The sequence below is a fragment of the Streptomyces sp. KL109B genome (assembly GCF_030766935.1).
Classification (GTDB): domain Bacteria; phylum Actinomycetota; class Actinomycetes; order Streptomycetales; family Streptomycetaceae; genus Streptomyces.
In genome coordinates, this window is record NZ_JASERL010000005.1 from 330060 (window position 1) to 386666 (window position 56607).

The following is a 56607-nucleotide window of genomic DNA, read 5'->3' on the forward strand; positions in this document are numbered from 1 at the left end:
AGCGCCCCTCACTCGGCGGCCGCCTGCACTGGGCGTCGACCGAAACAGCCACCATGTCTGCCGGTCACATCGAGGGCGCGCTCACAGCGGGCGAACGAGCGGCCCGCGCCGTCTTGGCAGCGTTGGGCTCGTCAACGTCTCCGAGCCACTGATCCGGTGTGACGTTGACCGGATCAGTCAGGGTGCGACGTGCGACTTCGCGGATCGCCGTTGCCCCGGAGACCTCCCAGTCGCCGGCCCGGCCGACATCGCCTCTCCAATCGCACGCAGCGTAAGGAGAGTCGACGCCCCCTGGGACGATCCTGCTCCAGTCCGAGTCACCCCAGGAAGCTGAGCCGCACCTGCCGGCGCGGACTGTCCTTGTTGGTGTCCGCGAAACTCCGTTAGGACAGCCCCAGGCTACCCAGATTCCGCCCCAGCGCGCCGAGGGAACGCCGCGAGGTGGCCGGGGTGCCCGACGACGTCGTCTTCGCGACGTAGCCGCAGCAGGCGCTGTCCATGGTGACCGGTGCGCTCGCTCTCGGATGCCGGGCAAGCTGGTTCGCCGGCGACGAGGTGTACTGCGGCCGTGAACTGCGCCGGGGCGTCAGAGCCCTGGGGCTCGGCTACACGGTCGGCACCGCCGCTACATACCAGGTCACCGACGGCGCCGGTCGCCGGTGGGAGGCCCGCAAGCTCATCAACAAGGTGCGGCCCGAGCAGTGGATACGCCGACGGACCGGGCACGGCGCGAAGAGGACCGGCAAGTACGGTTGGGCCTGGATCGACGTCCGCCCCGACGACACGCACAAGGACGCACCCGGAGCCGGAGCCGGAGCCGGAACGAGCGTGTTGGTCGCGCGGCACACCGGCGAGGTCTCCTTCTTCCGCTGCTTCGCACCGGGCGACGTCTCGCCCGGCACACTGGCGGAAGTGATCTGCCGCAGGTGGCGGATCGAGGAGACCTTCCAACTCGCCAAGGGCTGCAGCGGACTTGACCAGGGACAGGTCACTTGTTGGAACTCGTGGATGCGCTGGCCCCTGTTCTCTCTGATCGCCGCTGGCGTTCCTCGCGCTCACCGCGTCCGCCGTCCACGCGGCCTCCAGCGAACAGCCCGAGCTCGTGCCGCTGACCTGCCCCGAACTCCTCCGGCTCCAGCAACGACACCACCGACACGACCAGCCATGATCGGAACTACAGCTGTCGTGACTGACAGCCGAACCGGCGCCACCAAGACCGCCCGGCGGTACGGACATGCGACCCGCACGCCCGCGCGTGCACCGATTCGCTTCCGTGCCGTCGGGCTCTGCCGTCGCTACAGCATCACGATGACGACGAGAGTGGTCAATTCTCCTGTTGTCCCCTCACTCGCTCTCGGCGGCATCGCGCCTGGTCCAGACGCCGAATCGGGCAGGAGGCTGACGCCACTTGTTGTTGTCGAGCCCTGCCCTCATGGCCAACTCGTGGCGATCCGCACTCAACTCTGCACGCCTTGATGCGAGCTGGTCCCAGTGCACCGGCTTCATGAACATCAATGTGTGGCTCTTCGGGGAGACGAGCACGCCACCGAAGAGGGGATCGCCGGCCACCCATGCCCCCTGCTCGAAGTCGCCCGACCACTTGGTGGTGCCGGACGCGTTCAAGGCGAGCATCAGCGGCGCGTCGTCCTCCGTCCCAGCCGAAGCCTTCAGGGTGAAGACACGGCCGTAAGCGACCGAGCGCCCACCCTTCCGCATGACCTGCGGGCAATATGTCAACGGGAAGTGCTGCAATACCCGTTGGGCAGCAAGGAGCCGGACGCCGAAACTCAGCCGGAAGACAGCGTAGATTGCCAGGAACATGCCCGGAACGATAGGGATGACCGTCCAAAAAGTGTTCGGCACGCCGAGCACGTTGATCGCTACGACTGGCCCCCCGATGAGCAGTGCACAAAGGAGTAGTCGGCGTACTGCGAAGAATGCCAGCGACCGGTAGTTGGAGGAGAGCACCTGTCGGACGTCGGGCGCTTCCTGTGCGCTCGTAGAGCTGTGGATCTCATTACTCACATGGAACTCCGATTGTGGGATATCAAGGTCAGGTCCTAGCCGAACGGACTGGGCTTGCTATCGGCGTTGTCTGAATAGTTGGAACCCTGGTCCTTGCTCGCCCTCGGCCTCGGGAAGAAATCTAGCTCCGCAGGCCAACAGCACGGGCCGAAGGAGCGCCCGGCCGTCCGCATTGCGCGTTGCTGCCAGCGAGACCAGAGCTTCCGTGCCTACCGGCCCGCTCGCGTTCACCTGAGAGACTGTGAGTACGGACGGGACCAACTCGTCGTGTTCGTTAGGGTGAAAACCGAGAGCGCATCCCACGACCCCATGAGTCAACATTTGACTCGCGAGTTTCGCGTAGATCTGCAGCATGGTGCTGGCCTGCCCTCGAATTTCCACAGGAAGCGCCTTGACCCGTCTGACCAGATCGGATACCTGGCGCCGTTGTTGGTGCTGTGGTCACGCGTTGTCGCGTTCGATGCCTGTCCTTCTCGTGCGCTACCAGTGATCACCTAGACAGCTCCAAACAACTCGGCCCAACCGTGCGCGGCGGCGCCTGCCTTCCCGACCTCGGCCGTGTTGTGGCCCGAACCCTGCTGTGGCAGCACACCCTCGGCCTCCAGGGAGGACATGGTGTTGGCGGCGACATTCGCGCCGTTCGCGGTGAGACTTCCTATCAACTTCGCGGAGCCGGTGGCACTGTCGGCGGCTCCTTGCCAAGCCTCTACAGCGCCTTGGGCAGCCTCTCGCCGGAAGGCGGGAACGATTTCGTTTCTCCATGGCCTCGACAGGAACCGCTCCTTGGCCTCCGTGAGCTCGTTGTGCACGGCTTTCCAGTTGTCGGCGACCTCGCGGACCGTGCTGGGGCCTGGACCATGGCCCTCATGATGTTCATGTCCATGGTCTTGAAGGTGCTCTTTTGAAACCACCGAACTGGGCTGGTGCAGGCTTGGACGGCAGGTTCGGGCACGCGGCTCGATCGTCCAGTTGGTGCGGCCGTACTTCCCGACTACCGTGCAGCCAGTTCGGCTCACCCGCCGAAGAAACTCAACCGGACGTGACGGTTGTTGTTATCCACATTCGTATCCACCAAGCACACCGACTGCCACGTCCCCAGCTCCAACCCGCCCCCGACCACCGGCAACGTCGCATGCGGTGGCACGAGTGCCGGGAGGACGTGGTCGCGGCCGTGGCCCGGGGAGCCGTGGCGGTGCTGCCAGCGGTTGTCGGCGGGGAGGAGGGTGTGGAGGGCGGCGAGGAGGTCGTCGTCGCTGCCGGCGCCGGTTTCGATGATGGCGATGCCCGCGGTGGCGTGCGGGACGAAGAGGTTGAGGAGGCCGTCGCGGCCGTGGGCGACCTCGCGCAGGAAGGACTCGCAGTCGCGGGTGAGGTCGGCGATGCGTTCGGTGGAGCCGGTGGTGATGTCCAGGACTCGGGTTGTGAAGACGTCTGACATGGGGGCATTGTCCCCTCTCTCGGTGCGGGGTGGCTCGCGGCGGGGCGGGCCGGATGCCGGGAGTGCCGTCCAGGCGCTGAGACGATGTTGACCGCGGGTCGACAAGTGGATACGTTCTGCCGCATGTTGCGTTCAGCCATGCTCACCACGCGCGGTCACATCGACCTGCTGCGGGTGGCCTCTGCCGCGTGTCGTTTCGGCTGCTGACGCCCTCTCCCTCCCGCTTTTCTTCGGCTTCACCTTCACCTTCTTCTCCGTTGCCGCTTCGGCGTTCGTCCGTGTCGGCGCGCCGTTGACGCGCGCCCGCTGACGCCGAGGCGTGCCCTCGCCTGCCATGGAGTGCCATGAGCATCAGTCATGCTCCGCCCGTTTCGCCTGCCGGAAAACAGGGCTCGACCAACTCTCCCCAACCCCCCGACCCGCCCGAGCTCGTTCCGCTCGTTCCCTCGTCCGCCCGACGCAGTCGCGTGCCGCGTTGGCTGCGGCGTACCAGTGGACCGTTGCTGCTGCTCGCGCTGTGGCAACTCCTCACGTCCGTGGGGGTGTTGACGCCGGAGGTGCTGGCGTCGCCGGGCACCATCGCGCGGGTCGGCGCCGATCTCGTGTCGGACGGGTCGTTGCCCGCCGCCATGGGTGTGTCGTTGCAGCGTGTCGCCGTCGGGTTGTTGTGCGGTGTCGTGGTGGGTGTCGGTCTCGCGTTGTTGTCCGGGCTGTTCCGGGTCGGTGAGGATCTCGTCGACGCGAGTGTGCAGATGCTGCGGACCGTGCCATTCGTCGGGCTGATTCCGCTGTTCATCATCTGGTTCGGGATCGGCGAGGCGCCGAAGGTCGCCGTCATCACGCTCGGGGTGTCCTTCCCGCTGTATCTGAATGTGTACGCCGGGATTCGCGGCGTCGACTCCCAACTCATCGAGGCGGGCGAGTCGTTGGGGCTCAGCCGGTGGGGGCTCGTACGGCATGTCGTGCTGCCGGGGGCGCTGCCCGGGGCCATGACCGGGCTGCGGTACTCGCTCGGCATCGCCTGGCTGGCGCTCGTGTTCGCCGAGCAGATCAACGCGGATGCCGGCATCGGGTTCCTGATGGTGCAGGCGCGGGACTTCCTGCGTACCGACGTCATCGTCGTCTGCCTCGTCGTCTACGCGTTCCTCGGCCTGCTCGCCGACTTCGTCGTCCGTTCTCTCGAAAGGCTGTTGCTGCAATGGCGACCGACGTTCACCGGCCGGTGACCACCGAATCGTCCGGGTCCCCCACGCAGGCCGGTTCCGCCGTGCGCGTCGAAGGGCTCAGTCGGGCCTTCGACGGGCGGGCCGTCATCGACGATCTGCAACTCGACATCCGGCCAGGGGAGTTCGTCGCCCTGCTCGGGCGCAGTGGGTGCGGGAAGTCCACGTTGCTGCGCATCCTCGCCGGGCTCGACCGCGACATCGACGGCACCGTACTCGTGCCGCGCCGCAAGGCCGTCGCATTCCAGGCGCCGCGGCTCATGCCGTGGAAGCGGGTGTGGCGTAATGTGCTGCTCGGGCTGCCGGGCAAGCCCGAACGGGACGTCGCCGAGCGGGCGTTGGACGAGGTCGGGCTCGGGCATCGTACGGACGCGTGGCCCAAGACACTCTCCGGTGGCGAGGCCCAACGCGCCTCGCTCGCCCGCGCGTTGGTGCGCGAACCCGATCTGCTGTTGCTCGACGAGCCCTTCGGCGCGCTCGACGCGCTGACCCGGATCAAGGCCCAGCACCTCGTCGGCGAACTGTGGCAACGGCGCGGCTGCGCCGTGCTGTTGGTGACACATGACGTCGAGGAGGCGGTGCTGCTCGCCGACCGGGTGCTCGTCATGGACGAGGGTGTCATCGCGTACGAGACACCGGTCGAGCTCGACCGGCCGCGCGACATCGCCGATCCCCGCTTCGCCGAACTGCGTGCGGAGCTGCTGGGGCGGCTGGGTGTGGAGCACGACCCCGAATGAGGCACCACACCGCCACCTCCCGTACTTCCTCAATTCCCTTGAATGCGAACGGACTTGTCATGCGACGCCGGACCCCTCTCGCCACCGCCGCCCTCCTCGCTCCCCTCTCCCTCCTTCTCTCCGCCTGCTCCGGAGCCTCCACCGCCAGTACGTCCACGGGCAGCGGTGGCGGTCACACCGACGGAAAGGGGTCGCTCACCCTCAACGTAGGTGACCAGAAGGGTGGTTCGGAGGCGGTGCTGCGGGCCGCCGGTGAGCTGGACAACCTGGACTACAAAATCCGCTGGTCCACCTTCACCTCCGGGCCACCACTCCTCGAAGCCATCAACGCCAAGGCCGTGGACATCGGCGGCGTCGGCAACACACCACCCGTCTCCGCCGCCGGCGCCGACTCGAAGATCAAGGTGGTGTCCGCGAGCCATGGGACGGCGAAGGGTGACACCATCCTGGTGCCGAAGGACTCGAAGCTGAAGAGTCCGGCGGGGCTGAAGGGGAAGTCGGTCGCCGTCGCGCAGGGGTCGTCGGCGCACTATCAGCTCGTCGCCTCCCTCAAGAAGGTGGGGCTCGGGCTGAAGGACGTAAAGGTCAAGTATCTGCAACCGGCCGATGGGCTGGCCGCGTTCACCGCGCACAAGGTGGACGCCTGGGCCGTCTGGGATCCGTACACCTCGCAGGCGCTGCGCGGGAAGCTCGGCCGCGTGCTCACCGACGGCGACGGAGTCACCAACGGGCTCGCCTTCCAGGTCGCCGCCCCCGGCGCGCTTGACGACAAGAAGAAGTCGGCGGCCGTCAAGGACTATCTGGAGCGGCTGCGGCGCGCCCAGAACTGGGTCTACAAGCATCCGCGGGCCTGGGCGAAGGTGTGGGCCAAGGACACCGGGCTGCCGTACGAGGCGGCGTACGACGCCGTGAGGCGGACGAACGGCACACGTGTCACGGTCGCCGTCGACAAGAACGTGATCGCGTCCGAGCAGCAAATCGCCGACGCCTTCACGGAGTTGAAGCTGATTCCGCGCAAGGTCGACTTCTCGAAGTTCGTCGACACCCGCTTCAACGGGCAGCTGCCGCCCTCCACCACCACCCCGCGCACCTACGGCAAGGAGTCCTGACACCATGAACGTTCATCTGCACTGGTTCCTGCCGACCGGCGGCGACGGTCGCACCCTCGTCGACCGGCACGCCTTCAGCGGCGGGGCGCTCGAGCGCCGAGCCGGCGGCCCGATCGCGGGGGTGCGTCCGCCCGACCTCGACTATCTCGTGCAAATCGCCAAGGCCGCCGAGCAGTTGGGGTTCGAGGCGGTGCTCACGCCGACCGGGACCTGGTGCGAGGACGCGTGGCTGACGACCGTCGCCCTCGCCCAGCACACCGAACGCCTCAAGTTCCTCGTGGCGTTCCGGCCGGGTGTCATCTCACCGACGCTCGCCGCGCAGATGGCGTCGACGTATCAACGCCTCACGAACGGGCGGCTGTTGCTCAACGTCGTCACCGGTGGCGACTCGGCCGAGCAGCGCCGCTTCGGCGATCACCTCGACCACGACCGCCGTTACGCGCGCACCGACGAGTTCCTTTCGGTGGTGCGTGGGGTATGGGGCGGCAGCTCGCAGGCGCCGTTCGACTTCGCCGGGGAGCACTATCAGGTGGACGGCGGGTACACGGCGCTGCCGCCGGAACCGGTGCCCGAGATCTTCTTCGGTGGCTCATCGGCCGCGGCTGGACCCGTCGCGGCGCGGCACTCGGACGTGTATCTGACGTGGGGCGAACCGCCGCAGCAAGTGAAGGAGAAGATCGACTGGATTCGCGGTCTCGCCGAGCGCGAGGGGCGCACGGTGCGGTTCGGGATCCGGCTGCACACCATCTCGCGCGACTCGGCGCGCGACGCGTGGGCGACCGCCGACCGGCTGCTCGACGACCTCTCCCCCGAGACGGTCGCCGCCGCGCAGGCCGCGCTCGGGCGCAGCGAGTCGGTCGGGCAGCAGCGGATGCTCGCGCTGCACGGCGGCGACCGGGAGAGCCTGGAGATCTCGCCCAATCTGTGGGCGGGTGTGGGTCTGGTGCGCGGTGGCGCGGGCACGGCGCTCGTCGGCAGCCACGGCGATGTCGCCGACCGCGTCGAGGAGTACCACGCGCTCGGCATCGAGCACTTCGTGCTCTCCGGATATCCGCATCTGGAGGAGGCGTACTGGTTCGGGGAGGGCGTGATCCCCGAGCTGGCCGCGCGCGGTCTCGTCGCGCCTGCCGCTCGCCGGTCCGGTGTGCCGCTGGCGGTCGCGGGCGGGCGCTGAGCGGTCCGGTCCGGTCCGGTCCGGTGCGGTCCGGTGCGGGGCGGCTGGGTGGGAAGATCTCGGGCCCCGGTGGAGTTAGTAGAAATGTGAACGACATCGGGGTACGAGACGACACCGCGGTACGAGACGACACCTCCGCCACTGACCCGCGCCCGGTCGACGTCGACGTCGTGGTCATCGGCGGCGGACAGGCCGGCCTGTCCGCGGCCTACCACCTGCGCCGCGTGGGCCTCGCTCCGGAGCGGGACTTCGTCGTCCTCGACCACGCGCCCCGGCCGGGCGGCGCCTGGCAGTTCCGGTGGCCCTCGCTCACGTACGGCAAGGTCCACGGCATGCACGCGCTGCCCGGCATGGAGCTGACCGGCGCCGACCCCGCGCGACCGTCGTCGGAGGTCATCGCCGAATACTTCACCTCGTACGAGGAGACCTTCGATCTGCGCGTACGGCGCCCGGTCGATGTGCGGGCCGTACGCGAGGGGGTCGGGGGCCGGCTGCTCGTCGAGACCTCGGACGGGGTGTGGTCGACGCGCGCGCTGATCAACGCCACCGGCACCTGGGACCGGCCGTTCTGGCCGCGCTATCCGGGTCAGGAGACGTTCCGCGGGCGGCAGTTGCACACCGCGCAGTACGCGGGGCCCGAGGAGTTCGAGGCTCAGCGGGTCGTGGTGGTGGGCGGCGGGGCGTCCGGGACGCAGCATCTGATGGAGATAGCGCCGTATGCCGCCGCGACGACGTGGGTGACGCGGCGGGAGCCCGTCTTCCGGGACGGGCCGTTCGGCGAGGAGCAGGGGCGGGCGGCCGTGGCGCTGGTCGAGGACCGGGTGCGTGCGGGGCTCGCGCCGCTGAGCGTGGTGTCGGTGACCGGGCTTCCCGTGAACGACGCGATCCGCGAGGCCCGCGCGAACGGCGTCCTCGACCGGCACCCCATGTTCGACCGGATCACGCCGACCGGCGTGGCCTGGGACGACGGGCACGAGGTGGCGGCCGACGTGATCCTCTGGGCCACCGGGTTCCGTGCCTCCATCGAGCACCTGGCGCCGCTGAAGCTGCGGGAGCCGGGCGGCGGGATCCGCATGGAGGGCACGCGCGCGGCCCTCGACCCGCGCGTCCACCTGGTCGGCTACGGCCCCTCGGCCAGCACCATCGGCGCGAACCGCGCGGGGCGGGCGGCGGTGCGTGACATCCAGCGGCTCCTTGGCCGACGCCCGGCGCCGGTCACGGTGTGAGGCGGGGCCCGGCTACGTAAGGCGGAGTGCGTGAGCTCGGGTGTGTGAGCTCGGGTGTGTGGAGCGGGCCGGCTGACCGAACCCCGCCGCCCCCGGAGGGGCTCGGTCAGCCGTCTTCGCCGGCCTTCGCCTGGTTCTTGTTGAACTCCGCCACGTTCTTCTCCTGCTCGGACAGGTCCGCCGTGAAGCGCGTGTCCCCGTGCTTGACCGTCACGAAGTACAGCCAGTCGCCCTTCGCCGGGTTGGTCGCGGCCCGCATCGCCTCGTCCCCCGGGTTGCCGATGGGCGTGGGCGGCAGCCCCTTGCGCGCGTAGGTGTTGTACGGGTTGTTGATCTTCGTGTCGTCGTGGGTGGTGTCCAGCGTGGAGCGGCCGAGCGCGTAGTTGATGGTGGAGTCCATCTGCAGCGGCATGTCGTGGTCGAGCCGGTTGTATATGACGCGGGCGACCTTGCCCATGTCCTCCTTGTTGTCCGCCTCGGCCTGCACGATGCTCGCGATGATGACCCGCTGGTACGGATTGACGGCGTCTCGCTCGGCGCCCGCGGCGCCCCCGCTCCCACTCCCGCTCCCGCTCCCGCTCCCGCTGCTGCCGAACCTCTTGTTGGCCGTCTCGACCATGTACGCCAGGACCGACTGCGGAGTCGACTTGTCGTTCAAGGGATACGTGGCCGGGAAGAGGTAGCCCTCGGCGTTGCCGCCCGCGTCGCCCGGAAGCTTGAGGTGCGCCTTGGGCGCGGCCTTCTTCGTGGTGCCGGCCGGTACGTGCAGTGCCTTGTCGACGGCCGCGTAGACCTGGCCCGAACGCCAGCCCTCCGGAACGGTCAAAACCCGGTCCGCCTCGTCCTCCCCCGCGAGGGCCAGTGGCACCGCGACGGCGGTGGCCGCCACGAGGGCCCCGGTCACCGTCATGGCGATGCGGCCTCGGCGGGTGATGCGCATCGTGCTCCGTCGCGGAGTCTCGGTCTGCATGCGGGAACGGTAACCCGTGCCTCAGGCCGTTCCTGACATATCTCCGCCCTCCTTGACTCCCTCACCGTCTCTTCCCCCGTCGTTCTCACGGGTCGGTGCCCTGGAGGTGTGTCTGTCACGCCGCGACCTCCACGCGCGCGTCCCGTCGGACGAGCGCCGCGTATCGGCCCTTTCGGCCGAGCAGTTCCTCGTGCGTGCCGCGCTCGGCTATGCGGCCGGAGTCGAGGACGACGATCTGGTCGGCGCCGCGGACCGTGGAGAGGCGGTGCGCGATGGTGAGCGTGGTGCGGTTGGCCGAGAGCGCGTCGATCGCTTCCTGCACCGCGTGCTCGGTGCGGGTGTCGAGCGCGCTGGTCGCCTCGTCGAGGATGAGCACCGGCGGGTCGCGCAGGATCGTGCGGGCGATGGCCAGGCGCTGCTTCTCGCCTCCGGAGAAGCGGTGGCCGCGCTCGCCGACCACGGTGTCGTAGCCATCGGGCAGGGCGGCTATGTGCTCGTGGATCTGGGCGGCGCGGGCCGCCGCGTGCAGCTCGTCGTCGGTGGCTTCGGGCTTGGCGAACCGCAGGTTCTCGGCGACGGAGGCGTGGAAGAGGTAGGTCTCCTGCGAGACCACGCCGATCGCGCGCGCGAGGGTGTCGAAGTCCAGGTCGCGCACGTCGACCCCGTCGAGGGTGACGCGTCCGCCCGTGACGTCGTAGAGCCGCGGCACCAGATAGCTGAGCGTGGACTTGCCGGAGCCGGTGGGGCCGACGACGGCGAGGCTGCCGCCCGCGGGGATCGTGAGGTCGATGCCGTCGAGGACGGCTTCGTGCCGCTCGTCGTCGGTGTCGTAGCGGAACTCGACGTCCTCGAAGCGGACTTCGCCCTTCACGGTGTCGAGGCGGACCGCGTCCTCCCGCTCGGTGATGTCGACCGGCAGGTCCAGGTACTCGAAGATGCGCTGGAACAGGGCGAGCGAGGTCTGGATCTGGACGCCCGTCTGCAGCAGGCTGACGGTCGGCCGGAACAGGCCCTGCTGGAGCGAGACGAAGGCGACGAGCGTGCCGATGGAGACGGTCGGGCCGCCGAGTTGGAGAGCGACGCCGGCCGCCCAGTAGATGACCGCGGGCATGGCGGCCATGACGATGCTGATGACGGCCATCCGCCAACGGCCCGCCATGTTCGACCTGACCTCCAGGTCGACCAGTTCGTCCGACTCGTCGGCGAAGGACTTGGTGAGGGAGTCGGCGCGGCCCATCGTGCGGCCGAGCAGGATGCCGCTGACGGAGAGCGACTCGGTGACCGTCGCCGCCATCGCGGCCATCTGCTTCTGGCGCTGCGTGGCGATCTTCTTGCGCTCGCGGCCGACGCGGCGGCTGATCCAGACGAAGACCGGCAGGAGCAGCAGGGAGACGATCGTCAGGCGCCAGTCGAGGGCGATCATCGCGACGACGGTGGCGACGACGCTCGTCAGGTTCGACACGAGGGACGTCGCGGTGGACGTCACGGTCGCCTGCATGCCGCCGATGTCGTTGGCGATGCGGGACTGCACCTCGCCCGTGCGGGTCTTGGTGAAGAAGGCGAGGGACATGCTCTGCAGCCGTCCGTAGACGGCGGTGCGCAGGTCGTGCATGACGCGCTGGCCGACGGTCGTCGAGATCAGGGTCTGCAGGACGCCGAAGACGCTCGTGACGACCGCGCTGGCGATCATGCCGAGGGCGAGCAGGCTGAGCAGCCCGGTGCGGCCCTGCGGGATCGCTACGTCGAGGATCTCCTTGAGCAGGAACGGGCTCGCGACCGTGACCAGCGAGGCGGCGCAGACGAGCAGCCCGACGAGGGCGAGTCGGCCGCGGTAGGGGCGGAAGAGGGACAGGATTCGGCGGATCTGCCGCGGCTGGTCCGGTGCGTGGGCATCGGGGGGCGGCGTCCAGGGGATTTCGTCGCGGCGCATGGGCCTCCTAGGTACTTCTCGACACTTCTCAATGCTTCTAGGCAGTTCTGAGCACTTCTGGACAGTTCTGAGACTCGACTTTGAGGAGCATAGTGCATTGTTACCTCTATTCACAATGCACGGGGTCCTGATAATGTTCCCGGCATGAAGACACCGGACGCCGACGGCTTCCTCGCCGAGCAGCTGCTGCGGCTCACCCGCCGCCTGCAGCGGATACAGCGCCGCCAGCTGGAGCCGGTCGGGATCACGCCCGCGCAGTCCCGCCTGCTGCGCACGCTCGTGCACTACGACACGCCGCCGCGCATGGCCGATCTGGCCGAGCGTCTGGAGGTGGTGCCGCGCGCCGTGACGACGACGGTGGACGGCCTGGAGTCGGCCGATCTGGTGCGCCGCGTGCCCGATCCCACGAACCGCCGGGTCATCCGCATCGAGCTGACCGACAAGGGGCGGGGCGCCCTGCGGGAGCTGCGCAGCGCGCGCCGCGCGGCCGCAGAGGAGATCCTGGCACCGTTGGACAAGGAGCAGCGCGCCCAGCTGACGACGCTGCTGAACGCGATGTTCGAGTCCCCGCGCGACCGCGATTGCTGAGCTAGGAGAGGCCATGCCGCTGCTGGAGCCGAAGCCGGAAGCCCTGCGTCCCGGAGCCCGCTCGTCGGGACCGGCGCCCGACCGGGTCCCGGACCGGCAGGCCGGCGGCACGCCCGAGCCGCTGCGCTCCGACCTGACGCGGCTGCTCGGCGCGGACAAGGTGCTCACCAAGGTCTCGGACCTGGTGCGCTACGCGTCGGACGCGAGCCCGTACCGCTTCGTGCCGCAGGTCGTGGTGGTCGCCGAGGACATCGACGACGTGTCGGCCGTGCTCTCGTACGCGCACGGCAAGGGCCGCGAGGTCGTCTTCCGCGCGGCGGGCACGTCGTTGAACGGGCAGGCGCAGGGCGAGGACATCCTGGTCGACGTCCGGAAGTTCTGGGCGGGCATCGAGCCGCTCGGCGACGGCTCGCGCGCCCGCATCGGCCCCGGCACCACGATCGTGCGGGCGAACGCCACGCTCGCGCGGCACGGGCGCGTGCTCGGCCCCGACCCGGCGAGCGCGATCGCCTGCACGGTGGGCGGAGTGGTGGCGAACAACGCGTCGGGGATGACGGCCGGCACGACCCGGAACTCGTACCGGACGGTCTCCTCGCTCACCTTCGTCCTGCCGTCGGGCACGGTGGTCGACACCGCCGACCCGCACGCCGACGAAGACCTGGCGCACGCCGAACCGGCGCTCTGCGAGGGCCTGTTGGCGATCAAGCGGGAGATCGAGGCGGACGCCGAGCTCGTCCGCAGGATCCGCGCCAAGTACGAGATCAAGAACACGAACGGGTACCGCCTGGACGCCTTCCTGGACGGCGAGACGCCTGTGCGGATCCTGCGCGGGCTGATGGTGGGCTCGGAGGGCACCTTCGGGTTCATCTCCGAAGTCGTCTTCGACACCCTGCCGTTGGACCGCAAGGTGTCCACGGCGCTGCTCTTCTTCCCGTCCCTGCCCGCGGCCGCCGCGGCGGTGCCCGTGTTCAACGAGGCGGGGGCGCTGGCCGTCGAGCTGATGGACGGCAACACGCTGCGCGCCTCGGTCAGCGTGCAGGGGGTGCCGAAGGACTGGGCGGAGCTGCCCAAGGAGACGACGGCGCTGCTCGTGGAGTTCCGCGCCCCGGACGAGTCCGCGCAGGCCGCCTACGAGGAGGCCGCGGCGAAGGCCCTGGAGGGTCTCGAACTCGTCGCGCCCGTCGCCTCGGTGACGAACGAGTTCACGCGGGACGCCAAGACGATCGCGGGCTACTGGAAGGCCCGCAAGGCGTTCGTCACGGCGGTCGGCGGCTCGCGCCCCTCCGGTACGACGCTCATCACGGAGGACTTCGCGGTGCCGCCCTCGCGGCTCGCGGAGGCCTGCGAGGAACTGCTCGAACTGCAGACGCGGCACGGCTTCGACGCCGCCGTGGCGGGCCACGCGGCGCACGGCAATCTGCACTTCCTGCTGGCGTTCGACGCGGGAAAGCCCGAGGACGTGGAGCGGTACGCGGCCTTCATGGACGAGTTCTGCCGCCTCACGGTCGAGCGGTTCGACGGCTCGCTCAAGGCGGAGCACGCGACGGGCCGCAACATCGCCCCGTTCCTGGAGCTCGAATGGGGCGAGAAGGCCACGGAGTTGATGTGGCGCACGAAGCAGGTCATCGATCCGGACGGGGTGCTCGCCCCGCGCATCGTCCTCGACCGCGACCCGCAGGCCCACCTCCGGGGCCTCAAGACGATCCCCAAGGTGGAGCTGATCGCCGACCCGTGCATCGAGTGCGGCTTCTGCGAACCCACCTGCCCCAGCGAGGACTTGACGACCACACCGCGCCAGCGGATCGTGCTGCGCCGCGAGATGATGCGCCAGCCCGCCGGCTCCCCGGTCGAGACGGAGCTGATCGACTCCTACGGGTACGACGCCGTGGACACCTGCGCCGGCGACTCGACGTGCAAGCTGGCCTGCCCGGTCGGCATCGACACCGGCGCCTTCATGAAGGGCTTCCGGCACGCCAGGCACTCGCCGCGCGAGGAGCGGACGGCGGCGCTCGTCGCGAAGAACTTCAAGGCGGTCGAGGCCTCGGCCCGGCTCGCCGTGGCGGCGGCCGACAAGATCGGCGACCGGCTCGTCTCGGCGGTAACGGGCGCCGCGCGCAAGGCGATCCGGCCGGACCTGGTGCCGGAGTGGCTGCCCGAGGTACCTGCCGCGGCGGCCAGGAAACTACCGCGCACCGCGCGCGTGGGCGCCACGGCCGTCTACTACCCGGCGTGCGTGAACCGCATTTTCGGCACCCCCGGCGACGTATCGCTGCCTCAGGCCGTTGTCGCGGTCTCCGCGCGCGCGGGGAAGCCGGTGTGGATCCCGGACGATGTGGCGGGCACCTGCTGCGCCACGATCTGGCACTCCAAGGGCTACGACGAGGGCAACACGGTCATGGCGAACCGGATCGTCGAAGCCGCCTGGGCCTGGACCGCGGGCGGCAGGCTCCCGCTGGTGGTGGACGCCTCTTCGTGCACGCTGGGCATCGCGCACGAGGTCGTCCCGTATCTCACCGACGACAACCGGGAGTTGCACGCCGAGCTGACCATCGTGGACTCCCTCGTGTGGGCCGCCGAGGAGCTGCTGCCGCACCTCACCGTCGAGCGCACGACCGGCTCCGCCGTGCTGCATCCGACGTGCTCCATGGAACACCTCGGGGACGTCGCCCAGTTGAAAGCCCTGGCCGAGGCCTGCGCCGACGAGGTGGTGCTGCCGGACGACGCGGGCTGCTGCGGCTTCGCGGGCGACCGCGGCATGCTCCACAAGGAGTTGACCGAGTCGGCGACCGCCAAGGAGGCGGCGGAGGTCACCTCGCGCGCGTACGACGCCCATCTGTCGGCGAACCGGATGTGCGAGGTCGGCATGGACCACGCGACGGGCCGCTCGTACTACTCCGTGCTTGTGGAGCTGGAGCGGGCGACGCGCCGCTAGGGCCCTAGGACGGCGGTAGGGCAGGGCGGGGGCGGGCTCAGGCCGACTTGAGCTCGGCCTTGTCGCCCATCACGACCACGGGGTGCTTCTTCGGGTCGAGCGTCTTGAGCAGGTACTCCATGTCCGCCTTCGACTGGCTCACGCAGCCCGAGGTGCCGCTGCCGTGGTCCATGTGCAGCCAGATGCTCCCGCCCTTGGACTGGCCCTGCGGGCGGGTCGGGTCGTTGGGCGGGACGCCCTTGGCGCGGTTGTAGTCGATGGCGATGACGTAGTCGAAGTCGTGCCAGTGCGACTTCGCCCAGTAGTGCGGGGCCTGGATCGAGGCCGACTGCGTGTACGGCAGCTTCGCTCCGGGGTCGGCCAGCACACCACCGGCGTCGCTGAGCGTGAACACGCCCACGGGGCTGCGGTTGTCGCCCTCGTGGTGGTCGGTCGTCCAGCCCTTCTTGCCGTTGTGCCCGGACCAGTCGCGCTGCTTCTTCCAGGTGTCGCCGGACTTGGTGTAGAGCGCGATGGTCGAGCCCGTGGCGTTCTTCCCGTCGCCGTACACGGCGACGACCTGCTGGGCGTCGGCCGGGATCTGCTTCTGGTAGCGGTCACCCACGTCGGGGATGCGCTTGAGGTCCGCGGCGCGCGCCTCCGCGCCGCCTGACTCTCCGGCCGAGGAGTCCGCCCCCGCCGTGGCCTTCTTGCCGCTGCCGCCGCCGTCGGCGCCGCACGCGGCCACCGTCGTCAGCAGGACTCCGCACGCCGCCATCGCGACGCCTGCCCTGATCGCACCCGCACTCCGCATGCGTTCCATGGTCGCACCACCGGTCGCGAACCGGCGGATCGACTTCGATCACCACGACCGATCCGGGCCGAATCTTTGCCTGGCGCCATAAAACCGTTTGCCCCGGCTCGACAAAAGACGCGAACCTTTCACGGTTTGCTGCCCTTGAGTCCGCTTCTTCGATCCACCTCGCTTCGAGCCCTGGGACGTCATGCGAATCTCCGACCTTCCGTATCAAGACCCGGGCGTGCCGGACGCACGCTCGGGACCCCGGTTCCTGCTCTGGCTCGGCAGGAACCAGCTCGGTGGGCAGGCCAAGTCCCTTGTCTGGGGCCTGATCCACTTCACCTCCGTGGCCGCCCTCGCGTACGGCGTCGGCTACGCCGTGCAGGCCGTCGTCGACCGCTCGGGAACCGATCTCGCCAAGGCGGGCGGGCTGATCCTGCTGCTCGGCGTCGGCGTCGCCCTCGGTGACACGATGCTGCACCGCACGGCGGTCACGAACTGGATCACCGCCGCCGCCCGCGTCCAGCAGCTCCTCGCCCGCAAGACCGCCGCGCTCGGCGCCGCGCTCACCCGGCGGGTCGCCGCGGGCGAGGTCGTCGCGGTGTCGACCGGTGACGTGGAGAAGATCGGCTGGTTCGTCGAGGCGCTCTCGCGCTTCGCCGCCGCCGCGCTGACCGTCGTCATCGCCTGCGTCGGGCTCCTGATCTACCAGCCCGCGCTCGGCGTCGTCGTCGCGATCGGCATGCCGGTCCTGGCCCTCGCGGTGCTCCCGCTGCTCCCCCGCGCCACCCAGCGCGCGGACCACCAGCGGGACAAGGCGGGGCACGCCACCGAACTCGCCGCGGACACCGTCGCGGGCCTGCGCGTGCTGCGCGGCATCGGCGGCGAGGAACTGTTCCTCGACCGCTACCGGCGCGCCTCGCAGGAGGTGCGCAGGGCCGCCGTACGCAGCGCGCGCATGTGGTCGCTGATCTCCGCGATCCAGGTGCTCCTGCCCGGCCTGCTGGTGATCGTGATCGTCTGGTACGGGATTCATCTCGCGCGCGAGGGCCGGATCACGGTCGGCGAACTGGTCACCGTCTACAGCGGCGTGATGCTGCTCAACTACCCGCTGCGCCACTTCGAGGAGATCGCGATGGCGTACTCGTTCTCCCGGCCGTCGGCCCAGCGCGCGTCCCGTGTGCTGTCGCTGGAGCGGGTCACCGAACCGGACGGCGGGCTGCGCGAGGCGAAGGCGCCGGCCGGTGACCTGTACGACCCGGCGACCGGGCTGCTGGCCCCCGAGGGCCGGCTCACCGCCGTGGTGTGCGGCGACCCGGACCTGGCGGGGCGCCTGGCCGACCGGCTCGGCGGGCACCCCGCGTCGGGCGCCGACGACGAAGCGGCCGAAGAGGCGGAGGCCGCGCCGTCCGTGCTGCTCGGTGGCGTGCCGCTCGACGAGTTGCCGCTGGACGTCGCGCGTACGGCCGTGCTCGTCCAGGACAAGGACCCGGTGCTGCTCTCCGGCACGCTCGCCGAACTCCTCGACGTACCCGCTTCCGGAGGTGTCGAGCCGGCGGAGGCGCTGGCCGCGGCGCAGTGCTCCGACGTGCTCGACGCCCTCACCCAGGCCGCCCTCGACGAGGACCCGATGACCGCGCGCATCACCGAACGCGGCCGGTCCCTCTCCGGCGGCCAGCGCCAGCGCCTCGCCCTGGCCCGCTCGCTCGTCACCGACCCCGGAACGCTGGTGCTCGACGAGCCGACGTCCGCCGTCGACTCGCACACCGAGGCCCGCATCGCCCAGGGCGTACGCGCGCTGCGGCGCGGTCGTACGACCGTGGTGCTGACCTCGTCGCCGCTGGTCCTCGACCGCGCCGACCGCGTGGTGTTCGTGCACGAGGGCGAGGTCGCGGCGGTCGGCGAGCACCGCGAACTGGTGCGTACCGAGCCCCGGTACCGGGCGGTCGTCACGCGGGAGACCGAGGAGGAGCAGGCCTCCCCCGGAACCGGAACCGGCACCTCCACCGGCACCAGTACCAGTACCAGTACCAGTACCGGCGCCGCCACCCGCACCGATATCGAGATCGACATCGAGGAGACGGCATGATCGGGCTAGCGCCCCCGGCCTACGACCCGGCGGCCCCCACCACGGCGCACACCCTGCCCATCGGCGCCCCGGCCACGGTGCGCGCCTACGTGCGCGAGCTGTATCGGCGCCACCGGCGCGAGTTCCTGCTGCTCATCGGCGTGAACACGGTCGCCGTCGTCGCGTCGATGGCGGGACCGTACCTGCTCGGCGGGCTGGTCCAGGACGTCTCCGACGACCCGGGCGGCGTCGCCTCGCTCGAAGGGCCCCAACTGGCCCGCACCATCGGCCTGTTCACGCTCGCGCTGGTGGTGCAGGCCGTGTTCGTCCGGCAGGTGCGGCTGCGCGGGGCGATGCTCGGCGAGCGGATGCTGGCGGATCTGCGGGAGGACTTCCTCGTACGGTCCGTGGGCCTGCCGCCGGGTGTGCTCGAACGGGCCGGCACGGGTGACCTGCTGTCCCGGATCACCACGGACATCGACCGGCTCGCGAACGCGATGCGCGAGGCCGTGCCCCAACTCTCCATCGGTGTCGTGTGGGTGGCGCTGCTCGTCGGCGGGCTCGCGGTGACCGCGCCGCCGCTGGCACCCGCGCTGCTCGTCGCGGTGCCGGTGCTTGTGCTCGGCTGCCGCTGGTACTTCAAGCGGGCGCCGTCGGCGTACCGTTCGGAGGCCGCCGGGTACGCGGCGGTCGCCGCGGCGCTCGCCGAGACCGTGGACGCCGGGCGCACGGTCGAGGCGCACCGGCTCGGCGAGCGCCGTGTCGCGCTGTCGGAGCGGCGCGTCAAGGAGTGGACGGCCTGGGAGCGGTACACGCTGTATCTGCGCACCGTGCTCTTCCCGGTGATCAACACCGTGCACGTCCTCGTGCTGCTTTCGGTGCTTGTGATCGGCGGGGTCTTCGTCCTCCAGGGCTGGATCGGCGTCGGTCAGCTGACCACGGGCGCGCTCATCGCGCAGATGATGGTGGACCCGCTCGGCATGATCCTGCGCTGGTACGACGAGCTTCAGGTCGCCCAGGTGTCCTTGGCGCGGCTCGTCGGCGTGCGGGACATCGAGCCGGACGCGGGCGACGCCTCCGTGCGGCCCGACGGCCGGGACGTCCAGGCGGACACCGTCAACTTCGGTTACCGCGAGGGCGTCGACGTACTGCGCAAGGTGTCCCTTGAGGTCGCGCCCGGCACGCGGCTCGCGCTGGTCGGCCCCTCGGGCGCGGGCAAGTCGACGCTCGGGCGGCTGCTCGCCGGGATCTACGCGCCGCGCACCGGGCAGGTCACGCTGGGCGGCGCGGAGCTGTCCCGGATGCGGGCCGAGCGGGTGCGCTCGCACGTGGCGCTGGTCAACCAGGAGCACCACGTCTTCGTGGGCTCGCTGCGCGACAACCTGCGGCTCGCCAGGACCGGCGCCGAGGACGCGGAGCTGTGGGCCGCGCTCGGCGCGGTCGACGCCGACGAGTGGGCCCGCGGCCTCGCGGGCGGTCTCGACACGGAGGTCGGCTCGGGCGGCACGGCGCTCACCCCGGCGCAGGCGCAGCAGATCGCGCTGGCCCGGCTTGTCCTCGCGGACCCGCACACGCTGGTCCTCGACGAGGCGACCTCGCTGCTCGATCCGCGTGCGGCCCGCAACCTGGAGCGGTCCCTGGGCCGGGTCCTCGACGGGCGCACGGTCGTGGCCATCGCGCACCGGCTGCACACCGCGCACGACGCGGACGTGATCGCCGTGGTCGAGGACGGCCGGATCCGTGAACTCGGCAGCCACGACGAGTTGGTGGCGGCCGGTGGGGCGTACGCGGCGCTTTGGCGGTCGTGGCACGGGTGACGTGGCGCTGGCGCTGGCCGGACCGGGTCAGGGCGCGGCCCGCACCGGGGTGGGGGTCGCGGGGCTCTGCCCCGGGCCCCGCTGCTCAATCGCCGCAGGGGCTTGATTTGCGCCGTCCCCGGCCCCCGCTGCTCAATCGCCGCAGGGGCTTGATTTGCGCCGCCCCCGCCCCCGCTGCTCAAGCGCCGCAGAGGCCTGATTTGCACCGCCCCCGACCCTGCTGCTCAAGCGCCGCAGGGGCTTGATTTGCGCCGCCCCCGCCCCCGCTGCTCAAGCGCCGCAGAGGCCTGATTTGCACCGCCCCCGACCCTGCTGCTCAAGCGCCGCAGGGGCTTATTTTCCCCCGCCTCAGTAGCCGGAGTCGCCGCCGTTCCCGGGCGCGGGCTTCTTGATCGCGTTGCCGTGGGAGTCGAGGACGTACCAGATCTGGTCGATGCCCTGGCCCTTGACGTCGCCCGCCTTCTCGTCGTCGGCGTAGTAGTAGAGGGGGTGTCCGGCGTACGTCGCCTGTGGCGTGCCGCTCCCCTTCGTCGTGGCGATGAGGTTCGCCTCGGCTCCCGCGCCCGCCTTCGGCTTGCCCTTCATGTGCGGCCATTCCTTGACGCACTTCGCGTCGCACTTCATGGAGTTGCTGTTCTTGCCGTCGCTGGTGAACAGGTAGAGCGTGCGCCCCTTGCCGTCGACGAGGATCCTGCCCAGTGACGAGTCGCGTGTGCTCAGGGTGGAGGAGTCCTTGCTCGTGGTGGAGGAGTCCTTGCTCGTGGTGCCGCCACCACCCGAGCTGCCGCAGCCGGCCAGCCCGAAGGCCGCCACGAGGGCGCACCCCGCCATCGCGATCCTGGCATTCTTCATGGTCGTCCCGTCCCTTCTCGTGGGGGTTGTACGGCCCCGGGAGACCGATGGATTGCGCGGCCAATCCGTTCGCCCCCTCTCGTACGTATAAGAGGGCGTGGAGCTCTTCTCGCGGGCCGACCGGGCCGACGACGCCTCGCTCGTCGCCGGTTTCGCCCTGGGCGACGAGCAGGCGGCCGTCGCCTTCGTACGCCGCTTCCAGGACGCGGTGTACGGCCTCGCCCTGTCGGTCACCCGTGACTCCGGGCTCGCCGAGGACGTGAGCCAGGAGGTGTTCGTCCGGGCCTGGCGGGCCGCGGGCAGCTACGACGCACGGCGCGCCTCGGCCCTCACCTGGCTGCTGACGATCGCGCGCAACGCCGCCATCGACGCGGTGCGCGCCCGCAAACCCGTGCCGGTGCTCGCCGAGACGCTGGAGCGGCTGCTCGACGTGACCCTGCAGTGCGAGAGCCCGGAACGCCTCGCCCTGGTCTCGTTCGAAAGCGACCGCGCCGTGCGGCGGCTGCGGGCGCTGCCGGTCGAGCAGGCCCGCGCGGTCGCGCTCGCGGTGCTCGGCGGGTGCACGGCGCAGGAGGTGGGCCGGCACGAGGGCATCCCGCTCGGCACCGCCAAGACCCGTATCAGGACCGGCCTGCGGAGGCTGCGTGAGGCGTCGAAGGAGGAGAGCCGCGATGGCACGCCACCCGGGTGACGAGGCGACGGCACGCCACCCCGATGAGGACGAGCTGGTCGCCCTCGCGCTCGGCACGCTCCCCGGCGGGCAGGACGAGTTGCTGCGCCACCTTTCCGGTTGCCCCAACTGCCGCTCCATGTACGACGACTTGGCCGCGGCCGTCGACAGCGTGCTGCCCGCGGCGCCCGCGCTCGCCGCCCCCGCCGGGTTCGACGCGCGGGTCCTGGAACGCCTCGACGTGCACCGGCCGACGCGGCGCCGCGCGCCGCGGCCGGCCCTGTTCGTCGTGGCGGCCGTGCTCGCCGGCGTCTGTGCGGGAGGCGTCGGCGCCACGGTCCTCGGTCGGCCCGGCCAGGAGGATCCGCCCGCGGTCACCGCGAGCGAGCACGGGGCGGAGCTCGTCACCCGGTCCGGTACGACGGTGGGCACGGTGGAGCCCAGCCGCGTCGGTGACCGGCGCGTGGTGGTCATGCAGATCGCGGAGGGCGGCCCCGGCGGCTACTACAGGTGCCGGCTCCTCCTGAAGGACGGCTCCGTCCGCGACGCGGGCCACTGGTGGCTGCCGTCGTCCGGCCGGGCCACCTGGATCGCCCAGGGGTCGGCGGGCTCGATCGCCCGCGTCGACCTGGTGGACGACGGCGGCCGGGTCTGGTCGTCCGCCGACCTCGATCATGCGTAACCGGTCAGATGAAGTTGAGCGCCGCCGCGCACCCCACGCCGCCCGCCACCATGAACGCCGGCATCAGCACCTTCAGCTCGACCCAGCTCCCGGCCCGGAACCGCATCGGCTTCGGCGGCCCGATCGGGTACCAGCGCTTGCGGCCGATCGGGATGGGCCACAGGATCGGGCAGCCCGAGACGGTGAGCGCGTCCCCGATGTCGTGCACCAGGGCGCCGAGGATGATCGGCAGGCCCAGCCACAGGTACTCCTGGCCGGGGTCGGTGAACAGCCAGTCGGAGCCGTTGCCGGGCTGGTCCAGGATGCCCGCGAGGATCCACGCGCTGGTCGCCGCGAGCAGCCACACCAGGAGGTCGCTGCTGTGTCCGCGCGCCGCGCGCCACAGCAGGCCCTCGATGGCGAGCACCATGTGCACGAAGAGGATCCCGAGGACGGTCCAGCGGCCACCGGTGATGGCCGCGACCGAGGTGCCGGCGCCGATGAGGACCGCCCACACCCACGTGTGGGTGAGCGTGCGGTGGCCGCCGGAGCGCCGGGGGTCGCCCTGCTTGCGGGTCGACTTGTAGACGGCGTACGAGAGTTTGTCGACGATCTCGCAGAGCCCCCGGGAGATCGGTCCGAAGGCTCCCGAGATGGTCGCCGACTTGTGGTCGAGGTCGGGGGCGAGCGCGGCGCCCGCGCAGATCAGCGCCCCGACGAGGAGGACCGGCCACGGCATCGGATAGCCGGCCGCCGTCGTCGCCGCTCCCACCCCCAGCCAGGCCGCCGCTCCTGACAGCGAGTGTGCCGGTCCCATCATGGCTGTTTTCCGCCCCTGTTTCTGCCCTGCCGGTCGCGCGCGATGTACCGACATGTTCCTTGTGCCTGCGCCGAGTTGCCCCCGAAGGGCCGCGCGCGCCCGGACTCCCCGTCGGCGACCCAGCGTAGCCGTCGTGATCTTCGTACGGGCATCCGATTGCCGGAACAAGCCAGAAGGCAGGCAAGATGGTGGCGTGACCCTTATCGATCAGCTCCCGCAGACCGCCGACCCGGACACCCTCTACGACGCCTTCGAGTCGTGGGCCGAGGAGCGTGGGCTCACCCTCTATCCCCACCAGGAGGAGGCGCTGATCGAGGCGGTTTCGGGCGCGAACGTGATCGTTTCGACGCCCACCGGGTCCGGCAAGAGCATGATCGCCGCGGGCGCGCACTTCGCCGCGCTCGCGCGGGACGAGGTCACCTTCTATACGGCGCCCATCAAGGCGCTCGTCTCCGAAAAGTTCTTCGAGCTGTGCAAGCTGTTCGGTACGGAGAACGTCGGCATGCTGACCGGCGACGCGTCCGTGAACGCGGACGCGCCCGTCATCTGCTGCACCGCCGAGGTCCTCGCGTCGATCGCGCTGCGGGACGGCGCGCAGGCCGACATCGGCCAGGTCGTGATGGACGAGTTCCACTTCTACGCGGAGGGGGACCGCGGCTGGGCCTGGCAGATTCCGCTGCTGGAACTGCCGCAGGCGCAGTTCATCCTGATGTCGGCGACGCTCGGCGACGTCTCCATGTTCGAGAAGGACCTGACGCGCCGCACCGGCCGCACCACGTCGGTGGTCCGGTCCGCGACGCGGCCCGTCCCGCTCTCGTACGAGTACCGGCTGACGCCGCTGACGGAGACGCTGACGGAGCTGCTCGAAACGAAGCAGGCGCCCGTCTACATCGTGCACTTCACGCAGGCGCAGGCCGTCGAGCGGGCGCAGGCGCTGATGAGCATCAACATGTGCACGCGCGCGGAGAAGGACCAGATCGCCGACCTGATCGGCAATTTCCGGTTCACCACCAAGTTCGGCCGCAATCTGTCCCGTTACGTTCGGCACGGCATCGGTGTGCACCACGCCGGGATGCTGCCGAAGTACCGCCGCCTCGTGGAAAAGCTCGCCCAGGCGGGCCTGTTGAAGGTCATCTGCGGCACCGACACCCTCGGCGTCGGCGTCAACGTCCCGATCCGTACGGTGCTGTTCACCGCCCTCACGAAGTACGACGGCACGCGCGTGCGCACGCTGCGGGCCCGCGAGTTCCACCAGATCGCGGGCCGCGCGGGGCGTGCCGGTTTCGACACCGCGGGGCTCGTCGTGGCGCAGGCGCCCGAGCACGTCATCGAGAACGAGAAGGCGCTCGCGAAGGCCGGCGACGACGCGAAGAAGCGCCGCAAGGTCGTCCGTAAGAAGGCTCCGGAGGGCTTCGTCGCGTGGACGGAGAGCACCTTCGAGAAGCTGATCGCCTCCGACCCCGAGCCGCTCACCTCCCGCTTCCGGGTGACGCACACGATGCTGTTGTCGGTCATCGCCCGTCCGGGCAACGCCTTCGAGGCGATGCGGCACCTCCTGGAGGACAACCACGAGCCGCGCAAGGCGCAGCTGCGGCACATCCGGCGGGCCATCGCGATCTACCGCTCGCTGCTCGACGGCGGCATCGTCGAGAAGCTGGACGAGCCGGACGCCTCCGGCCGCATCGTGCGCCTCACCGTCGACCTGCAGCAGGACTTCGCGCTGAACCAGCCGCTGTCGACGTTCGCGCTCGCCGCGTTCGACCTGCTCGACCAGGAGTCCCCCTCGTACGCCCTCGACATGGTGTCGGTCGTGGAGTCCACGCTCGACGACCCGCGGCAGATCCTGCACGCCCAGCGGAACAAGGCGCGCGGCGAGGCGGTCGGCCAGATGAAGGCCGACGGGGTCGAGTACGACGAGCGCATGGAGCGCCTTGAGAACATCGACTACCCGAAGCCGCTGGAGGAGCTGCTGTTCCACGCGTACGACACGTACCGGCAGAGCCACCCGTGGGTCGGCGACCATCCGCTGTCGCCGAAGTCCGTGATCCGTGACATGTACGAACGGGCCATGTCCTTCACGGAGTTCGTGTCGCACTACGAGCTGGCCCGCACCGAGGGCATCGTCCTGCGCTACCTGGCGAGCGCGTACAAGACGCTCGACCACACGGTGCCCGACGACCTGAAGTCGGAGGATCTGGAGGACCTGATCGCCTGGCTGGGCGAGATGGTGCGCCAGGTCGACTCCAGCCTCCTCGACGAGTGGGAGCAGCTCGCCAACCCGGCGGAGATGACCGCGGAGGAGGCCCAGGAGAAGGCCGACCAGGTCAAGCCGGTCACGGCGAACGCGCGCGCGTTCCGGGTCCTCGTCCGCAACGCCATGTTCCGCCGCGTCGAACTCGCCGCGCTCGACAACGTCGAGGAGCTGGGCGAGATGGACGGCGAAGCGGGCTGGGACGCGGACGCCTGGGGCGACGCGATGGACAAGTACTGGGACGAGTACGAGGACCTGGGCACGGGACCGGACGCGCGCGGGCCCAAGCTGCTCATGATCGAGGAGGATCCGGAGCACGGCCTGTGGAAGGTGCGCCAGACCTTCCAGGACCCGAACGGCGACCACGACTGGGGCATCGGCGCCGAGGTCGACCTCGCGGCCTCGGACGCCGAGGGCCGTGCCGTCATCCGGGTCACGGACGTCGGCCAGTTGTAGATCCGAGGGTTGTAGATCCGAGGGCGGCCGGACGGTAGATTCCGGCCGCTCCCCCACCATCCGGGACCGGACGGCCCCGCCCCGCGCCGGAGCCGTCCGGCCGCCCATACGAGAGAGATCCCCCCATGACGAATCCTGCGGAGAAGCTCGTCGACCTGCTCGACCTGGAGCAGATCGAGGTCAACATCTTCCGCGGACTCAGCCCGGACGAGTCCCTCCAGCGCGTCTTCGGCGGGCAGGTCGCGGGACAGGCGCTGGTGGCGGCCGGCCGCACCACCGAGGGCGACCGCCCCGTGCACTCGCTGCACGCGTACTTCATTCGCCCGGGGCGTCCCGGCGTGCCGATCGTGTACCAGGTGGAGCGGATGCGGGACGGCCGCTCGTTCACCACGCGCCGCGTCACGGCGGTGCAGCAGGGCCGCACGATCTTCAACCTCACCGCCTCCTTCCACAAGCCCGAAGAGGGCGCCTTCGAGCACCAGTTGCCGCCGGCCCGCATCGTCCCGGACCCGGAGTCGCTGCCGACGATCGCCGACGAGGTGCGGGGTCATCTGGGCGCGCTGCCCGACGCGTTGGAGCGGATGGCGCGCAGGCAGCCCTTCGACATCCGCTACGTCGACCGGCTGCGCTGGTCCCCGGAGGACATCGAGTCGGCCGAGCCGCGCAGCGCCGTGTGGATGCGGGCCGTGGGTCCGCTCGGCGACGATCCGCTCGTGCACACGTGCGCGCTGACCTACGCGAGCGACATGACGCTGCTCGACGCGGTGCGGCTGCCGATCGAACCGCTGTGGGGTCCGCGCGGCTTCGACATGGCCTCGCTCGACCACGCCATGTGGTTCCACCGCCCGTTCCGTGCCGACGAGTGGTTCCTGTACGACCAGGAGTCGCCGATCGCCACGGGTGGGCGAGGGTTGGCCCGTGGGCGCATCTACGACATCGAGGGGCGGCTGCTGGTCTCGGTGGTCCAGGAAGGGCTTTTCCGCAAGCTGGAGGGCTGAAGGCGCGGCCCGGGGCGGGTCTTGGCGGCGGCACGGACGCGGAGCATTCCGGCCAACCTTTACCTCCGGCGCGCCCCGGGTCCGTGGGCGGCCGTCGAGGTGAGGATCCCGCTCAGCAGGCCGGCGAGGCTCACAAGGGACTCCGCGTCGCGCTGCTGCCTCAACAGGTCACCCCACTTTCGTAGTTCGGCATTCACTTGCCGGAACACCTCCTCGTCCAGGAGGTACGCCGATCGCGCGATGCCCAGGCCGCGGGTGACCTTCACCAGGGTCTCGATGGTCAGATTCGTCCCTTCCGCCGACTCGGCGGCGACCAGGGTGCGCTTCGAGACTCCTGTGCGTTCGGCAAGGTCGGAGAGGGTGAAAGGGCCCTCGGGGTGATATTTGCGGATATGGCGTAGCCGCCGGGCGAGTTCGGTCATCACCGGCCCGCCCTCGGGCCGGTCCGCGGGCGCGTCGGGCCCCCAGATCCATTCCATGTTGTTCTTGGCCATTTCCAGACCTCCCGTTGCAATTTATTGCGACATCGAACCCGTTTTGTTGAACTGTTTATTGACCGCCACATCGCGCCGCCCCTAGGCTCGGCAGAAGTTATGCGAATCGGGGGAGAGACGTGAAGGCACAAAAAGTCTGCTTGACCGCACGGCCGGGTGTGACCCATGAGGCGCCAAGGGAACGAAAATGCTGGTGAACTTATTGGGCGCCATGGAGATAACAGAGGACGGAATCCCGGTGGTGCTGGCCGGCGAGAAACTTCGCGCCATCATCGCCACTCTTGCCCTCTCGCCGGGAAAATCCGTTTCCTCGAACGACCTCATCGATGAACTGTGGGGGGAGCGTCCGCCGCGGAACGCCGCGAACTCGCTGCAGAGCCATATCGCCCGACTGCGCCGGCTGCTCGCCGAGGGTTCCGGAAAGCCGAATGTGCGGGAGATCGTGGAGACCAGTTCTTCCGGCTACGTTCTGCATATCGGCGCGGAGGACGTCGACGCGCTGCGGTTCGAGAGGTACGTCTCCTCGACGGAGCGGGGCGGTCACGCGCCGCGGCAGGTGGCCGACCGGCTCACCCTGGCGCTCACGCTGTGGCGCGGACCCGCGCTTCTCGACGCGGGTCACGGAATGATCTGCCGGACCGCCTACGCGGGCCTTGAGGAAACGCGGCTGATCGCCCATGAGCGGCTGATCGACGCGCGCCTCGCGCTGGGGGAATACCAGAGCATCGTCCCGGAGATCGAACAGCTCTCTATGCGGCATCCGTTGCGGGAACGGTTCTGCGAGCAATTCATGACCGCGCTGTACCTCTCGGGCCGGCAGGCGGAGGCGCTCGACGCCTATCAGCGGACACGTCATCTGCTGGCCCACGATCTGGGTCTCGAACCGAGTGAACGGCTGCAGTCGAAGTTCCAGAGGATTCTGAGCCAGTCGCTCTCGGTGGGCCGGTGAAGGGGCCACGTCCGCGCCGTCACGGTCATATCGAGTTCGTCACCCTGAGCAGCTGCCAGATGGCCCCGGGGCGCACGCTTCCGGCGAAGCCGATGTATTCCGGAAGCGTCAGGTCGGGGGCCCATTTCTGCTTGTAGGCGAGCTGGCTGCGGGCCGGGTACACCGACTCGCCGTGCGCGGCGAGCAGCCGCATGAACTTCGCCGTGAGCGGACTGTGCCGGGGCGGCTCGTGCCCGGGGTCCAATCCCGTGAACGGGGTGAATCCGAAATGCAGCCAGTCGGCGCCCTCCGCCCGGAAGACGTCCATTGCGGTGGAGTTGAGCGCCTCCATGACGCCGGGCGGCGTTTCCGCGATCCGCCGGCTCAGGTCGTGCAGCCACCCCGGGCTCGAACCGTAGGAGGGCGAGTACGAGATGTAGGCGATCGGCTCGCCGTCCAGGAACCCGACGAAGAGCCTGCGGTATTCCTGTGCGGCGCCGCCGAGTTGGCCCACCAGGAATTCGATCTCCTTGACGTGCCTGCCCTTTGAACTCAGCCAGTTCTCGTCGATCCGGCCCAGTTGTTCCGCGTACTCGCCGAACTCCACCTCGCGCACGTCGAGGCCGCTGCGCCGCGCGCGCGCAATCTTGTTGCGCAGCTTGACGAATTTCGAGCCGCGCAATGAGAACTCGGGCAGCCGGACGGCGTACGAGGCGCCGACCTGATTCACCACAAACCCTTCGGCTTCGTACAGCTCCACGTCCGTGGTCTGGAGCTGTATCGCGGTGATGCGCCGCCGCTCCTTCGCCGCGAATCCCTTGAACTCGCGCAGCAGCTCGGCTCGTTGTTCCTTCGGGGCGAACACTCCCCCGAACTGGACGAGGTATCGCCCGGCCCTGCGGTAGACGACGACACCGTCCCCGCCCGGAGCGCAGAAGGCTTCATTGCCGCTGTTCAGGGCCAAAAAGGCGCTCGGGTTGTCCGCGTACTTCTCGATGGCCGGCCTGACCCGTGCCTCGGACCGCTTCATGGGGGCAACGTAGCGATTCGTTCGACAACGCTCCTGACAGGGCCGTTTCAGCGGCCTGTCAGCGCGTTTTCAGGATCCGCTGTCAGGGTCTGGGAGACCTAGGAAAAAGCCACCGAGAACGCGCCGGGCGACAAAGGAGTGAGCGTGGGAAGTCCAGCCCTGAAAAACCGGACACCCTTCAGGTCCTATTCCTCCTACGTGGGCGGGAAGGACCACGAAAGCGACAACTGGGTGTACGTCGTGGATTCCGCGGCATTACTGGACGACGCGTTCGCGAGCCTGTCACTCAAGCGGAAGCTGGACCAGGGGCGCGTCACACCGGATTCGCTGCCGCCGAGCATCGTCGGCCGGGCCGCCAAGGCCGACCGGCCCACCGTAGAGGCGGCATTGGAGGCCGCGGCCGTCGCGGCACCGGCATGGGCGGCCTTCCCGCTCGAAACGCGCCTCGACGACGTCGGCGAGCTGCTCCGCCGCAGGCTGTCCGAGCAGGCCGAGGAGATCACCCGGGTCCTGGTGTCCGAGGGGCACCCGCTGGCCCTGGCCCGCTGGCAGGTCTCGGGCATGCTGGAGTGCTTCGGCCCCGAGTCCGTGGGGTTCTACCGCTCGCAGATGCGCCAGGAGTTCCGGCAGGGCGAGCGCCGCGTCCAGGTCCGCCGGCTGCCGGACGGCGTGGTGTGCCTGAACCCGCCGCACAACGCGCCGCTGTCCAGCGCCCTGTTGGGCGTCACCTCCATCATGGCGGGCAACGCCCTCGTCGTACGCGCCCCGCGCAGCGCCCCGCTCGGCGCCATGTACATCCTGCACGAGGTGGTGCGGCCCGTACTTGAGGAGGTCGGGGCGCCTCCCGGCACGCTGAACGTGGTGTGCGGGGACCCCGCTCCGATGCTCTCGGCGTGGGTCGAGAGCCCGCACGTGAACGACATCATGTACTTCGGCAGCAGCGAGAACGGCGTCCGCTTCCAGGAGCGGTGCATCGCGGCCGGGAAGAAGCCGATCCTCGAACTCGCGGGCAACGACGTCGTCGTGGTCTGGAAGGACGCCGACCTGGGCCTGGCGGCCGAGGCGCTGACGGAGAGCTTCTACGGCTCGGGCCAGCTGTGCATGATCCCCAATCAGGTGGTGGTGCACCCCGAGGTCGCCGACGCCCTCGTCGCCGAACTCACCCGCCAGATCGGCCACATCAGGCCCGGCCGCCCCGACGAGGAAGACGTGCTGCTCACGCCGGTGCTGCGCAACGAGAAGTTCTTCAGCTGCCTGCGCGACGCCCTGGACAAGGGCGCCGAACTGGCCTGCGGCGGCCACGCCATGCAGGTCGACGAGGTCCGGGACGCCACCGGGATCTTCCTGGAGCCGACCGTCGTGGTGCTGCGCGGCCTAGAGGGTGCGCGCGAGGTCGACGCCGTGCGCCACGAGACGTTCTTCCCGCTGCTGCCGCTCGTGGTCGCGGAGCCCGCGCCCGACGACGTACTCCTCGAACGCATCGTCGCGTACATGAACAGCAACGAGTACGGGCTGCGCAATTCGGTGTGGGCGACGTCGCCCGAGGTCGTCGACACCTTCCTCGACCGGATCCGCACCGGCGGGCTGCTGAAGATCAACGACTCGCACATCGGCTTCCTCCCCTATCTGCCCACCCATGGCGGCACCGGCCTGACCGGCGGCGTCTTCGGCGAGGCCAACTATCCGATCCTGCGCACGAGTCACCTCCAGGGCGTCAGCATCAGCCCCGGTTCCAGGCCTCGGGACGCGGTGTTCGGAGGGTGGAGCGCGATCCGCGGGAACGGTTCCCGTTCCGCACCCACGTCGGTCCATTCCCACGATTCCCACTCTGGATGAGGGGTCGCGAACTCCCATGCACTCTCTCGACACGGCACGTACGACCTGTGAGGCATTCCTGCCCGGACTCCTCGGCGAACTGGCCGGGACTCCACTGGCCGAACTGGAGCGTCCCGGCAGCCCGGCCATCGATCTGTTCCGCTCCCACGGCGGCCCCGGCCTCGTCATCCCCAAGATGTACGCGGGCTCAGGAGCCGGCCCCCTCCAGGCACTCGAAGTGACCCGCGCGCTCGCGGCGTCCGCCCCTTCGCTCGCCGTCGCGACGACCATGCACCACTTCTCGGTGGCGACGCTGTTCACCCTCGCCGACAGCCTGCAGAGCAGCGGCGTGGAGTGGGCCCTGCTCGAAGGCATCAGCGAGCAGAACCTCCTGGTGGCCTCGGGATTCGCGGAGGGCACTCCGGGGCGCGGGATCCTCGCGCCCACGATGTCCGCGCGGGCCGCCGACGGCGGTTACCTCATCAACGGCGCGAAGAAGCCGTGCAGCCTGTCCCGGTCGATGGACCTGCTCACGGCGAGCGTGGCGCTGCCGCGCGCGGACGGCGGCAGTGACATGGCGGTGCTGCTCGTACCGAAGGCCGCCGACGGCATCACCGTGCGGCCGTTCTGGTCGAGCCCGGCGCTGGCCGGCGCGGAGAGCGACGAGGTGCGGCTCACCGATGTGTTCGTCGACGAACAGCAGGTCATGCGCACCGAGTTGGGCGACGCGGGCGAGCTCGACGAGCTGCAGACGGTCGGCTTCATCTGGTTCGAGCTGCTGATCTCCGCGTCGTACGTGGGGATCGTCAGCGCGCTGGCCGAGCGGGTCCTCGACCGGGGGCGCGGCAGTGACTCCGACCGGGCGCGGCTCGTCGCGAAGCTGGAGTCGGCCATGCTGCTGCTCGAAGGCACGGCCCGCATGATCATGGACGGCGAGACGGGCAACTCGGCGCTCGGCAAAGCCCTGTTGGCGCGGTACGGCTGTCAGGACGCGCTCGGCGAATCCGTACGGATGGCCGTGGAGGCGCTCGGCGGCATGGCGTTCATCGAGTCGTCGGACGTCGCCTACCTGGCCGCCGCCTCCCACGGCCTCTCCTTCCACCCGCCTTCCCGCGCCAGTTTCGTCGGCCCCTTCCTCGAACATGTCGCGGGCCGACCGCTGCGGATCACGTGAGGAGTGAGGACGACGATGAACACGGTGTCGGTGCCTCCCGCGCTGCCCACGACGGGGCGCGACAGGCAGGCGTACGACCGGGGCACGCTCGGGACCCTGTACCGGACCCGCCTCAACAAGGGCCGGGCGGTCCTGGGCGAGATGTTCGGCGGGCACGTCGAGGTCGAGTCGCAGGGCGCCTGGGTGATCACCAGCGAGGGTGCACGCCTCCTCAACTGCGGTGGGTACGGCGTCCTGTTGCACGGCGCCCGGCATCCCACAGTCATCCGGATGGTGGAGGAGCAACTGCACCGCAATCCCGTGGCCACACGCATCCTCCTCGAACCGCAGGCGGCCCTCGCGGCGGACGCGCTGGTCGAGGTGGCTCCGGCCGGCCTTGAGCGGGTGCACTTCGCGGGCTCGGGCGCGGAGGCCGTCGAGACCGTCATCAAGATGGCGCGCACCCAGGGCAAGGACCACCTGGTGGCCACGGTCGACGGCTATCACGGCAAGACGATGGGCGCGCTCAGCCTCACCGGCAAGGCGGTGTTCCAGGACCCGTTCCAGCCGCTGCTGCCCGGTGTGCACCACGTGCCGTTCGGGGACGCGGAGGCGCTCGACACGCTGCTCGCCACGATTCCGGGGCGGGGCTGCGTCGTCGTCGAACCCGTGCAGGGCGAGGCCGGTGTCGTTGTGCCGCCGGACGGCTATCTGCGCGCGGTGCGGGATGCCTGTGCCCGGCACGGCGCGTTCTTCGTCCTGGACGAGGTGCAGACCGGCCTCGGCCGCCTCGGCACGTGGTTCGGGGCGGACCGGGAGGGTGTCTCGCCGGACGCGCTGCTCGTGGGCAAGGTCCTCAGCGGGGGTGTCATCCCGGTGTCGGCGGTGGTGGCGACACCGCGCGCGTTCTCGGTCTTCGACCGGGACCCCTATCTGCACACGTCGACCTTCTCCGGCGTACCGATCGCGATGGCCGCGGCGCGCGGCTCGATCGCGGCCATCAAGGAGGAGGGCCTGGTCGAACGCTCCCGGAAACTCGGCGACCAACTCCTCTCCGCCCTGGGGGACATCGCCCGGACACACTTCGGCGACACGGTCCGTGACGTACGCGGGCGCGGGCTGCTCCTCGGGTTCGAGTTCCGGGAGCCGGGCATCCCGGGCGATCTGCTGATCGAGCTGGTCTCGCGGGGTGTCATCGCCAATCACTCGCTCAACTCGCACCTGGTACTGCGCCTGACGCCGCCCGCGATCCTCGCCCCTGCCGAAGTGGACTTCCTGTGCGAGGCCTTCGACAACGCCTGCCGGGCCCAGGCGGCCCGATACGTTCCGACTTCCGAAAGTGACTCAGCTGATGCGTAGCGTTCATGTGGCTCTCGCCGTGCGGGAAACCGACCCGGGCGCGGTCTTCGACCGGGTTCGCCGCTTCGCCGCCTACCCCGAACTCGTCCCCGTCGTACGGGCGGTGACGGTCCATGAGGTCAGCGCCGAGGAGGAGACCAGCGACTGGGAGGTGTACTTCCGCAACGGCATCCTCAGCTGGACGGAGGAGGACCGCTTCGACCGGGACGAGTTGAGCATCGTCTTCTCCCAACTCGACGGCGACTTCGAGTCGTTCACCGGGTCGTGGCGCGTCTCGCGGTTGGGAAGCGGCTGCCGGGTGGACTTCGACGCCGAGTTCGACTTCGGCATTCCGAGCCTCGCCGGAATCCTCGACCCGGTCGCGGTCAGGGTCTTCAAGGAGACCATCGCCCGCATCGTGGACAGCCTGTTCGGCGGCGCCGCGGTGATCGACGACGAGGCGGTCGCGGACGCGCTGGCGGTGTCCCGCTGATGGACACCAAGAACCTTTTCATGACCGGCACGACCGCGTGGCTGGTGCGCGCGGAGTACGGGCTCGGGCTGTTGGGGTCGGTGGTGCTGTTCTTCGCGCACCTCGACGAGGTGCGCTGGATTCCCGCCCTGGTGCTGTTCGCCTACATCGACGTGATCGGCTATCTCCCGGGCGCGTTCCGGTACCACCGTGCGCACAGCAGGGACAAGGCGGCGGGTCAGGCGACCGGCACGGAGATCCCGAAGGTCTACTACGTCCTCTACAACGTCATGCACAGTCTGGTGACGCAGGGCCTGCTCGCGCTGGTGTGGATTTCGCTGTGGGGCTTCGAGTGGGCGCTGCTGGCGCTGCCCATCCACCTCTTCGGCGACCGCGCGATCTTCGGGAACTTCCTCAAGCCCTTCGCCGTCAGCTTCGAACCGGAGACACACCCCGCGTACCGGCGTTTCCGGGGCGAGTTCGGGGCCGCCACCGCCGTCGTGCGGGGGCCCCGGTCCGCGCACTCCGTTCGGACGGGATCGCTGTGACCAGCGCGACCGCCGACGAGATACTCGGGGCCTGGCCGGCCACGCCGAGGGTCGAACCGTCCGCCGCCGCGGACCGGCTCGTCACCGGCGTCGTGGTGCTGACCTGCGGCGGCGAGGCGGATGTCACCGGTGTCACGGTCAGCACGCTCGCCCTCGCCTCCCTCGACCCACCCATGGTGTCGGTGGCACTGCGCCGCACCAGCCGCGCCCTGCGCCACCTGCGCGGCGCCCCCACCTTCGTCGTCAACGTCCTCGGCTCCCGACAGGAGCCGCTGGCCCGGCACTTCGCGCACCGGCGGCGGGCGGCGGGCGTCCACCAGCTGGCCGACGGCGCCTGGGCGGGGCGCACACGGGACGGCGTTCCCGTGCTGCGCGGCGCCTTCAGCTGGCTGATGTGCAGTGTGCAGCGCACGGTGCCGGTGGGCGATCACGACCTGTTGCTGGCCAGGGTCGATCAGGTCGTACGGGGTGGTGGCTCGCCACTCCTCAACTTCGCGGGCGAGCTCCATCGGCTGCCCGCCCCCACCTCACCGGAAAGGGACTGACATGGCTGTCGCGCGCATCCCGGCGGAGGCCGACTGGCAGCGCGCCCCGTCGCTCGTGGACGGCGCCGTCGAACTCGAACTGACCGCGGAATCCTGTGACTTGAGGTACTGGCTGGGCGCGGTGCCCCAGGGCACGCTACGGGGCAATGTGCTCGGTCACGCGGCCGAAGTCCGTCCCCACCCGGTGACGAGCGCGCCCGGCCCCCTCAACAGCGCGCTCACCCAGGAGTTGGCGTTCCGCTCCGTCGCGGAGGAGAAGGCGACGCGGGCCATCGCGTATCTCGTGGCGCTCGCCCCCGACAACGCGTGCCTGGAGTTCTACTCCACGCAGCTCCTCGACGAGGCGCGGCACGCGATGGTGTTCCGCAGTCATTTGCTTCAACTGGGCGTTACGCAGGGTGAGTTGTGGCAGACGATCGACCGGCTCGCGGCGGCCGACCGGGACGCGATCCTCGTACCCCTTGAGGAGTTCGGCCTGCGCGCCCTGCGCGATCGCGGCGACTTCATCGGCGGCGTACTGGTCCTGACGGTGCTCGTCGAGGGGGTGCTCGCACCGGCGGCCGAGCTGAGCGAGCGCAAGTGGCGGGTCTTCGATCCGGCCGCGGCGGACATCGAGCGCGGGGCCGGCATCGACGAGATCCGGCATCTGACCGTGGGCAGTTCCATCGTCCGCGAGCACCTGCTCAGGCACCCGGAGGACAAGCCGCGAGTCCTTGAACTGCTGTGTGAAGGCCGGGAGTTGTGGGCGCGGCTGCCCGTCGAGGACATGGTGCTGCACCGGGAGAAGCTCTTCCAGCAGGGCATCGAGGCGCACGGCGAGCTGCTGGGTGACTACGAGGCATGGCCGGGCCGCAGGCTCGCCGACACCGCGATCGAGGAACGGATCGCGACCGGCCAGGAGTGGGCGGAGCGCATGCGGCGCTCCCGGCTGGCCTACATGGGTCTGGAGGAAGCGATATGACACACCTCGCGGCGAGGGCCGACTACGAGGAGGTCACGCGCCTGGTCAAGGACGCGGGCCTGATGGACCGCCAACTGGCCTACTACGTCTACAAGATCACGTTCAATCTGCTGCTCCTCGGCGCCGCGTGGACGCTCTTCGCGTGGCTCGGCGACAGCTGGTGGCAGTTGGCGACCGCGGTTCTCCTCGCGTTCTGCTTCGCGCAGACCGATCTGCTGGGGCACGACGCGGGACACCGCCAGATATTCCGCACCCGCAAGGCGAGCGACGTCATCGGCTACGTCCACGGGAATCTGCTGACGGGTGTCAGTTTCGGCTGGTGGGTCGGGCACCACACCCGGCACCACAACTACCCCAACCACCTGTCCCTCGACCCGGACATCACGCGCCGTCAGGTCATCTTCGCGAGCAAGGACCGCGCCAAGCGCACCAGCCGCGCGGGCCGCTTCGTCGTGCGCCACCAGGCGTGGATGTTCTACGTACTGATCATGATGGAGGGGCTGCGGCTGCACCTCTCCGGGTACGTGGCGGCCCGCAAGGGAGCGCTCAGGCGCTACAAGGCGGCCGACCTCACGCTGCTCAGCCTGCACTTGGTGGCCTACTTCGCCGCCGTGTTCTGGGTGCTGCCGCCGGGCAAAGCCGTCGCGTTCCTCGTGATCCATCAGGCGCTGTTCGGCTTCTACATGGGGTTGCTCTTCGCGCCGAACCACAAGGGGCTGCCCGTGCGGGACGGGGCGAAGGAGGAGCTGGACTGGATCACCCGCCAGGTGGTCACCTCGCGCAATCTGCTCCCCAGCCGGGTCACGCACTTCTTCTACGGAGGGCTCAACTACCAGATCGAGCACCACCTCTTCCCGTCCATGCCACGCCGCAACCTGCACCGCGCCCAGCCCCTGATCAAGGACTACTGCCTGAGTCACGGGCTGCCGTACGCGGAGGTGCGGCTGCTGAGGTCGTACGTCGATGTGGCCGGCTATTTGGGCGAGGTCAGCGCGGAAGTGCGTGACCTTGAGGGGCGCGACGCCGTCGCGGCGCAGGTCGCCCGGTGAACCGGGCCGCCGTGAACCGGGCCGCCGTGATCCGGGGCATCGGCTCCTGGGTGCCGCCCCGGGTCGTCACCAACGACGACCTGGCCACGGAACTGGACACCTCCGACGCGTGGATCCGCAGCCGGACCGGGATCGCCCGGCGGCACATCGCCGACCCGGGCATGGCCACGTCGGACCTCGCGGTGGAGGCCGGTGGCAGGGCGCTGAAGTCCGCCGGGACGGACTCGGTCGACTGTGTCGTCGTCGCCACCACCACGCCCGACCGGCCGTGCCCTGCGACCGCGCCACTGGTCGCCTCGCGCCTCGGCCTCGGCACGGTGGCCGCGTTCGACGTGGGCGCCGTGTGCACCGGGTTCCTGTACTCGCTCGCGGTCGGCGCCGGGCTCATCGCCGGAGGCACGGCCGACAGCGTCCTCGTCCTGGGGGCCGACACCTTCTCCAGCATCCTGGACCCCAGGGACCGCTCGACCCGGGCCGTGTTCGGGGACGGGGCTGGCGGTGTCGTACTGACCGCGGGCAGGCCCGAAGAGCCGGGTGCGCTGGGCGAGTTGGACCTGGCGAGCGACGGTGCGGGCAGCGACCTGATCACGGTTCCGTCGGGCGGCTCCCTCGACCCGGCGGGGCCGGACCCGTACTTCCGGATGCAGGGCAGGGCCGTCTTCCGCAACGCCGTGGAGCGGATGGCCGCCTCCGCGCTCCGGGTCGCGGAGGCCAGGGGCTGGAGCGCGGCGACCGTCGATCTCCTGGTGGCCCATCAGGCGAACCTGCGCATCATGCACGCCGTCGCGGACCAGATGCGGCTGCCTCGGGAGCGCTGCGCGGTGCACGTGGACCGCGTCGGCAACACGGCGGCGGCCTCCATACCGCTCGCGCTCGTCGACGCGATCGACGACGGCACGCTCCGCGCGGGCCACCGGGTGCTGCTCACCGCGTTCGGCGGCGGCCTCACGTGGGGCTCGTGCGCGCTGACCTGGCCGGACCTGGTGCCGGGCTGACACACGTCGACACACCAAGACACACGTCGACACACGTCGACACACCAAGACACACGTACACGCCAAGACACGTCAATACACCGATACGTATCAAGTCATCGACACACCAAGGAGACACCCCATGGACAACGTCTACGAACGCCTCGTGGCTCTGCTGGCCCAGGGCTTCGGCCTGGAGGCCGACGAGATCGATCCCGAGCGGACCTTCGGTGAGCTGGAGATGGACTCGCTCGCCCTGGTCGAGCTGGGCCTGAGCGCCCAGCAGGAGTTCGGCATCGCCCTCGCCGACGACGACATCCGGTCGAGCGACACCATCGCGCAGGCCGCCAAGACCGTCGAGGCCAAGATGGCGGGCCCCGCATGACATCGGGCCGCACTCCGTCGCACGCGGCGGTGACCGGCATCGGCATGGTGACCGCGGCCGGGATCGGCGTGCGGGCCGCGTGGGAGACCATCCGCGCGGGCGCGGCGACGGCGGCCGCGCCCGTACCCGAACTAGCGGGCACCCCCGCCGACTTCGGCTGCGCGGTCACCGACTTCGGCAGGGCGGGACTCATCGAGCGACGCAAGGCATGGCGGCTCGACCGCAGCAGCCAGTTCGCCGTCGTCGCCGCCCGGGAGGCCCTGGCCGACTCCGGTCTGGACAGCGCCACTTGGGACGGCGCCCGCGTCGGCGTCGTACTCGGCAGCGGCATCGGCGGCGCGGCCACGTGGGAGAAGCAGCACCGGGCGCTCCTCGACGACGGGGCGCAGAAGGTGTCGTCGCTCCTCATCCCGATGCTGGCCATCAACATGGCGGCGGGTTACGTCGCGATGGAGTGCGGCGCCCGTGGCCCGAACCTCGTCACCGCCACGGCCTGTGCCTCGGGCGCGACGGCGGTGGGTGTCGCGCGCGACCTGCTGCGCTCCGGCGCCTGCGACGTGGTGATCACCGGCGGCACGGAGGCCTGCCTCGTGCCCTCGATCATCTCCGGCTTCAGTCAGATGGGAGCGCTGTCGACGCGCCGCGACGCACCCCACGCCGCCTCCCGCCCCTTCGACAGCGACCGGGACGGATTCGTACCGGCGGAGGGCGCCGCCGTCCTGGTCCTGGAACGGGCCGAGGACGCACGCGCGCGTGGCGCGTCCGTCCACGCCCTGGTCAGCGGGTACGGGGCGTCGGCCGACGCGCACAACGCCACCGCCCCCGACCCGGAGGGCGCGGGCGCCGAACTGGCCCTGCGCGCCGCCCTGTCCGACGCCGGGATCGGCCCCGGCGACGTGGACCATGTCAACGCCCATGGCACTGCCACTCCGTTGAACGACGTGGCCGAGGCGAAGCTCATCCGGCGCGCGCTCGGCGAGCGGCCCGCCGTCACCTCGGTCAAGGGTGTCACCGGGCACGCGCTGGGCGCGGCCGGAGCGATCGAGGCGGCCGTGACCGCGCTGACCCTGGAGCACGGCTTCGTACCGCCCACCGCCAACCTCGAAAGCCAGGACCCGCGCGTCGAACTCGACGTCGTCGCCAAGGCGGGCCGTGACACCCGCTGCGAGGTCGCGGTCTCCCATTCGTTCGGATTTGGCGGGCAGAACGCGGTGCTCGTCCTCACCCGGGCGTGAGGCCGTGGGCTCGCTGACCACGACCCTCGCGCGCTGGGCCGCCGGCCTGCGCCACGACGACCTGCCGGAGCGGATCAGCGGCTACGCGACCAGCCAGCTGATCTCCCACCTCGCCGTCGTCCGCGCCGGTATGGCACACCCGTTGGGCCGGAAGCTGGTCGAGGCGTTCGGGCCCCCGACCACGGACGGACCGGACGGCCCGGACGACCCGGACCGCGCCGCGTACGTCCTGGCGGCGCTCTCCTCCTGCCTCTACTACGAGGACAGCATGTACGTGGGTCACGTGTCGCACTCGACCGTCGGTGTACCCCTGGCCTTCCGCCGTGAACAGCGGCTGACCGGGCGGCAGTTGATCGCCGCCGTGGTCGCCGCCAACGAGTGCGCGGCGCGGGTGACCGCCGCGGGCACCCTGGGTCCGTTCCGCGGTCAGACCGCGGCGCACGCCCAGTTGGTGGGTGCCGTGGCGGCGAAGTCGCACGGCGCGGGCGCCCCTGCCGCACAGTGGGCCGACGCCTGGGGGCTTGCCCTCGCCGCCCCGCCGTGGTCCTTGCGGCGCGCCTTCCTGGGCAGTGACGCCAAGGTGCTCTCCGCGTCCGCGCCCGTACGCATCGGCCTGGACGCGTGCCGGGCGGCAGCCGCGGGTCTGACGGGGGCCGCGGACATCCTGGAGCACCCCGGCGGCCTCCTCGCCAAGGTCTCCGACGCACCCACGCCCGAGGTCGTCACGGCGGGACTCGGCACCCGTTGGCACACCGAGACACTGTCGTTCAAGGTGCACCCGGCGGGCGCGTACGTCGACGCGGCCATCGACTGCGCCCGCGAACTCCACCGGCAACTCCCCCGGCAATTCCCCCGGCAGTTCCACGACGTGAACGAGCCGGCCGACATAGACGAGATGGACGGGATAGACGAGATAGACGAGATCGTGGTGCGTGCCGCGCGGCTGACCATGGTGATGGACCGCGAGTCACGTCCCTACCTCGACCGTGAGCGCTCCGCGATCCTGGCGCTCAACCTGTCCGTCGCCTACAACGTGGCGACCGCCCTCCTCACCGGCGGCGTCACGGTCGCCGACCTCACCGAACCGGCCACCGCCGACCCCGCGCGCTGGGCCCTCGCGGCGAAGGTCCGCCTCCAGTACGACCCCGAGCTGAGCCGCGAACTGCTGGGCGCCACCGCCCCGTTGGGCGAGGCGTTGCGCCAGGCCGGTGCGCGGGCGGAGGAGTGGTTCGCGGCGTTCTCCGGCTCCGGGAAGACACGCGTGGCCCTCCCGAAGGGGGACCCGAGCGTCACCTTCGAGGACGCCACGAAGGTGGTCGGCTCCCGCATCGACATCACCTTGCGCGACGGCCGCACCCTCCGCGCCCAGCGCGCGCACGCCGTCGGCTCGGCCGGTCCCGAGACCCGGCGCGACCACCGCGCCATCGCACTGGACAAGCTCGCGGCCACCGGCGCGCCCGCGGACGCCATGGCGGCGCTGCGGCACACGGCGTCGCTGGACGCGGCCGAACTCGACGCGGCGGTACGGGAGGTGCTGACCCGGTGACCACACCCCGGCCCCGGCCCCGGCCCCGGCCCCGGCCCCGGTCCCAACCCAGGCCCCAACGGCCCTACACAAGCGCCGCCTTCTTCGACGTCGACGAGACCCTCATCGCCGCGAAGAGCATGTTCCGGTTCCTGGAGTTCCACCTCGCGGAGATCGGCAGCCCGCCGTCCGCGTACTCGGACGTACTCGACGAACTGCGCGCCCTCGTCGCCGCGGGCACCTCCCGCGAGGACGTGCTGCGCGCCTACTACCGCGTCTACGCGGGACGGCGCGCCGCGGACCTGGCCGTCCAGGGCCGTGCGTGGTTCCGGCGCGAGCAGCGCGCCGGGGGCCTGTTCCTGCCCGCCAGCCTGCGGGCGTTCCGCGAACACCGGCGGCGCGGCGACCTCACGGTGCTGGTCTCCGGTTCCTTCGCGCCCTGCCTCGACCCGGTGGCCTCCTGGCTCGGCGCCACGGCCGTGGCGGGCACCCGGCTCGAAACGGTCGACGGCGTCCACACCGGCCGCGTACTCACGCTCATGCTGGGCCGGGACAAGGCCGACGCGATCCGGGCCGTCCTGCGGGGGCACGGGATCGCCGCGGCCGCGTGCAGCGCCTACGGCGATCACGTGTCGGACCTGCCGATGCTGCTGGCCGTCGGACACCCGGTCGTGGTCGGCGACGACCCCGAACTGCGCAGGCGCGCGGTGACCCACGGGTGGCGGCGGCTGCCGGGGCTGCGCGACGCCAGGAGCGGTCGGTGAGCGCGGAGGATGGCGCCGGAATCTCGCCAGCCCGGCCACGGGCCCGCTGGCATCGTCGATCCCACTCATGAAGTTGCCCGGAGGAGTCCCGACATGACAGACACCGTGATGTACGCGGCCGAGGCCGACGACCCCTATCTGCTGGGCGCGGGCGAGACCGCCCGGCTCCTGTCCGCCGCCCCGTGGAAGCGGCTCGCCGTGCTGGGTGACAGCGGCGCGGAGGGGGTGACCGAGGCGTTCGACGGCTACCGCTGCCTGCCGTGGAGCGAACGTTTCGTACCGGAGCTGCGGACCGTGTCGCCGGACCTCGAAGCCGTCAACCTGGGCCTGCGGAACCTCTTCGCGGCGCAGGTGCGCAAGACACAGCTGGCGCCCGCGCTCGCGTTCCGGCCGGACCTGGCGATCGTGTTCGCCGGGGGCAACGACATGCTGCAACGGCACTTCGACATCGACGCCGTCGCCGACGAACTCGCCGTCATCGTCGGCTCGTTGCGGGAGACCGGCTGCACGGTGCTGACCTCGGGCCTGTTCGACATCACGTCGTCGCCGTACGTCGACGAGCGGTACCGCGAGCCGATGAGCGAGCGCATCGCCGCGTGGTCGGAGCGGACCAAGCAGGTGTCGGCGCGGCTCGGCGCCGTCCATGTGGACCTGCCGAAGCACCCCGCGGGCACCGAGGCCATCTACAGCACCGACGGGCTGCACCTCAACGCCCGGGGCCAGGCCATCCTGTGCGCCGAGATCGTACGGACCCTCGCGGAACAGGCCCTGTAGTGTCCGCCTCCGTGACATCCGCCGGTTCGCGGGCGTACGTGGCGGCGACCAAGGACGACGTGCGCCGCATCGGGGGGTCCTTCATGAAGAGCCCCGAGGCCCGGCAGGCCGCCGAGGACCTGGGCCTCTCCGGCTTCGAGTGCTACTTCCGGGGGCGCGGCGGCGTGTTGGGCCCGATGGCCCCGGACGTCAGGGCCGCGGTCTTCGGCTTCTTCCCGGTGGAGTTCGTGCGGCGGCACTGCGGGGTGTCCGGGACGTCCTCCGACGCGCCGGACATCACGGACCGGTACGCGGAGGCATGTCGTGCGTGGGGCCGGCGGTGCCTCGCGGGGTTCTCGTCGGCCGACCGGCTCGCCGAGCTCCTGGAGGCCGTCGCCGACCGGGTGGACGCGCCGGGCCTGCCGCTGTTCGCCGGCTGGCGCGGCGTCGAGCGCCCCGCCGACGGTCCGGCGCGGGTCGCCCAACTCGCCCACGTGCTGCGCGAACACCGGGGCGGCCTGCACCTGTCGGCGGTGCTCGCCACCGGCCTGACACCGCTGGAGGCCACGCTGACCCGCGACAACGGACCGGCACGCGCCCGCTTCCTGGGCTGGGCACTCCCCTACCCGATCGTCGACGGGGAGACCCGCGCCCGGCGGGCCGCGGCGGAGGAGCTCACCGACCGGATGGCGGCGCCCGCCTACGGCGTACTGAGCGCGGCGGACGCCGACGAGTTGGGCGGTCTGCTGCGCGCCGCCTCGGCCCTGGCGATGTCGCGGCACCGGCCCGTCGTACGAGCCGGTGCCGCCACCACCTCAGCGCCGCTATGACGCGGCGTCAGGAACGGCTCTTCAGCAGACCGAGGATCCGGATCACCGCCGAGGCCGCGATCGCGTGCCCCCGGCCGTTGAGATACGGCGCGTTGGGGCTCCACGGGCTCGGCCCGGGGCTCACCGGGCGGCGCGCGAGGTCCACGTAGTGCGCGCCGTGCCGCAGCGAGATCGACTCGGTGCGCTCGGCCAACAGCCGTACCCGGTACCGCACTTCGGCCATGCGGGACGCCGGAGCACCCTCGGCCCTCGACATGTCCGGTACGCCCATGGTCAGCACCGCGCAGCCGGTCTCCCGCAGCGGCCCGATCATCCGGCTCAGCTCGATCTCGACGGCGTACGCGTCGAAGGAGTCGCCGAGCACGTCGGTGCCCCCGCAGGCGATCACCGCGAGGGTGGGCTTGAGGGCCAGTGCCCTGGCGAGCTGGCGGGCCCGCACCTCGGCGACCCGCAGATCGCGCCGGCCCAGATTGATGTAGGCGAGCCCCGGGCGCTCGGCGCGCAGCACGTCCGCCACGCGGTCCGCCCAGGGCCTGCGGCCGAATCCCTCGACGGGCTCCGCCGCCCCGCCCGCGGCACCGTCCCCGATCACCACCAGGCGACGCCAGGGCGACGGCGCCACCAGGCGCCGCGCCTCGGCCTCGCTGAGGCAGCTCGGATCGTCCACTTCCCGTACGGACTCCTCGCGCGCGCTCACCGTCATCCGTCCGCTCACCCGGCCACGCGCAGCGTCTCGGCGTCCGGCCCCGACCAGTCGGGCACGCCCTGGACCTGGAGCACCGCGGTCGTCCAGCAGTACCCGATGCCGACGCCGACCAGCAGCACGAGGTCCCCGCGCCGCAGTTGACCGGACTCGAAGAGGTATGTGAGGCCCGCGCACTGGTCACCCGCTCCGAGGTGTCCGGTACGCCGCCCCCACTCCCACACCGTACGGGCCGGGTCGATCTTCAGGGGGGCGAGCAACTGCCAGCTCAGCAGCGGCTTCCCGAGGTTGGGAAGGACCAGCCTCGCCATCTGGTCCATGCTCACGCCTGCCTCGTCGAGCACCTGCTCCACGTTCGCGACGAGCCCCTTCGCGAGCCGCTCCATGACGCTGTCCACGCCCTCCTGGCGTACGAAGCGGAGCTTGCGGCGGCGCAGGTCGAGCGGGGTTCCCGCGAGGTGCGGGGCGTCGGTGAACCCGCGTTCGGTGTCCCGGTACAGCGCTTCGAAGGAGGGGTCGGACGACGAGTGGGTGGCGAGGATCCGCGCGACGCCCTCGCCGCGCGCCGCCACCATCGCCGTACCGCCGTCCCCGAAGGCCAGGCCGAGGTCGCTGCTCCACCGGTCGAATCCCGGCGAACAGAACCGGTCCCCCGTGGTGAGCAGCGCCGCCGACGCCGTCCCCGCCAGCAGGTGGGGGACGGCCAGGTGCAGGGAGACCATGCCGCCGTCGCAGGCCTGGTTCAGCGCGACCGACGGCGCGTCGCCGCCGACGGTGTGCTGTTGGACGTACGTGGCGGGCGTCCACAGGTCCTCGCCCTGGTGGTACGTGTGGGCATGCAGCAGCAGCCCGATGTCCTCGGCGGGGCGTCCGCTGCGGGCAAGCGCCTGCCGCCCTGCGACCACCGCCATGTCGACGGCCGGTTCCCCGTCGCCGACGAGAACGGATACGAGTTCGTTGTCCTTGTACTCCTGTGAGGAGTACCGGTCTTCGCGGACGGCCGGCTCCGCCGGCTGCGGCGACGGCAGTCGCGTCCCCAGACCGGCGATGCAGATGTCGTTCCAGCGCACAGCTATCGGCTCCCTCAGTGGAATGACCCGCGGTCTTCGGGTAAGTCCTCGCGGTGGCCCCGCAGTTCGAGCACCATGCGCGCCACGTTCTCGATCGTGCGGAAGTTGTGGGTGCGCATGGCCTGCGCCGACACGGTCACGTCGTACCGCTCGCCCACGAAGCAGGTGAGCCTCGTCGTGTTCATCGAGTTGAGGATTCCCCATTCGAGCAGCGGGGACGAAGGGGTCAACTCGACGGAGGTGTCCCCTTCGAGGAATTCCTTGCGAATATAGGAGTCGATCTCGTTCATTACCGCCCTGAGTTCCATACGAGCAATGCGTCCTTTCCTTGTCCGCCTTTACGGTGTTTACGGTGTTTACGGTTACGTTTGCCGCTGCGCGTTCCGCAGCACCTGCCGGTCGGTCTTGCCGTTGCGGGTGCGGGGCAGTTCGGCCACCGTCCGCACCGAGTCGGGAATCATGTAGCGGGGCAGCCGCTCGGCGCAGTGCCTCTTCAGGGCCAGCAGCCCCGGGGGCGGTCCGGCCGCCGGGACCACGAAGGCGACGAGCCGCGCCGTCATGCCGGTCCCGTCCACGAGCACGACCGCCTCGCCGACGTCCGGGTGCCGGTCGAGGCACGCCTCGATCTCGCCGAGTTCGACCCGGTGCCCGCGCACCTTGACCATGTGGTCGCGGCGGCCGAGGTAGTCGAACCCGCCGTCCGCGCGCACCCGCACGATGTCCCCGGTCCGATAGGGGCCCCGCTGCGCGCCGCGGCCCCAGTAGCCCGCCATGACGGTGGGCCCTGCCACGACGAGTTCGCCTTCCTCGCCCAGGTCCGCGCGCCGCCCGTCGGGGGTTACCGCCCACGCCGCGTCGCCGGAGCAGGGCCTGCCGATCGGCACGGCGGCGCCGCGCTCGATGTCATCGGCGGTCACCTCGTGGAAGGTGCAGACGTTCGTCTCGGTCGGCCCGTACAGATTCAGCAGCCGGGCGTTCCCGAAGTGCCGGTACAAGGCGGTCAGGTAGTCCGTCCGGAAGGGCTCACCGGCGAAGAGCAGCACGCGCAGCGACGGGGGCGGCGGGTCGTGGCACAGGCCGCCGTGCCGGATCATCAGGATGAGGACGGAGGGCACCGAGTACCAGACCGTGATCCGCCGCGCGCGCAGGAACGCGCAGAGCTGCTCCGGCGCGTACGCCATCTCCGGCGGGACGAGGTGCACGGACGCGCCGGATTTGAACGCCACGTAGAGATCGAGGACGGACAGGTCGAAGCCGAACGGGGCGTGGTTGGCGAAGCGGTCCCGGCTCGTCGCCCCGATCTCGGCGGCGGCCCATTCGATGAACGCGAGGGCGTTGCGCTGGGTGATGCACACGCCCTTGGGTTCGCCGGTCGAGCCGGAGGTGTAGAGGATGTACGCGAGGTCGTCCGGCTCGACCGGTTCGAGGGGCAGCGGGGCCCGGCCGCCCGCGCCGTCCGTTTCTGGCTCTGGCTCCGGCTCTGGCAGGCCGTCGAGTACGAGGAGCTGGGGCGGTTCACCGCCCGCTTCGCGCAGCCCGGCGGCGCGCGCGGAGTCGGTGACGAGCACGGTGGCGGAGCAGCCGCGCGCGATCCGCCCGGTCCGCAGCGCGGGCATCGACCCGTCCACGGGCACGTACACGGCGGCGAGCCGCAGCGCCGCCTGCATGACGGCGACCGCGGTGACCGACTTGTCGAGCCAGATCACCACCCGGTCCGCGCGCCGCACGCCCCGGTCCCGGAGGAGGTGGGCGAGGGTGTCGGCGGCCCGGTCGAGCTCGCCGTAGGTGACGGTGCGGTCCGGGTCCACGACGGCCGGTGCGGCGCCGTCCCGGTGGGCGCTGTCTCTGACCAGCGACGCCAGGTTCACAACCCGATTCCCTTCGCGATGAGTTCGTGCTGGATCTCCGACGTCCCGGAGAAAAGCTTGGCGGGTATCGCGTCGCGCAGGATCTCCTCAAGCCCCTCGCTCACGAGGCAGCCGCGCGACCCGAAGATCTGGATGGCGTCGACCGCCGCCCGCACGGTGGCCTCCGAGATCGCGAGCTTGGACAGCGCGCTGTCCATGGGCCGCGCCTCGTCCCGGTCGAGCCGGAAGCAGGCCCGGTAGAGCAGCATGCGGCCGGCTTCGAGGCGCAGCTTCATGTCGGCGATCCGATGCGACACCGCCTGGAACTCGGCGATACGGCGGCCGAATTGGCGCCGCGCGCGGGCGTGCGCCACGCACCGTTCGACGAGCCGGTCCATCAGCCCGACGTACCCGGCGAACAGGCAGGCCCGCTCCCACGCCATCGAGTGCTGGAAGACGGCGCTGCCCTCGCCCTCCTCACCGAGGAGGTGGTCCGCGGGCACCCGGCAGTCCTCGAACCGGACGGACCCGGCCGCGCACGTGTCGAGCCCGATCTTCTCGAACGGTCCGTCCACGGACAGGCCGGGTGTGTCGCGCTCGACGACGAACGCCGAGACACCGAGGAAGCCCGCAGCCGGATCGGTCACCGCGTAGGTGACGAGGACATCGGCGTCCGGGGCGTTGCTGGCCCAGGACTTCACGCCGTTCAGTACGTAGGTGTCCTTGTCGCGGACCGCTCGCGCCGACATCGCGGAGATGTCCGAGCCCGCGCCGTCCTCCGTCATGGCGTTGGCGGCGATGAGCGTGCCCGCGCACAGGCCCGGCAACAACCGCTGCCGCACGGCCTGTTCGGCGTACGCCGAGATCGGTACGGCGCAGGCGAACTGGTGGGCGCTCGTGGCGAAGACGAGGCCGGTGTCGGCGCAGCCCCTGCCGAAGGCCTCGACGAGGTGCGCGGTGTCGAGCGCGGACCTGCCGCCGCCACCGTACTCGGCCGGTACGCACAGGCCGAGCAGACCCAACTCACCGCAGTGCCGCCACAGTTGGCGCACTCCCGCACCCACTCCCGCTCCCGCTCCCGCTCCCGCTTCCGCTTCCGCTTCCGTGGGGCGTGGCCGGTCGAAGCGTTCTCTGACGGCCGCGAGCATGGCGTCGTACTCCTTGGCCTGTTCGGGCTGCCACTCCAGAAACATCGGACCTCGCTGATGGGACTCGCTGTGGGACTCGCTGTGGGGCTCGCTGTGGAAACGGACAGTGCCTGGCCGGTGCGGCGTCGGGCGCTACCAGGTGACCGGCAGCTCCTCGATGCCACCGAGGTGGGCGTACGAGCGCCAGCGCAGGTCCTCGAAGGGCACCGCGAGCCGCAGTCCGGGCAGCCGCCGCAGCAACTCGCCCAGCGCGGCGACCAGTTCGACGCGGGCCAGCGACGAGCCGACGCAGAAGTGCGTGCCGAAGCCGAACGCCAGGTGCGGGTTGTTCTCGCGGTGGATGTCGAGGCGGTGCGGCTCCGCGAACACCGAGGGGTCCCGGTTCGCCGTGCTGATGGAGGCGACGACCGCGCTGCCCGCCGGGACCTTCCCGCCGCCCAGTTCGACGTCGTCGGTCGCGATGCGCAGGAACGAGCCGTCGCCCGGCTCGTTCATCCGCAGCAGCTCCTCGACGGCCCGCGGGACCAGCGCCGGGTCGGCGCGCAGCTGTGCGAGTGTCTCGGGGTTGCGCAGCAGTGTGACCACGCCGCCGCCCAGGGTGGTGACCGTGGTGTCGTGGCCCGCGAGCAGCAGGATCACGCCGAGGCTCACCAGTTCGTTCTCCGTCAGCGCCCCCTTGCTGTCCCGGGCGTGGACCAGGGCGCTCAGCAGGTCGTCCCCCGGGTCCTGCCGCTTGGCCTCGATGAGTGCGGACAGATAGGCGCGCATCTCGTTGTTGGCGCGGCCGACCTCCGCCAGCGGGTACTTCGCGTACGACATGAAGTGGTCGCACCAGCGGCCGAACTTGCCGTGGTCGGCGTAGGGCACTCCGAGCAGGTTGCAGATGACGCGCAGGGCGAGCGGCCGGCCGAGGAGTTCGTTCAGGTCGCCGGGCGGGCCCTTGGTCTCCATCTCGTCGAGGAGTTCGGCGACATGGCGCTCGATCTCGGGGCGCATGCCCTCGACGCGGCGGCGGCCGAACTCCCGGTTGATGAGTCCGCGCAGCCGCGAGTGGCGCGGCGGATCGATGCTGATGATGCTGTCCTGGTCGGGCTCGGCGAGCTGGGCGCGCGGGGCGCCGGGCTCGAACAGCGCGTCGCGGCTGAACCGCGGATCGGAGAGCACGGTCTTCACGTCGTCGTACGCGGTGACGAACAGCGCCGGGAAGCCGGTGGCCAGGGTGATGGGGCACACCGGTGCCTCCTCCTGGAGCCGCGTGTACTCCTCCGGTGGTTCGGTGACCGTTGCTCGCTGGACCGGATATGTCAGGTGCGGAAGCTGATCGGACACGTGCGGCAGCCCTTTCGCCGGTGCCGGGGAAGGCGCTTGTCAGGATGTGGCCTCACCGTGTCAGCCGATCCTGAGATGCCGCTGACACACGCCTGGCGTGTATGACCGCAGGGGCGGGGCCGGTCTCACGTAGGTATTCGTTCAACCGGCCGTTACGGATTGGTGGTTCGGGCGGCCCAGAGGTGCTGCACGGCGTACGACCGCCACGGCCGCCAGGCTTCGGCCCGCTCCTCGTACGTCCCCTCCTCGTACGTCCCCTCCTCGTACGTCCCCTCCTCGTACGGATCCGGTCCGGCGGGGACGGAGACGTCCGGGTCGCCCAGCGCCCGCATCCTGATCGCGGCGGCGGTCCGCGGCCCGACGCCGTCGACCTTGAGCAGCTGCCGGGTGGCCTCGTCGCGGTCCACGCCGACGCCCAGGTCCAGGTCGCCGCAGGCGAGTGCGGTGGCGATCGCCTTGACGCGGCTGCCGCGCTCCGGGGTGTCCGCCAGTTCGCGCGGCGGGAGCCCCGCGAGCGTGTCGACCGCCGGGAACGCGTGCGTGACGCCGCCGAACTCCCGGGTCAGCGGCTTGCCGTAACGGGCCACGAGCAGCGCCGCTTCGGACCGTGCCCGTTCGGGTGCGGCGTCCTGGGCGAGCACCTCCCGCACGGCGCACTCGGCCGGGTCCGCGCAGCCGGGCACCCGACGGCCTGGCAGGCGCGCGACGAGCGGGGCGAGCAGCGGGTCCCTGGCGAGGACCGCGTCGACGGCGAGCGGGTCCGCGTCGAGGTCGAGCAGGTCGCGGCAGCGCTGGACGGCGGCCGTCATGTCGCGCAGGTCCTGGAGGTGCAGCTCGCACTCCACGAAGCCGCGGCCCGGCGGCTGTTGGGTCCGGCCCGCGGGTTTGCCGTCCGGGCGGGAGAGGGTGGCGACGGCGGTGCCGTGCGGGAGGGACAGCGCCCGGTGGTAGCCGCCGTCGGCGTACTCCTCGATGCCGGGAACGGCCTGCGCGCCGAGGTGTGCGAGGAGCGCGTCCACGTCCAGCGGGGTGCGGTACGGCAGTTGGATCCGGATGCCGCTCCCCCACGCGCGCGCGGGCGAACCGGCGCGCGGCGCGCGCTGGGTCACACGCTGCGCCGCACGGGCCCGCAGCTGGGTCGGCGGCATCGAGAACACCGTCCGCATGGTGGCGTTGAACTGCCGGATGCTGGAGAACCCGGCGGCGAACGCGATCTCGCTGACGTGCAGTTCGGTGGTCTCCAGGAGGAGTTGTGCGGTACGGGCCCGCTGGGCGCGGGCGAGCGCGAGCGGGCCCGCGCCGACCTCCGCCACGAGCTGCCGCTGGAGCTGGCGCTCGCTGTAGTTCAGCCGGGCGGCGAGGCCGCCGACGCCCTCCCGGTCGACGAGCCCGTCGGCGATCAGCCGCATGGCGCGGCCGGCCAGGTCGGCCCGGCTGTTCCACTCCGGCGACCCCGGGGTGGAGTCCGGGCGGCAGCGCTTGCAGGCGCGGAATCCGGCGGCCTGCGCGGCGGCGGCCGTCCGGTAGAAGCGCATGTTGGCGCGCTTGGGGGTCATGGCGGGGCACGTCGGGCGGCAGTAGATGCCCGTACTGGCCACGCCGATGAACAACCGGCCGTCGAAACGGCTGTCGTTGCTCAGCGCGGCCCGGTAGTAGTGCTCAGCGTGTTCCGCGTCCCTCATCCGTCCACCATGGGCCCGGCCGCCGGGACGGTGCCAGCAGGAATCCGACATCAACGTCGGTGCGGTCGTCGGTATCGACGTCGGTGTCAACGTCGGTGCGGCCCGTCCGTGGGTCAGATTCCGGTCTCGGCCGCCGGTGCGGAGGTGACGCGGGCCTTCGGCCGGGGCGCCGGTTTCAGGGAGAGGCCGAGCCCGGCGATGCCCGCCGCCGCCGAGGCCAGCGTGCAGAACAGCAGCACATGGACGTACGGGGTGGTGGTCGAGAGGTCCGCCCCGCTGAACAGCGAGGCCAGCACGGCGATGCCGAGCGCGGCGCCCACTTGGCGTGCCGCCATGTTGAGTCCCGTCGCGCCCGCGAACTGCTCGGGGGCCACCGACAGGGCCGCCGCCGTGGAGACGCCCGCGCTGACCGCGCCCATGCCGAAGCCCGAGACGACGGTCGCCGGCACCCACAGGTCCAGCACCCTCGGCTCGGCGGGCAGCGCGGCGGCCAGCCAGGCCCCGCACCCCACGATGAGGACGCAGCCGCCGACCACCATCGCCCGCGGACCGGCGCGCTCGCCGAGCACCCGACCGGCGCCGACGGCCGCGAGCGCCGCGAAGACCGCACCGGGACTCACCAGGAATCCGGCCTTCAACTCCGAGTACCGCCACACGTTCACGAGGTACAGCACCCCGCACAGCAGCCAGGCGTACAGCGTCGCGCCGAAGCAGAGCGACACGACGTTCGCCAGGGAGAAGGTCCGGCTCCGCCACAACGTGGTGTCGATCGCCGCGACCTGCCGCGTACGGGCGCGCAGCACACCGTAGGCGAGCACGGCGGCTCCGGCCGCGAGGCTGCCGAGCGTGCGCGGGGCGTCCCAGCCCCAGTCCGTGCCCTGGGTCACGCCGAGCACCATGCCCCCGACTCCGGCCGCCAGGGCCAACGCGCCCATGACATCGGGGACGCGCCCGCCGGCGAGCGTCCCGGACCGCCGGACGGCACGGGCACCGATCATCAGCGCGATCCCGAGCGGCACGTTGATGAGGAAGACGGTGCGCCAGCCCGCCGCGTCGATCAGTACGCCGCCGAGGCTCGGGCCGACCGCGGCTGCGATGGAACCGGCGGCGCTCCACAGTCCGATGGCCGCCACCCGGCGCGCGGGCGGGGTGTCGAAGAGGATCACGGCGAGCGAGGCGGGGATCATCGCCGCCGCGCCCGCGCCCTGAACCGCGCGGGCCACCAGGAGTACGGGCAGGTACGGCGCGACGGCGCACAGCAGGGACGCCACGGTGAAGACGCCGACGCCCACGCTGTACAGCGCCCGCCGCCCGATCGCGTCCGCGAGCCGTCCCGCCGGTGCGAGGAGCGCCGCGAAGAAGATGGCGTACAGCGTGATGACCCAGGAGAAGTCGGCGATCGACGCCCTCGGGAAGGTCTCGCGCATGTCGGCGATCGCCAGATTGGTGATCGTCGAGTCCAGGATCGCCAGGAACATGGCGCCGGACGCGAGCACGGCGATCGTCGCGTAGCCGGTCTTTCGCGTGTCGGGCATCGCCAGTGACCTCCAGAGGATCGCGTGCGGCGGCCGTGCCATCGTGGCGAGCCCGGCACCCTCCTGTCTGGCAGGTTTCGGTCGCCAACATCCGCTGTGCGGCGGGGTGTTGGCGCGCGCGTGGGTGACGGGACGTCACTGGCATCGCGGTCTCAGCGGCGTACCAGTGCCGCCTGCGACTGTCTCTCCCCGAGGCTTCCGAGACGAGGACGCGGGAAGGCAGGGGCGACATGCCGGCACCTGGATGGGCGCGGACGGCGCTGATCGTCGTGAACCCCGCGGCGGGCGGCGTGAACGCGCCCCTCGTCGACGAGACGACGCGCTGCTGCGCCCCCTGCGTGAAGTGGGACCTGGTGCGGGCGCGGGACCGCGCCGAGACGGCGGACGCGGCGGCGAAGGCGTACGAGAACGGTGTCGACGTGGTCGTGGCCCTGGGCGGCGACGGCACGGCGCGCGACGTGGCGTCCGGAATCGCGCGCCGGGGCGGGGTCGAGGGCGGCACCGCCATGATCAACCTGCCCGCCGGTACCGGTAACTCCTTCTACCGCGAGATCTGGTCGGACCGCCCCTGGCAACAGGCCCTCCGCGCCGCGCTCACGACGGAGCGCCCGCGCCTGCGCAGGGTCGACCTGGCCCGGATCGTCGAACTGGACACCCTGGTGCTGCTCGGTGCGTGTTCCGGTCTCGTCGCCGAGGCCCTGGTGACGGCGGGCCGACTGACCGACGTACCCGGCCGGGACCGGTACCGGCAGGCCGTCGCACGGACTCTGCGGACCTTCCGGCCGTACCCGGGCCGCGTGAGCGTCGACGGCACGGTCGTCCACGAGGGCACGGCGGTGCTGGCCAACGTCGGCGGAGGCCGCTACCGCGGCGGCCAGTTCAAGCTGCTGCCGCACTCCGAACTCGACGACGGCCTGCTCGACGTCTGCGTCGTCGGCGGCGAACTCGACCCCGCGGCCCTCCCCGGCCTGACGGCCGACGGCAGCCATGTCGACCGCCCCGAATCCGTCTACGCCAGAGGCCGCCGCATCACCCTCGAACGCACCGACGGCGCCCCCCTGGCCTTCGAGCACGACGGCGAACTCCCCGCCACCGACGCCACCCACTACACGCTGGAGGTACTCCCCCACATCCTCCCCGTCCTCGCTCCACCCCCCACGCACCGGAACTCGTACACGCACACGAAAGGCTGGTCATGAACGTCACCGACGGGACGTCGGGGAACACGAGCTGGACGTTCCCCGCAGCCGGCGACAACTTCTTCACCTGGGACTACGACGCGGGCCGCGAACGGCTGCTCAGCCTCTACCAGAAGGGCAAGGACAAGCAGTGGGACAGCACCCGGCGCATCGACTGGTCCCTCCCGGTCGATCCGTACGACGCCCTCGGCACCCCTGAGCGGACGCTGGCGCTGTACGGCTCCCGGCAGTACGCGAAGCTGAACGAACGCGAACGCCAGGAAATGCGCCGCCACATGGCCGCCTGGGAGTTCAGCCAGTTCCTGCACGGCGAGCAGGGCGCCATGATCTGCTCCGCCCGCATCGTGCAGTCGGTCCCCGACATGGACTCCAAGTTCTACGCCGCCACGCAGGTCGTGGACGAGGCCCGGCACGCCGAGATCTTCACGCGCTTCCTCGACGAGAAGATCGGCCTGTCCTATCCGATCAACCCACACCTCAAGTCCCTCCTGGAAGACGCCCTCAACGACTCCCGCTGGGACCTGCCCTACCTGGGCATGCAGGTCCTCATCGAGGGCCTCGCCCTGGCCGCCTTCGGCATCCTGCGCGACCGCACCGACAAGCCCCTGCCCAAGCAGATCCTGGCGTACGTCATGCAGGACGAGGCCCGCCATGTCGCCTTCGGCAGGCTGGCGTTGCGCGACTACTACGCCGAGCTGTCGAGCAAGGAGATCGCCGAACGCGAGGAGTTCGTCATCGAGGGCTGCCACCTCATGCGGGACCGCTTCCGCATGCAGGAGGTGTGGGAAAACCTCGGCTACGACATGAAGGAGTGCATGGAGTACATGAACCGGGGGCCGCGGATGCGCGCCTTCCGTTCCCTCCTCTTCGCGCGCATCGTGCCTTGCGTCAAGGACATCGGCCTGTGGAGCCAGTCCGTACGCGACGCCTACTCCGACATGGGCGTCCTGGACATGGCCAACAGCGACCTCGTCAAGCTCATGGAGTCCGACGAGCTCCAGGCCGACGAACTCGACCGGGAACGCCGCGAGACACTCGCCCGCACCGCGGAGGTCGAGGAGAGCATCGCCCTCGGCTCCGAGACACCACTGAAGTAAGTACGTGCATCTACCTCCCACTCAGGCGGTACCCATGTCCGTGACACCTCTCAGGGCCGACCCGGCCGCACGCTCACGACCAGCCTTCCTCGACGACTACGCCCCCACCCGGTTCCGGCGCCGGCTCAGCCCGCTGTCCCGGCTGCCGCACACCGGACGGATCGGCGAGGCATGGCATCTCGCCGCGCGCCGCGGCAAGTTCGGCCCGGTGATCGTCGACCGCGCGCCGGACGTCGACCCGGACGGCCCGCTGGTGCGCAGCTACGGACAGTGGGCGTCCCTGGTGGACGACCTCGCCGCGCGGCTGCACGCGCTGGGTGTCCGCGCCTGGGACCGGGTCGCCGTCGTCAAGCGCAACCACCTCGACGTGGCCCTGCTCGCCTCCGCCGCCGCCCGGATCGGCGCGATCCCCGCGCTGATCACCGACAACCATCCCGCCGACACGCTCACCGTGCTCCTCGAACGCCTTGAACACCCCTTCCTTGTGACAGATCGTCAGTCACTGGACCGGCTGGCCCAGTCCCTCGACGAGGACGGCCTGGCCCGCCTCACGGTCCGTACGACCTGCTTGGGCACGCCGCCCGCGGACCGGCCCGACGTGGTGCCGTTCGCGGCCCTGTCCGGCGGGCCCGCGGCACCGGTCGCGATGCGCAAGCCGCACGAACCCATGGTCATCACCCACACCTCCGGCACCACGGGCATCCCCAAGCTGGTGCTGCACTCCGCCCTTTCCCTCTACTCCCTCGGCCTGGTCGAGACCGAGCGCTGGCCCCTCATCCGGCTGCGCGGGAACGACACCGTGGCGTTCTGCCACCCGTACTCGCACCAGCGCGTCATCACCGGCCTTCTGCCCCTGACCACCGTCGGGCCGAAACTCCTCATGCTGTCCGACCCGGAGTCGCCCCAGGCGCACGCCCTGTTGGCCGAGCACGCGCCGACGCTCGTCGAAACCCTCCCGAACGCGTTCCTGGCCTGGGAGGACCTGACCCGTGACCCACGGCGGCCGTTCCGCGATGTCCGTCTCTTCATCAACTCCTTCGACGCGATCCACACCCGCACCGTGCGGGCCTTCCTCGCCGCCACCGATCGCCGGCTGCCCGTCTGGGTGCAGTCGTGGAGCCAGACCGAGGCCGGGGCCGTCGCCATCCGCCCGTATCTGCGCGGCTCGGTGAAGCGGCGCGGCAACCGCCCACCGCCGACCCAGGATCTGGGCTGGCCGGTCCCCGGGTTCGGCAAGGTGCGCGCGGTCTCGCCGGACAACGGTGAGCCGGTACCTGCGGGCGAGGTGGGGCTGATCCAGTTCTCAGCGCCAGGCCGCTGCCTCGGCTACGTCGGCGAACAGAAACGGCACACCGACAAGTGCTCCGGCCCCTGGTGGAACCTCGGCGACATGGCGATCATCGGCCGCCGGGGTTCGGTGCGGCTGATCGACCGCGAAGTCGACCGGATTCCCGGTACGAGCGCGCTGGAGATCG

At 70.8% G+C, this 56607-nt stretch carries 51 protein-coding genes (2 of these 51 running past the window's edge); 34 read left to right on the forward strand and 17 right to left on the reverse strand.

Annotated features, from left to right (window positions below; all coding sequences use genetic code 11):
* On the forward strand, window positions 1–152 hold the 3' end of the coding sequence (locus RBJ65_RS19525; RefSeq protein ID WP_306317477.1) for an FAD-dependent oxidoreductase. The gene continues 940 nt to the left of window position 1, outside the view; 152 of the gene's 1092 nt are visible here — the last part of the coding sequence; its start codon lies off the left edge, out of view; its stop codon occupies window positions 150–152.
* Between the two features lie 1192 nt (window positions 153–1344).
* On the opposite strand, the gene RBJ65_RS19530 is transcribed toward RBJ65_RS19525, so the two are convergent.
* Both RBJ65_RS19530 and RBJ65_RS19535 read right to left on the reverse strand, forming a co-directional pair.
* Window positions 1345–2025, reverse strand: coding sequence for a hypothetical protein (locus RBJ65_RS19530; RefSeq protein ID WP_306317478.1), 681 nt, complete (start codon window positions 2023–2025; stop codon window positions 1345–1347).
* 1012 nt (window positions 2026–3037) lie between these two features.
* Window positions 3038–3463 carry a YjbQ family protein gene (locus RBJ65_RS19535; RefSeq protein ID WP_306317479.1) on the reverse strand — a complete coding sequence of 142 codons (426 nt, stop codon included), beginning with the start codon at window positions 3461–3463 and terminating at the stop codon, window positions 3038–3040.
* Window positions 3464–3601: 138 nt separating this feature from the next.
* On the opposite strand from RBJ65_RS19535, the gene RBJ65_RS42125 reads away from it, so the two are divergent.
* The 6 genes from RBJ65_RS42125 (at window position 3602) to RBJ65_RS19560 (ending at window position 8932) form a co-directional block, all read left to right on the forward strand.
* A complete protein-coding gene (locus tag RBJ65_RS42125; protein ID WP_372341211.1) occupies window positions 3602–3670 on the forward strand; it encodes a putative leader peptide in 69 nt (22 codons plus the stop codon).
* 137 nt (window positions 3671–3807) lie between these two features.
* Window positions 3808–4689, forward strand: coding sequence for an ABC transporter permease (locus RBJ65_RS19540; RefSeq protein ID WP_306317480.1), 882 nt, complete (start codon window positions 3808–3810; stop codon window positions 4687–4689).
* The gene (locus tag RBJ65_RS19545; RefSeq protein WP_306317481.1) at window positions 4662–5423 is read left to right on the forward strand and encodes an ABC transporter ATP-binding protein; all 762 of its coding nucleotides are present in this window, start codon (window positions 4662–4664) and stop codon (window positions 5421–5423) included. Before RBJ65_RS19540 ends, RBJ65_RS19545 begins: the two co-directional genes overlap by 28 nt.
* Window positions 5424–5482: 59 nt before the next feature.
* Window positions 5483–6532, forward strand: coding sequence for an ABC transporter substrate-binding protein (locus RBJ65_RS19550; protein ID WP_306317482.1), 1050 nt, complete (start codon window positions 5483–5485; stop codon window positions 6530–6532).
* Between the two features lie 4 nt (window positions 6533–6536).
* On the forward strand, window positions 6537–7706 hold the full coding sequence (locus tag RBJ65_RS19555; RefSeq protein ID WP_306317483.1) for an LLM class flavin-dependent oxidoreductase: 1170 nt from the start codon (window positions 6537–6539) through the stop codon (window positions 7704–7706).
* Window positions 7707–7876: 170 nt separating this feature from the next.
* On the forward strand, window positions 7877–8932 hold the full coding sequence (locus RBJ65_RS19560; RefSeq protein WP_306317635.1) for an NAD(P)-binding domain-containing protein: 1056 nt from the start codon (window positions 7877–7879) through the stop codon (window positions 8930–8932).
* Between the two features lie 106 nt (window positions 8933–9038).
* On the opposite strand, the gene mltG is transcribed toward RBJ65_RS19560, so the two are convergent.
* Window positions 9039–9902 carry an endolytic transglycosylase MltG gene (gene mltG, locus RBJ65_RS19565; protein WP_306317484.1) on the reverse strand — a complete coding sequence of 288 codons (864 nt, stop codon included), beginning with the start codon at window positions 9900–9902 and terminating at the stop codon, window positions 9039–9041.
* A 115-nt stretch (window positions 9903–10017) separates the two neighbouring features.
* Window positions 10018–11832: an ABC transporter ATP-binding protein gene (locus tag RBJ65_RS19570; protein ID WP_306317485.1), complete on the reverse strand. Its 1815-nt coding sequence runs from the start codon at window positions 11830–11832 to the stop codon at window positions 10018–10020.
* A gap of 144 nt (window positions 11833–11976) precedes the next feature.
* On the opposite strand from RBJ65_RS19570, the gene RBJ65_RS19575 reads away from it, so the two are divergent.
* Window positions 11977–12420, forward strand: coding sequence for a MarR family winged helix-turn-helix transcriptional regulator (locus RBJ65_RS19575; protein WP_306317486.1), 444 nt, complete (start codon window positions 11977–11979; stop codon window positions 12418–12420).
* Between the two features lie 13 nt (window positions 12421–12433).
* Window positions 12434–15352: an FAD-binding and (Fe-S)-binding domain-containing protein gene (locus RBJ65_RS19580; RefSeq protein WP_306317487.1), complete on the forward strand. Its 2919-nt coding sequence runs from the start codon at window positions 12434–12436 to the stop codon at window positions 15350–15352.
* A gap of 37 nt (window positions 15353–15389) precedes the next feature.
* Here the strand turns inward: RBJ65_RS19580 and RBJ65_RS19585 are convergent, their stop codons facing one another.
* Window positions 15390–16145: a L,D-transpeptidase family protein gene (locus RBJ65_RS19585; protein ID WP_306317488.1), complete on the reverse strand. Its 756-nt coding sequence runs from the start codon at window positions 16143–16145 to the stop codon at window positions 15390–15392.
* 190 nt (window positions 16146–16335) lie between these two features.
* On the opposite strand from RBJ65_RS19585, the gene RBJ65_RS19590 reads away from it, so the two are divergent.
* Window positions 16336–18219, forward strand: coding sequence for an ABC transporter ATP-binding protein (locus RBJ65_RS19590; RefSeq protein ID WP_306317489.1), 1884 nt, complete (start codon window positions 16336–16338; stop codon window positions 18217–18219).
* Window positions 18216–20015 carry an ABC transporter ATP-binding protein gene (locus RBJ65_RS19595; protein ID WP_306317490.1) on the forward strand — a complete coding sequence of 600 codons (1800 nt, stop codon included), beginning with the start codon at window positions 18216–18218 and terminating at the stop codon, window positions 20013–20015. Before RBJ65_RS19590 ends, RBJ65_RS19595 begins: the two co-directional genes overlap by 4 nt.
* Before the next feature lie 348 nt (window positions 20016–20363).
* On the opposite strand, the gene RBJ65_RS19600 is transcribed toward RBJ65_RS19595, so the two are convergent.
* Window positions 20364–20867: a hypothetical protein gene (locus RBJ65_RS19600; RefSeq protein ID WP_306317491.1), complete on the reverse strand. Its 504-nt coding sequence runs from the start codon at window positions 20865–20867 to the stop codon at window positions 20364–20366.
* Between the two features lie 97 nt (window positions 20868–20964).
* Between RBJ65_RS19600 and RBJ65_RS19605 the strand changes: the two genes are divergently transcribed.
* Window positions 20965–21558: an RNA polymerase sigma factor gene (locus RBJ65_RS19605; protein WP_306317492.1), complete on the forward strand. Its 594-nt coding sequence runs from the start codon at window positions 20965–20967 to the stop codon at window positions 21556–21558.
* Window positions 21539–22219: a hypothetical protein gene (locus RBJ65_RS19610; RefSeq protein WP_306317493.1), complete on the forward strand. Its 681-nt coding sequence runs from the start codon at window positions 21539–21541 to the stop codon at window positions 22217–22219. Before RBJ65_RS19605 ends, RBJ65_RS19610 begins: the two co-directional genes overlap by 20 nt.
* A 4-nt stretch (window positions 22220–22223) precedes the next feature.
* On the opposite strand, the gene RBJ65_RS19615 is transcribed toward RBJ65_RS19610, so the two are convergent.
* The gene (locus tag RBJ65_RS19615; RefSeq protein ID WP_306317494.1) at window positions 22224–23018 is read right to left on the reverse strand and encodes a metal-dependent hydrolase; all 795 of its coding nucleotides are present in this window, start codon (window positions 23016–23018) and stop codon (window positions 22224–22226) included.
* A gap of 193 nt (window positions 23019–23211) precedes the next feature.
* Between RBJ65_RS19615 and RBJ65_RS19620 the strand changes: the two genes are divergently transcribed.
* Window positions 23212–25725, forward strand: coding sequence for a DEAD/DEAH box helicase (locus RBJ65_RS19620; RefSeq protein ID WP_306317495.1), 2514 nt, complete (start codon window positions 23212–23214; stop codon window positions 25723–25725).
* Between the two features lie 125 nt (window positions 25726–25850).
* Complete coding sequence (locus RBJ65_RS19625) at window positions 25851–26723, forward strand: acyl-CoA thioesterase II (RefSeq protein ID WP_306317496.1); 873 nt, start codon at window positions 25851–25853, stop codon at window positions 26721–26723.
* Window positions 26724–26782: 59 nt separating this feature from the next.
* On the opposite strand, the gene RBJ65_RS19630 is transcribed toward RBJ65_RS19625, so the two are convergent.
* Window positions 26783–27217: a helix-turn-helix domain-containing protein gene (locus RBJ65_RS19630; protein ID WP_306317497.1), complete on the reverse strand. Its 435-nt coding sequence runs from the start codon at window positions 27215–27217 to the stop codon at window positions 26783–26785.
* A 187-nt stretch (window positions 27218–27404) separates the two neighbouring features.
* Here RBJ65_RS19630 and RBJ65_RS19635 point away from each other — a divergent pair, with 187 nt between their 5' ends.
* Complete coding sequence (locus tag RBJ65_RS19635) at window positions 27405–28166, forward strand: AfsR/SARP family transcriptional regulator (RefSeq protein ID WP_306317498.1); 762 nt, start codon at window positions 27405–27407, stop codon at window positions 28164–28166.
* Window positions 28167–28191: 25 nt separating this feature from the next.
* Here RBJ65_RS19635 and RBJ65_RS19640 read toward each other — a convergent pair whose 3' ends face one another.
* Entirely contained in the window at window positions 28192–29175 is a 984-nt protein-coding gene (locus RBJ65_RS19640; RefSeq protein ID WP_306317500.1) for a bifunctional lysylphosphatidylglycerol flippase/synthetase MprF, read from the reverse strand.
* Window positions 29176–29373: 198 nt separating this feature from the next.
* Here RBJ65_RS19640 and RBJ65_RS19645 point away from each other — a divergent pair, with 198 nt between their 5' ends.
* From RBJ65_RS19645 to RBJ65_RS19715, 15 genes are all read left to right on the forward strand, one after another.
* Complete coding sequence (locus tag RBJ65_RS19645; RefSeq protein ID WP_306317501.1) at window positions 29374–31011, forward strand: aldehyde dehydrogenase; 1638 nt, start codon at window positions 29374–29376, stop codon at window positions 31009–31011.
* A 16-nt stretch (window positions 31012–31027) separates the two neighbouring features.
* Window positions 31028–32164, forward strand: coding sequence for an acyl-CoA dehydrogenase family protein (locus RBJ65_RS19650; RefSeq protein ID WP_306317503.1), 1137 nt, complete (start codon window positions 31028–31030; stop codon window positions 32162–32164).
* Window positions 32165–32179: 15 nt separating this feature from the next.
* Window positions 32180–33502, forward strand: a complete 1323-nt coding sequence (locus RBJ65_RS19655) for an aspartate aminotransferase family protein (protein ID WP_306317504.1) — start codon at window positions 32180–32182, stop codon at window positions 33500–33502.
* Complete coding sequence (locus RBJ65_RS19660) at window positions 33495–33974, forward strand: type II toxin-antitoxin system RatA family toxin (protein WP_306317505.1); 480 nt, start codon at window positions 33495–33497, stop codon at window positions 33972–33974. The genes RBJ65_RS19655 and RBJ65_RS19660 overlap by 8 nt, the downstream gene beginning before the upstream one ends.
* A gap of 20 nt (window positions 33975–33994) precedes the next feature.
* The gene (locus RBJ65_RS19665) at window positions 33995–34501 is read left to right on the forward strand and encodes a hypothetical protein (RefSeq protein ID WP_306317506.1); all 507 of its coding nucleotides are present in this window, start codon (window positions 33995–33997) and stop codon (window positions 34499–34501) included.
* On the forward strand, window positions 34498–35046 hold the full coding sequence (locus RBJ65_RS19670) for a flavin reductase family protein (protein ID WP_306317507.1): 549 nt from the start codon (window positions 34498–34500) through the stop codon (window positions 35044–35046). The genes RBJ65_RS19665 and RBJ65_RS19670 overlap by 4 nt, the downstream gene beginning before the upstream one ends.
* Window position 35047: 1 nt before the next feature.
* A complete protein-coding gene (locus RBJ65_RS19675; RefSeq protein WP_306317508.1) occupies window positions 35048–36007 on the forward strand; it encodes a VlmB-like protein in 960 nt (319 codons plus the stop codon).
* Complete coding sequence (locus RBJ65_RS19680) at window positions 36004–37056, forward strand: acyl-CoA desaturase (protein ID WP_306317509.1); 1053 nt, start codon at window positions 36004–36006, stop codon at window positions 37054–37056. The genes RBJ65_RS19675 and RBJ65_RS19680 overlap by 4 nt, the downstream gene beginning before the upstream one ends.
* The gene (locus RBJ65_RS19685) at window positions 37053–38051 is read left to right on the forward strand and encodes a beta-ketoacyl-ACP synthase III (RefSeq protein WP_306317510.1); all 999 of its coding nucleotides are present in this window, start codon (window positions 37053–37055) and stop codon (window positions 38049–38051) included. The genes RBJ65_RS19680 and RBJ65_RS19685 overlap by 4 nt, the downstream gene beginning before the upstream one ends.
* A gap of 121 nt (window positions 38052–38172) precedes the next feature.
* A complete protein-coding gene (locus RBJ65_RS19690; protein WP_306317511.1) occupies window positions 38173–38415 on the forward strand; it encodes an acyl carrier protein in 243 nt (80 codons plus the stop codon).
* The gene (locus RBJ65_RS19695) at window positions 38412–39650 is read left to right on the forward strand and encodes a beta-ketoacyl synthase (protein WP_306317512.1); all 1239 of its coding nucleotides are present in this window, start codon (window positions 38412–38414) and stop codon (window positions 39648–39650) included. The genes RBJ65_RS19690 and RBJ65_RS19695 overlap by 4 nt, the downstream gene beginning before the upstream one ends.
* A gap of 4 nt (window positions 39651–39654) precedes the next feature.
* The gene (locus RBJ65_RS19700) at window positions 39655–41196 is read left to right on the forward strand and encodes an MmgE/PrpD family protein (protein WP_306317513.1); all 1542 of its coding nucleotides are present in this window, start codon (window positions 39655–39657) and stop codon (window positions 41194–41196) included.
* Complete coding sequence (locus RBJ65_RS19705; protein ID WP_306317514.1) at window positions 41193–41939, forward strand: HAD family phosphatase; 747 nt, start codon at window positions 41193–41195, stop codon at window positions 41937–41939. The genes RBJ65_RS19700 and RBJ65_RS19705 overlap by 4 nt, the downstream gene beginning before the upstream one ends.
* 93 nt (window positions 41940–42032) lie before the next feature.
* On the forward strand, window positions 42033–42713 hold the full coding sequence (locus RBJ65_RS19710; RefSeq protein ID WP_306317515.1) for an SGNH/GDSL hydrolase family protein: 681 nt from the start codon (window positions 42033–42035) through the stop codon (window positions 42711–42713).
* Between the two features lie 11 nt (window positions 42714–42724).
* Entirely contained in the window at window positions 42725–43522 is a 798-nt protein-coding gene (locus RBJ65_RS19715) for a hypothetical protein (protein ID WP_306317516.1), read from the forward strand.
* A 7-nt stretch (window positions 43523–43529) separates the two neighbouring features.
* Here the strand turns inward: RBJ65_RS19715 and RBJ65_RS19720 are convergent, their stop codons facing one another.
* The 8 genes from RBJ65_RS19720 to RBJ65_RS19755 form a co-directional block, all read right to left on the reverse strand.
* On the reverse strand, window positions 43530–44225 hold the full coding sequence (locus RBJ65_RS19720; protein ID WP_306317517.1) for an SGNH/GDSL hydrolase family protein: 696 nt from the start codon (window positions 44223–44225) through the stop codon (window positions 43530–43532).
* 8 nt (window positions 44226–44233) lie between these two features.
* Window positions 44234–45295 carry a ketoacyl-ACP synthase III family protein gene (locus RBJ65_RS19725; protein ID WP_306317518.1) on the reverse strand — a complete coding sequence of 354 codons (1062 nt, stop codon included), beginning with the start codon at window positions 45293–45295 and terminating at the stop codon, window positions 44234–44236.
* A gap of 14 nt (window positions 45296–45309) precedes the next feature.
* Entirely contained in the window at window positions 45310–45585 is a 276-nt protein-coding gene (locus RBJ65_RS19730) for an acyl carrier protein (RefSeq protein ID WP_306317519.1), read from the reverse strand.
* A 72-nt stretch (window positions 45586–45657) separates the two neighbouring features.
* Window positions 45658–47163 (reverse strand): amino acid adenylation domain-containing protein, encoded by a 1506-nt coding sequence (locus tag RBJ65_RS19735; RefSeq protein WP_306317520.1) that lies wholly within the window; start codon window positions 47161–47163, stop codon window positions 45658–45660.
* Window positions 47160–48335, reverse strand: a complete 1176-nt coding sequence (locus RBJ65_RS19740; RefSeq protein ID WP_306317521.1) for an acyl-CoA dehydrogenase family protein — start codon at window positions 48333–48335, stop codon at window positions 47160–47162. Before RBJ65_RS19740 ends, RBJ65_RS19735 begins: the two co-directional genes overlap by 4 nt.
* Window positions 48336–48422: 87 nt before the next feature.
* Window positions 48423–49619, reverse strand: coding sequence for a cytochrome P450 (locus tag RBJ65_RS19745; RefSeq protein WP_306317522.1), 1197 nt, complete (start codon window positions 49617–49619; stop codon window positions 48423–48425).
* Window positions 49620–49771: 152 nt separating this feature from the next.
* Window positions 49772–51301, reverse strand: a complete 1530-nt coding sequence (locus RBJ65_RS19750) for an AlkA N-terminal domain-containing protein (RefSeq protein WP_306317523.1) — start codon at window positions 51299–51301, stop codon at window positions 49772–49774.
* A 113-nt stretch (window positions 51302–51414) separates the two neighbouring features.
* The gene (locus RBJ65_RS19755; RefSeq protein ID WP_306317524.1) at window positions 51415–52836 is read right to left on the reverse strand and encodes an MFS transporter; all 1422 of its coding nucleotides are present in this window, start codon (window positions 52834–52836) and stop codon (window positions 51415–51417) included.
* Window positions 52837–53066: 230 nt separating this feature from the next.
* Here RBJ65_RS19755 and RBJ65_RS19760 point away from each other — a divergent pair, with 230 nt between their 5' ends.
* The 3 genes in view from RBJ65_RS19760 to RBJ65_RS19770 are tightly spaced (at most 34 nt apart) and all read left to right on the forward strand, a layout consistent with a single transcriptional unit that may run on beyond the window.
* Window positions 53067–54035, forward strand: a complete 969-nt coding sequence (locus RBJ65_RS19760) for a diacylglycerol kinase family protein (RefSeq protein WP_306317525.1) — start codon at window positions 53067–53069, stop codon at window positions 54033–54035.
* Window positions 54032–55132: a ferritin-like domain-containing protein gene (locus RBJ65_RS19765; RefSeq protein ID WP_306317526.1), complete on the forward strand. Its 1101-nt coding sequence runs from the start codon at window positions 54032–54034 to the stop codon at window positions 55130–55132. Before RBJ65_RS19760 ends, RBJ65_RS19765 begins: the two co-directional genes overlap by 4 nt.
* 34 nt (window positions 55133–55166) lie before the next feature.
* Window positions 55167–56607: the 5' portion of a class I adenylate-forming enzyme family protein gene (locus tag RBJ65_RS19770; RefSeq protein WP_306317527.1), read on the forward strand. Its footprint extends 278 nt past the window's final position; the window shows 1441 of its 1719 coding nt (coding positions 1–1441); its start codon is at window positions 55167–55169; its stop codon lies beyond the right edge, outside the window.

Excerpts from the sequence above, each read along its gene's own strand:
- RBJ65_RS19630 (WP_306317497.1), bottom strand. The coding sequence starts at position 27,217 with ATGGCCAAGAACAACATGGAATGGATCTGGGGGCCCGACGCGCCCGCG.
- RBJ65_RS19730 (WP_306317519.1), bottom strand. The coding sequence starts at position 45,585 with ATGAACGAGATCGACTCCTATATTCGCAAGGAATTCCTCGAAGGGGAC.
- RBJ65_RS19650 (WP_306317503.1), top strand. The coding sequence starts at position 31,028 with ATGCACTCTCTCGACACGGCACGTACGACCTGTGAGGCATTCCTGCCC.
- RBJ65_RS19635 (WP_306317498.1), top strand. The coding sequence starts at position 27,405 with ATGCTGGTGAACTTATTGGGCGCCATGGAGATAACAGAGGACGGAATC.
- mltG (WP_306317484.1), bottom strand. The coding sequence starts at position 9,902 with ATGCAGACCGAGACTCCGCGACGGAGCACGATGCGCATCACCCGCCGA.
- RBJ65_RS19765 (WP_306317526.1), top strand. The coding sequence starts at position 54,032 with ATGAACGTCACCGACGGGACGTCGGGGAACACGAGCTGGACGTTCCCC.
- RBJ65_RS19595 (WP_306317490.1), top strand. The coding sequence starts at position 18,216 with ATGATCGGGCTAGCGCCCCCGGCCTACGACCCGGCGGCCCCCACCACG.
- RBJ65_RS19660 (WP_306317505.1), top strand. The coding sequence starts at position 33,495 with ATGCGTAGCGTTCATGTGGCTCTCGCCGTGCGGGAAACCGACCCGGGC.
- RBJ65_RS19695 (WP_306317512.1), top strand. The coding sequence starts at position 38,412 with ATGACATCGGGCCGCACTCCGTCGCACGCGGCGGTGACCGGCATCGGC.
- RBJ65_RS19575 (WP_306317486.1), top strand. The coding sequence starts at position 11,977 with ATGAAGACACCGGACGCCGACGGCTTCCTCGCCGAGCAGCTGCTGCGG.
- RBJ65_RS19755 (WP_306317524.1), bottom strand. The coding sequence starts at position 52,836 with ATGCCCGACACGCGAAAGACCGGCTACGCGACGATCGCCGTGCTCGCG.
- RBJ65_RS19615 (WP_306317494.1), bottom strand. The coding sequence starts at position 23,018 with ATGATGGGACCGGCACACTCGCTGTCAGGAGCGGCGGCCTGGCTGGGG.
- RBJ65_RS19690 (WP_306317511.1), top strand. The coding sequence starts at position 38,173 with ATGGACAACGTCTACGAACGCCTCGTGGCTCTGCTGGCCCAGGGCTTC.
- RBJ65_RS19610 (WP_306317493.1), top strand. The coding sequence starts at position 21,539 with ATGGCACGCCACCCGGGTGACGAGGCGACGGCACGCCACCCCGATGAG.
- RBJ65_RS19540 (WP_306317480.1), top strand. The coding sequence starts at position 3,808 with ATGAGCATCAGTCATGCTCCGCCCGTTTCGCCTGCCGGAAAACAGGGC.
- RBJ65_RS19570 (WP_306317485.1), bottom strand. The coding sequence starts at position 11,832 with ATGCGCCGCGACGAAATCCCCTGGACGCCGCCCCCCGATGCCCACGCA.
- RBJ65_RS19625 (WP_306317496.1), top strand. The coding sequence starts at position 25,851 with ATGACGAATCCTGCGGAGAAGCTCGTCGACCTGCTCGACCTGGAGCAG.
- RBJ65_RS19740 (WP_306317521.1), bottom strand. The coding sequence starts at position 48,335 with ATGTTTCTGGAGTGGCAGCCCGAACAGGCCAAGGAGTACGACGCCATG.
- RBJ65_RS19535 (WP_306317479.1), bottom strand. The coding sequence starts at position 3,463 with ATGTCAGACGTCTTCACAACCCGAGTCCTGGACATCACCACCGGCTCC.
- RBJ65_RS19600 (WP_306317491.1), bottom strand. The coding sequence starts at position 20,867 with ATGAAGAATGCCAGGATCGCGATGGCGGGGTGCGCCCTCGTGGCGGCC.
- RBJ65_RS19750 (WP_306317523.1), bottom strand. The coding sequence starts at position 51,301 with ATGAGGGACGCGGAACACGCTGAGCACTACTACCGGGCCGCGCTGAGC.
- RBJ65_RS19665 (WP_306317506.1), top strand. The coding sequence starts at position 33,995 with ATGACCGGCACGACCGCGTGGCTGGTGCGCGCGGAGTACGGGCTCGGG.
- RBJ65_RS19550 (WP_306317482.1), top strand. The coding sequence starts at position 5,483 with ATGCGACGCCGGACCCCTCTCGCCACCGCCGCCCTCCTCGCTCCCCTC.
- RBJ65_RS19640 (WP_306317500.1), bottom strand. The coding sequence starts at position 29,175 with ATGAAGCGGTCCGAGGCACGGGTCAGGCCGGCCATCGAGAAGTACGCG.
- RBJ65_RS19545 (WP_306317481.1), top strand. The coding sequence starts at position 4,662 with ATGGCGACCGACGTTCACCGGCCGGTGACCACCGAATCGTCCGGGTCC.
- RBJ65_RS19675 (WP_306317508.1), top strand. The coding sequence starts at position 35,048 with ATGGCTGTCGCGCGCATCCCGGCGGAGGCCGACTGGCAGCGCGCCCCG.
- RBJ65_RS19585 (WP_306317488.1), bottom strand. The coding sequence starts at position 16,145 with ATGCGGAGTGCGGGTGCGATCAGGGCAGGCGTCGCGATGGCGGCGTGC.
- RBJ65_RS19760 (WP_306317525.1), top strand. The coding sequence starts at position 53,067 with ATGCCGGCACCTGGATGGGCGCGGACGGCGCTGATCGTCGTGAACCCC.
- RBJ65_RS19555 (WP_306317483.1), top strand. The coding sequence starts at position 6,537 with ATGAACGTTCATCTGCACTGGTTCCTGCCGACCGGCGGCGACGGTCGC.
- RBJ65_RS19720 (WP_306317517.1), bottom strand. The coding sequence starts at position 44,225 with ATGACGGTGAGCGCGCGCGAGGAGTCCGTACGGGAAGTGGACGATCCG.
- RBJ65_RS19710 (WP_306317515.1), top strand. The coding sequence starts at position 42,033 with ATGACAGACACCGTGATGTACGCGGCCGAGGCCGACGACCCCTATCTG.
- RBJ65_RS19580 (WP_306317487.1), top strand. The coding sequence starts at position 12,434 with ATGCCGCTGCTGGAGCCGAAGCCGGAAGCCCTGCGTCCCGGAGCCCGC.
- RBJ65_RS19680 (WP_306317509.1), top strand. The coding sequence starts at position 36,004 with ATGACACACCTCGCGGCGAGGGCCGACTACGAGGAGGTCACGCGCCTG.
- RBJ65_RS19655 (WP_306317504.1), top strand. The coding sequence starts at position 32,180 with ATGAACACGGTGTCGGTGCCTCCCGCGCTGCCCACGACGGGGCGCGAC.
- RBJ65_RS19590 (WP_306317489.1), top strand. The coding sequence starts at position 16,336 with ATGCGAATCTCCGACCTTCCGTATCAAGACCCGGGCGTGCCGGACGCA.